General features: G+C 67.1%; 51 protein-coding genes, 1 other RNA gene and 1 riboswitch (3 of these 53 running past the window's edge). Of the genes, 16 read left to right on the top strand and 36 right to left on the bottom strand.

The window, feature by feature from the left end:
* Positions 1-33 carry the final stretch of a response regulator gene (locus tag BMX43_RS07190; RefSeq protein ID WP_245749406.1) on the top strand. The gene continues 792 nt to the left of window position 1, outside the view, so 33 of the gene's 825 nt are visible here — the last part of the coding sequence; the start codon falls outside the window, past its left edge; its stop codon occupies positions 31-33.
* Here BMX43_RS07190 and BMX43_RS07195 read toward each other — a convergent pair.
* The 7 genes from BMX43_RS07195 to BMX43_RS07225 form a co-directional block, all read right to left on the bottom strand.
* A protein-coding gene (locus BMX43_RS07195; RefSeq protein WP_091299359.1) for a GNAT family N-acetyltransferase crosses the window boundary here: on the bottom strand, positions 1-664 show its 5' portion. It extends 47 nt beyond the left edge of the window; the window shows 664 of its 711 coding nt (coding positions 1-664); its start codon is at positions 662-664; its stop codon lies off the left edge, out of view. The two genes, BMX43_RS07190 and BMX43_RS07195, sit on opposite strands and share 80 nt — an antisense overlap.
* Positions 665-724: 60 nt before the next feature.
* Positions 725-1,930 carry a DUF1501 domain-containing protein gene (locus BMX43_RS07200; RefSeq protein WP_091299363.1) on the bottom strand — a complete coding sequence of 402 codons (1,206 nt, stop codon included), beginning with the start codon at positions 1,928-1,930 and terminating at the stop codon, positions 725-727.
* A 10-nt stretch (positions 1,931-1,940) separates the two neighbouring features.
* On the bottom strand, positions 1,941-3,317 hold the full coding sequence (locus BMX43_RS07205; RefSeq protein ID WP_175482048.1) for a DUF1800 domain-containing protein: 1,377 nt from the start codon (positions 3,315-3,317) through the stop codon (positions 1,941-1,943).
* Between the two features lie 106 nt (positions 3,318-3,423).
* The gene (locus tag BMX43_RS07210) at positions 3,424-3,930 is read right to left on the bottom strand and encodes a DUF1993 family protein (RefSeq protein ID WP_091299369.1); all 507 of its coding nucleotides are present in this window, start codon (positions 3,928-3,930) and stop codon (positions 3,424-3,426) included.
* Positions 3,927-5,702: an aspartate--tRNA ligase gene (aspS, locus tag BMX43_RS07215; protein ID WP_091299373.1), complete on the bottom strand. Its 1,776-nt coding sequence runs from the start codon at positions 5,700-5,702 to the stop codon at positions 3,927-3,929. The genes BMX43_RS07210 and aspS overlap by 4 nt, the downstream gene beginning before the upstream one ends.
* Positions 5,703-5,905: 203 nt before the next feature.
* Complete coding sequence (locus BMX43_RS07220; protein ID WP_425431786.1) at positions 5,906-6,526, bottom strand: aminotransferase class IV family protein; 621 nt, start codon at positions 6,524-6,526, stop codon at positions 5,906-5,908.
* Complete coding sequence (locus BMX43_RS07225; RefSeq protein WP_091299380.1) at positions 6,484-7,620, bottom strand: aminodeoxychorismate synthase component I; 1,137 nt, start codon at positions 7,618-7,620, stop codon at positions 6,484-6,486. Before BMX43_RS07225 ends, BMX43_RS07220 begins: the two co-directional genes overlap by 43 nt.
* 242 nt (positions 7,621-7,862) lie before the next feature.
* Between BMX43_RS07225 and carB the strand changes: the two genes are divergently transcribed.
* Positions 7,863-11,207 carry a carbamoyl-phosphate synthase large subunit gene (carB, locus tag BMX43_RS07230; protein WP_091299384.1) on the top strand — a complete coding sequence of 1,115 codons (3,345 nt, stop codon included), beginning with the start codon at positions 7,863-7,865 and terminating at the stop codon, positions 11,205-11,207.
* Between the two features lie 31 nt (positions 11,208-11,238).
* Here carB and BMX43_RS07235 read toward each other — a convergent pair whose 3' ends face one another.
* Positions 11,239-12,090: a LysR family transcriptional regulator gene (locus BMX43_RS07235; RefSeq protein ID WP_091299388.1), complete on the bottom strand. Its 852-nt coding sequence runs from the start codon at positions 12,088-12,090 to the stop codon at positions 11,239-11,241.
* Between the two features lie 119 nt (positions 12,091-12,209).
* Between BMX43_RS07235 and BMX43_RS07240 the strand changes: the two genes are divergently transcribed.
* Positions 12,210-12,422 carry a DUF1127 domain-containing protein gene (locus BMX43_RS07240; RefSeq protein ID WP_091299391.1) on the top strand — a complete coding sequence of 71 codons (213 nt, stop codon included), beginning with the start codon at positions 12,210-12,212 and terminating at the stop codon, positions 12,420-12,422.
* 133 nt (positions 12,423-12,555) lie between these two features.
* Complete coding sequence (locus BMX43_RS07245; RefSeq protein WP_091299395.1) at positions 12,556-13,278, top strand: Bax inhibitor-1/YccA family protein; 723 nt, start codon at positions 12,556-12,558, stop codon at positions 13,276-13,278.
* Positions 13,279-13,422: 144 nt separating this feature from the next.
* On the opposite strand, the gene BMX43_RS07250 is transcribed toward BMX43_RS07245, so the two are convergent.
* From BMX43_RS07250 to gatC, 8 genes are all read right to left on the bottom strand, one after another.
* Positions 13,423-14,115, bottom strand: coding sequence for a VIT1/CCC1 transporter family protein (locus BMX43_RS07250; RefSeq protein ID WP_091299399.1), 693 nt, complete (start codon positions 14,113-14,115; stop codon positions 13,423-13,425).
* Positions 14,116-14,181: 66 nt separating this feature from the next.
* Positions 14,182-14,349, bottom strand: a complete 168-nt coding sequence (gene rpmG / locus BMX43_RS07255; protein WP_008027883.1) for a 50S ribosomal protein L33 — start codon at positions 14,347-14,349, stop codon at positions 14,182-14,184.
* Positions 14,350-14,506: 157 nt separating this feature from the next.
* Positions 14,507-15,217, bottom strand: a complete 711-nt coding sequence (locus BMX43_RS07260) for a DUF533 domain-containing protein (protein WP_091299402.1) — start codon at positions 15,215-15,217, stop codon at positions 14,507-14,509.
* An 85-nt stretch (positions 15,218-15,302) separates the two neighbouring features.
* An RNA gene (rnpB, locus tag BMX43_RS07265) (RNase P RNA component class A) lies at positions 15,303-15,715 on the bottom strand.
* Positions 15,716-15,727: 12 nt separating this feature from the next.
* A complete protein-coding gene (locus BMX43_RS07270) occupies positions 15,728-16,402 on the bottom strand; it encodes an N-acetylmuramoyl-L-alanine amidase (RefSeq protein WP_245749407.1) in 675 nt (224 codons plus the stop codon).
* Positions 16,403-16,412: 10 nt separating this feature from the next.
* A complete protein-coding gene (locus tag BMX43_RS07275) occupies positions 16,413-17,153 on the bottom strand; it encodes a hypothetical protein (protein WP_139201544.1) in 741 nt (246 codons plus the stop codon).
* A 61-nt stretch (positions 17,154-17,214) separates the two neighbouring features.
* A complete protein-coding gene (gene gatA / locus BMX43_RS07280) occupies positions 17,215-18,696 on the bottom strand; it encodes an Asp-tRNA(Asn)/Glu-tRNA(Gln) amidotransferase subunit GatA (RefSeq protein ID WP_091299408.1) in 1,482 nt (493 codons plus the stop codon).
* Complete coding sequence (gatC, locus tag BMX43_RS07285) at positions 18,693-18,980, bottom strand: Asp-tRNA(Asn)/Glu-tRNA(Gln) amidotransferase subunit GatC (RefSeq protein WP_091299412.1); 288 nt, start codon at positions 18,978-18,980, stop codon at positions 18,693-18,695. Before gatC ends, gatA begins: the two co-directional genes overlap by 4 nt.
* Before the next feature lie 177 nt (positions 18,981-19,157).
* A riboswitch (cobalamin riboswitch) is annotated at positions 19,158-19,356 on the top strand.
* Between the two features lie 131 nt (positions 19,357-19,487).
* Between gatC and BMX43_RS07290 the strand changes: the two genes are divergently transcribed.
* The 6 genes from BMX43_RS07290 to BMX43_RS20370 are packed head-to-tail and all read left to right on the top strand — an operon-like array spanning position 19,488 to position 25,730.
* Positions 19,488-21,371 carry a TonB-dependent receptor plug domain-containing protein gene (locus BMX43_RS07290; protein WP_091299416.1) on the top strand — a complete coding sequence of 628 codons (1,884 nt, stop codon included), beginning with the start codon at positions 19,488-19,490 and terminating at the stop codon, positions 21,369-21,371.
* Positions 21,365-22,183: an ABC transporter substrate-binding protein gene (locus BMX43_RS07295; protein ID WP_091299420.1), complete on the top strand. Its 819-nt coding sequence runs from the start codon at positions 21,365-21,367 to the stop codon at positions 22,181-22,183. Before BMX43_RS07290 ends, BMX43_RS07295 begins: the two co-directional genes overlap by 7 nt.
* Positions 22,180-23,166, top strand: coding sequence for a FecCD family ABC transporter permease (locus BMX43_RS07300; RefSeq protein ID WP_091299424.1), 987 nt, complete (start codon positions 22,180-22,182; stop codon positions 23,164-23,166). Before BMX43_RS07295 ends, BMX43_RS07300 begins: the two co-directional genes overlap by 4 nt.
* The gene (locus tag BMX43_RS07305; RefSeq protein ID WP_091299427.1) at positions 23,163-23,921 is read left to right on the top strand and encodes an ABC transporter ATP-binding protein; all 759 of its coding nucleotides are present in this window, start codon (positions 23,163-23,165) and stop codon (positions 23,919-23,921) included. The genes BMX43_RS07300 and BMX43_RS07305 overlap by 4 nt, the downstream gene beginning before the upstream one ends.
* Positions 23,918-24,598: an adenosylcobinamide amidohydrolase gene (locus BMX43_RS07310; protein WP_091299431.1), complete on the top strand. Its 681-nt coding sequence runs from the start codon at positions 23,918-23,920 to the stop codon at positions 24,596-24,598. Before BMX43_RS07305 ends, BMX43_RS07310 begins: the two co-directional genes overlap by 4 nt.
* Complete coding sequence (locus tag BMX43_RS20370) at positions 24,588-25,730, top strand: TonB family protein (RefSeq protein WP_091299434.1); 1,143 nt, start codon at positions 24,588-24,590, stop codon at positions 25,728-25,730. The genes BMX43_RS07310 and BMX43_RS20370 overlap by 11 nt, the downstream gene beginning before the upstream one ends.
* A 50-nt stretch (positions 25,731-25,780) precedes the next feature.
* Here the strand turns inward: BMX43_RS20370 and BMX43_RS07320 are convergent, their stop codons facing one another.
* Both BMX43_RS07320 and BMX43_RS07325 read right to left on the bottom strand, forming a co-directional pair.
* A complete protein-coding gene (locus tag BMX43_RS07320) occupies positions 25,781-26,260 on the bottom strand; it encodes a copper chaperone PCu(A)C (protein WP_091299437.1) in 480 nt (159 codons plus the stop codon).
* A gap of 367 nt (positions 26,261-26,627) precedes the next feature.
* Entirely contained in the window at positions 26,628-27,068 is a 441-nt protein-coding gene (locus tag BMX43_RS07325) for a hypothetical protein (protein WP_139201545.1), read from the bottom strand.
* A gap of 71 nt (positions 27,069-27,139) precedes the next feature.
* Between BMX43_RS07325 and BMX43_RS07330 the strand changes: the two genes are divergently transcribed.
* The gene (locus BMX43_RS07330; RefSeq protein ID WP_091299443.1) at positions 27,140-27,835 is read left to right on the top strand and encodes a metal-dependent hydrolase; all 696 of its coding nucleotides are present in this window, start codon (positions 27,140-27,142) and stop codon (positions 27,833-27,835) included.
* A 12-nt stretch (positions 27,836-27,847) separates the two neighbouring features.
* On the opposite strand, the gene BMX43_RS07335 is transcribed toward BMX43_RS07330, so the two are convergent.
* A complete protein-coding gene (locus BMX43_RS07335; RefSeq protein ID WP_091300150.1) occupies positions 27,848-28,813 on the bottom strand; it encodes an aldose epimerase family protein in 966 nt (321 codons plus the stop codon).
* 57 nt (positions 28,814-28,870) lie between these two features.
* A complete protein-coding gene (locus BMX43_RS07340) occupies positions 28,871-29,830 on the bottom strand; it encodes a zinc ABC transporter substrate-binding protein (protein WP_091299446.1) in 960 nt (319 codons plus the stop codon).
* 69 nt (positions 29,831-29,899) lie between these two features.
* On the opposite strand from BMX43_RS07340, the gene BMX43_RS07345 reads away from it, so the two are divergent.
* Genes BMX43_RS07345 through BMX43_RS07355 form a run of 3 tightly spaced genes read left to right on the top strand, consistent with a single transcriptional unit; the run spans position 29,900 to position 31,939 of the window.
* A complete protein-coding gene (locus BMX43_RS07345; protein ID WP_091299448.1) occupies positions 29,900-30,376 on the top strand; it encodes a Fur family transcriptional regulator in 477 nt (158 codons plus the stop codon).
* On the top strand, positions 30,373-31,158 hold the full coding sequence (locus BMX43_RS07350) for a metal ABC transporter ATP-binding protein (protein WP_091299450.1): 786 nt from the start codon (positions 30,373-30,375) through the stop codon (positions 31,156-31,158). Before BMX43_RS07345 ends, BMX43_RS07350 begins: the two co-directional genes overlap by 4 nt.
* The gene (locus tag BMX43_RS07355; RefSeq protein ID WP_091300153.1) at positions 31,151-31,939 is read left to right on the top strand and encodes a metal ABC transporter permease; all 789 of its coding nucleotides are present in this window, start codon (positions 31,151-31,153) and stop codon (positions 31,937-31,939) included. The genes BMX43_RS07350 and BMX43_RS07355 overlap by 8 nt, the downstream gene beginning before the upstream one ends.
* Here the strand turns inward: BMX43_RS07355 and BMX43_RS07360 are convergent.
* From BMX43_RS07360 to BMX43_RS07370, 3 genes are all read right to left on the bottom strand, one after another.
* The gene (locus tag BMX43_RS07360) at positions 31,936-32,703 is read right to left on the bottom strand and encodes a hypothetical protein (RefSeq protein WP_091299453.1); all 768 of its coding nucleotides are present in this window, start codon (positions 32,701-32,703) and stop codon (positions 31,936-31,938) included. The two genes, BMX43_RS07355 and BMX43_RS07360, sit on opposite strands and share 4 nt — an antisense overlap.
* Positions 32,704-32,780: 77 nt before the next feature.
* Positions 32,781-34,199 (bottom strand): PepSY-associated TM helix domain-containing protein, encoded by a 1,419-nt coding sequence (locus BMX43_RS07365; RefSeq protein WP_091299456.1) that lies wholly within the window; start codon positions 34,197-34,199, stop codon positions 32,781-32,783.
* A 35-nt stretch (positions 34,200-34,234) separates the two neighbouring features.
* On the bottom strand, positions 34,235-34,627 hold the full coding sequence (locus BMX43_RS07370; protein ID WP_091299459.1) for a hypothetical protein: 393 nt from the start codon (positions 34,625-34,627) through the stop codon (positions 34,235-34,237).
* A 160-nt stretch (positions 34,628-34,787) separates the two neighbouring features.
* Here BMX43_RS07370 and BMX43_RS07375 point away from each other — a divergent pair, with 160 nt between their 5' ends.
* Positions 34,788-37,286: a GcvT family protein gene (locus BMX43_RS07375; protein WP_091299462.1), complete on the top strand. Its 2,499-nt coding sequence runs from the start codon at positions 34,788-34,790 to the stop codon at positions 37,284-37,286.
* A 53-nt stretch (positions 37,287-37,339) separates the two neighbouring features.
* Here BMX43_RS07375 and BMX43_RS07380 read toward each other — a convergent pair whose 3' ends face one another.
* The 12 genes from BMX43_RS07380 to xdhA all read right to left on the bottom strand — a co-directional run bounded on the left by BMX43_RS07380 (position 37,340) and on the right by xdhA (position 51,696).
* Positions 37,340-38,080 carry an HNH endonuclease gene (locus BMX43_RS07380; RefSeq protein WP_091299465.1) on the bottom strand — a complete coding sequence of 247 codons (741 nt, stop codon included), beginning with the start codon at positions 38,078-38,080 and terminating at the stop codon, positions 37,340-37,342.
* A gap of 131 nt (positions 38,081-38,211) precedes the next feature.
* Complete coding sequence (locus tag BMX43_RS07385) at positions 38,212-39,021, bottom strand: GH25 family lysozyme (RefSeq protein WP_091299469.1); 810 nt, start codon at positions 39,019-39,021, stop codon at positions 38,212-38,214.
* 99 nt (positions 39,022-39,120) lie between these two features.
* Positions 39,121-39,462: a carboxymuconolactone decarboxylase family protein gene (locus tag BMX43_RS07390; RefSeq protein WP_091299472.1), complete on the bottom strand. Its 342-nt coding sequence runs from the start codon at positions 39,460-39,462 to the stop codon at positions 39,121-39,123.
* Between the two features lie 83 nt (positions 39,463-39,545).
* Positions 39,546-40,622: an NAD(P)/FAD-dependent oxidoreductase gene (locus tag BMX43_RS07395; protein ID WP_091299475.1), complete on the bottom strand. Its 1,077-nt coding sequence runs from the start codon at positions 40,620-40,622 to the stop codon at positions 39,546-39,548.
* An 85-nt stretch (positions 40,623-40,707) separates the two neighbouring features.
* Positions 40,708-41,991, bottom strand: a complete 1,284-nt coding sequence (locus BMX43_RS07400) for an NAD(P)/FAD-dependent oxidoreductase (RefSeq protein WP_091299479.1) — start codon at positions 41,989-41,991, stop codon at positions 40,708-40,710.
* A 147-nt stretch (positions 41,992-42,138) separates the two neighbouring features.
* Positions 42,139-43,221, bottom strand: coding sequence for a BMP family ABC transporter substrate-binding protein (locus BMX43_RS07405; protein WP_091299482.1), 1,083 nt, complete (start codon positions 43,219-43,221; stop codon positions 42,139-42,141).
* A 57-nt stretch (positions 43,222-43,278) separates the two neighbouring features.
* Positions 43,279-44,208: an ABC transporter permease gene (locus tag BMX43_RS07410; protein WP_091299485.1), complete on the bottom strand. Its 930-nt coding sequence runs from the start codon at positions 44,206-44,208 to the stop codon at positions 43,279-43,281.
* Positions 44,208-45,290: an ABC transporter permease gene (locus BMX43_RS07415; RefSeq protein WP_091299489.1), complete on the bottom strand. Its 1,083-nt coding sequence runs from the start codon at positions 45,288-45,290 to the stop codon at positions 44,208-44,210. Before BMX43_RS07415 ends, BMX43_RS07410 begins: the two co-directional genes overlap by 1 nt.
* Before the next feature lie 98 nt (positions 45,291-45,388).
* A complete protein-coding gene (locus BMX43_RS07420) occupies positions 45,389-46,930 on the bottom strand; it encodes an ABC transporter ATP-binding protein (protein ID WP_091299492.1) in 1,542 nt (513 codons plus the stop codon).
* A complete protein-coding gene (gene xdhC, locus BMX43_RS07425; RefSeq protein WP_091299496.1) occupies positions 46,927-47,877 on the bottom strand; it encodes a xanthine dehydrogenase accessory protein XdhC in 951 nt (316 codons plus the stop codon). Before xdhC ends, BMX43_RS07420 begins: the two co-directional genes overlap by 4 nt.
* Positions 47,870-50,296 carry a xanthine dehydrogenase molybdopterin binding subunit gene (gene xdhB / locus BMX43_RS07430; RefSeq protein WP_091299500.1) on the bottom strand — a complete coding sequence of 809 codons (2,427 nt, stop codon included), beginning with the start codon at positions 50,294-50,296 and terminating at the stop codon, positions 47,870-47,872. Before xdhB ends, xdhC begins: the two co-directional genes overlap by 8 nt.
* Positions 50,293-51,696 (bottom strand): xanthine dehydrogenase small subunit, encoded by a 1,404-nt coding sequence (gene xdhA / locus BMX43_RS07435; RefSeq protein ID WP_091299504.1) that lies wholly within the window; start codon positions 51,694-51,696, stop codon positions 50,293-50,295. Before xdhA ends, xdhB begins: the two co-directional genes overlap by 4 nt.
* A 217-nt stretch (positions 51,697-51,913) precedes the next feature.
* Between xdhA and dnaE the strand changes: the two genes are divergently transcribed.
* On the top strand, positions 51,914-55,363 hold the full coding sequence (gene dnaE / locus BMX43_RS07440) for a DNA polymerase III subunit alpha (RefSeq protein ID WP_091299508.1): 3,450 nt from the start codon (positions 51,914-51,916) through the stop codon (positions 55,361-55,363).
* Positions 55,364-55,434: 71 nt separating this feature from the next.
* On the opposite strand, the gene BMX43_RS07445 is transcribed toward dnaE, so the two are convergent.
* Positions 55,435-57,313, bottom strand: partial view of a calcium-binding protein gene (locus BMX43_RS07445; RefSeq protein ID WP_175482049.1) — the 3' portion only. The gene runs 1,208 nt beyond the window's last position; only the last 1,879 of its 3,087 coding nucleotides appear in the window; the start codon falls outside the window, past its right edge; the stop codon is at positions 55,435-55,437.

Consider the following 57,313-nt stretch of genomic DNA (forward strand, 5'->3'; position numbering starts at 1 on the left):
CCAGCCGTTCCCGCTGTTGCCCCGCGTCGCTGAAATTCTCCGGTGCCAGCCAGGCGCGGAACGCCTCGCGCAGGCCGGGCCATTCGCTGTCGATGATCGCAAACCACGCGGTGTCGCGGTTGCGGCCCTTCTGGATCATGTGCTGGCGGAACACGCCCTCATAGCTGAAGCCCAGCCGCTGCGCCGCCCGCCGCGACGGCAGGTTCAACGCGTTGCACTTCCATTCAAAGCGGCGATAGCCCGCCTCGAACACCCATTGCATCATCAGAAACAACGCCTCGGTCGCCGCCCGGGTCTTCTGCAGTTCCGGCCCCAGACAGATATGCCCGACCTCGATCACCCCGTTACCCTGGTCGATCCGCAGGAACGAGGTGACACCGCAGAAATGCCCGCTGTGCAGATCGCGCAGCGCGAAGAACACCGGGTCGCGGCTGGTCTCATGGTCCTTGACCCAGCGGTGATAGGCCGCGGCACCGCCGAACGGGCCGTAGGGCAAGTAATCCCACAGCGCGTCATCCCCGGCAAAGGCGCGGTGCAGATCGGCGGCATGGGCATCGGCGTTCAGTGGCTCCAGCCGCACATGCTGCCCCTCCAGCACCACCTCTGCCGGATGCGGCGGCGGGGCAAAGCCTGCGACCACCGACCCGATTTCACGCTGCATCATCCCTGCCTCCGCTGCTTTTGCGGCAGGTTAGGCGGGCCGCCCGGCGCCCGCAATGGCCGTTCAGCGCAACAGCCGCGGATCGTCGCCCATCTCCAGCCCCGGGAATACCGCGCCTTCCAGCACGCCCCGCTCCAGCCCATACAGCCCGCGCATCGCCCAGGCCGCCCAGCCCCGCACGTCCGAGGTGGGCATCAGATCGCGCCGGTCATACAGCGCCGCCTCCTCCAGCCCCGGCCAGCGCCCCAGCACCCGCCCGCCCTTCAGCGCGCCGCCCGCCATCACCATGGCGCCGCCCGTGCCGTGATCGGTGCCGCGCGTGCCATTCTCGGCCACGGTGCGGCCAAACTCGGTCATCGCCAACACCGTGGTCTGCCCCCAGACATCACCCAGACCGGCGCGCAATTGCAGGATCAGCCGCTCCAACTGCGCCAGATTGGGCGCCAGCGCCCCGGCCTGCTGGCGATGCGTATCCCACCCCGCCAGCGAGAAGGCGGCGATCCGTGTCTCGCCCAGCAGCCGGTCGGTGGCAAAGCCCGCCAGCCGGTCGATCTCGGCCTGCTTGCCCTTGCCGGGGGCGACGGGCGCCATCTTGCCGGGCACGAACTCGGCAGAAAGCTCCAGCGCGGCCATGCCCGCCTCATGAAACAGCGGGTCGTCGTGATAGACCGCCTCCAGCAAGCGGCGGCTTTGCGGCGACAGGGTCAGCCGCAACTCGGGCGTCCAGCTGCGCGCCCGTGCCGCCCCCGCCAGCAGCGGCAGCGCCTCGCGCCCGATGGCATAGGCGGTTTCCGCCTCGATCCCCGGCACCGCCTGCAACAGGCGGTTCAACCAGCCGTCGCGCACCTCGGGTTCGGGCACGTCGCGCCCGGTGCCTGCCTCCAGAATGTCCTGCCCGTCGAAATGGCTGCGTTTGTCGCGGTAAGGCGTTGATGTCGCATGAACAAAGCCCACCTCGCCCGCCTGCCACAGCGGCAGCAGCCCGGCCAGCGCCGGATGCAGCCCGAAATAGCCGGTCAGCGTCTGCGCCCCGGTTTCCACCCCCAGCGTCGGGCGATAGCGCGCCAGCAGCGGATCGCCCAGCGGCTGCACCACATCCAGCCCGTCCATCGCGCCGCGCAGGATCACCACCACCAGCCGGTTGTCGCCCAGCGCCGCCCGCCCCGAGGCCAGCGTCACCGTGGTCAGCCACGGATGCGCCGCCGCCGAACAGCCGAGCAGCGTTGCCGCCCCGCCGCGCAGAAAAAGCCTCCGGTTCAGGTCTGCCATCTCCGCCTCCTCAGCGCCGGTTGAATTCGGGCGCGGCCAGCACCAGCGCCACCCCGTCCCGCCGCGTCTCTGCCCGCGAGACCGCCAACCGCAGCGTCTCGCCGGCCAGCGACCCCAGCGCGGTGTCGGCAAAGGCGCGCGGATCGGGCAGCCCGCCCGGCAGCAGCCGCGACGGCGCCGCCATCGCCCAGCCGATCCGCGCCGCCAAGCCCTGCGGCGTGATCCAGTCCTCTGCCGCCTCGGGCCAGCCATCCGGGCCGCGCGGCGTCTGCCAAGGTTGCGCCATCGCCACCAGCGGCAGGCGGATCCCCCGCTGCACCTCTTTCGCGGGCAGCGCCAGCAGTGCCGCCCCATCAATGCCCAGCGCGCGCAGCGCCGCCACCAGAAATTCCTGCGGCCGCCGCGCCTTGCGCATCGGTGCCGCCAGCGCCGCCGGATCGGCCAGCAGCACCTCATACATCGGCAAAAGTTCTGTCTCCTGCGCCAGATAGGCCGCCGCCATCCGGTCGATCAGCGCCGCATCCGGCGTATCGGCAAGGAAATGCACCGCCAGCTTGCGCGCCAGATGCCGCGCGGTTTCGGGCCGCCGCGCCAGATCGTCCAGCGCCGCCAGAATCGGCGCCATGCCTTCGCCGCCATAGTCCCGGCCCAGCACATGTTCGGCCCCCGGCTCGGCCCTTCCCGGCAGAAACACCTGCCCGCCCGCCTTGTCCACCGACAGCCCGGTCAGCAACTCGGCCATCTGGCGCACATCCGCCTGCCCATAGCCCGCCCCGACGCCCAGCGTATGCAGTTCCACCAATTCACGCGCGAGGTTCTCGTTCAGCCCCGGCCGCCGCCCCTTGGCGCCTTTGGCCGCCTGCGAATTCGGCCCGACCGAGGCGCTTTGGTCCAGATAGACCAGCATCGCCGGATGCAGCACCGCCGCCCGCAACATCGCATCGAACCGCCCCGCCACCTGCGGGCGCAGCGCATGGTCCACCAGCGCGCCGGGCAAGGCCGCCTGCGTGCGCTGCCGCGCCACGGTGGTGAAGTGATCGGCCCAGAACCAGACCAGCCGTTCGCGCAGACTGTCAGGGGCATCCAGCGCGCGGGCCAGCGTCAGCAGCATCTGCTGTTCCGCCAGTGCGGCCACCGCCGCCAGTGCCTGCCGATAGCTCTGCCGCCGGGCTTCGTCCCCCGGGTTTTTGCGCATCTCGCGCTGCAGCCTGTCCGCCGCACGCGCCAGCGCCTGCACCCTGTCCTGCCCCGGCGCGGGCCAAAGCCGCAGCCCCGCATCCGGCCCGGCCAGCGCCGCCAGCAGTGCCGCAGGCGTTTCCCCCTGTCCCGCGCGGCGCGGCAGGCCAAAGCCGAAGCGGAAGGCGGCAATATCGGCAGGATCGGGCATCGGCATCTCCGGCAGCGGCACCCCCGGAAGATAGGCCCGCCGCCGCAGGATAACAGACCCCGGCCCCGGCACGGGCAGAAAGCCGCCGGGCCGTGGGATTCAGCGATCAGAAGCGAAAGCCGTGCGGATAATCATGCAAGCCGTCAAAATCGGCCTTGCCGATCTCGATGCCCTGCGCCCGCAGCACGGCAAAGGCCATCGTCGTGTGAAAGATGAAGTTCGGCATCCCGAACAGATGCAGATACTCGACGCCGCTCTGGTCCAGTTCGGCGAATCCCGCCCGATGCCGGATGCGCCGCCCGTCTGCCCCCGCGAAGGCCTCGGGCGGCAAGGCATCCAGCGCCAGCTTCGCCGCCACGATCCGCCGCCCCAGCCCGATCCGGTCCAGCCCGTGATCCGCATCGCCCGGCACATCGCGCCCGGCCAGCGGATAGGCCGCTCGCAGCGCGAACCCCGCCGCTGTCGCCACCTGTTGCGCCGCGCTGAACATGTCGGGCGCCAGACGGGCCGCCAGCACCTGCTCGCGCCCCGCCGCCCGCTCCACCAGCGCGCCGAGCCGGTCCAGGTAATGCCCGAACACCGGAACCGACGCGCTGTAAAGCGGTGGGGTCATTCCTTCGGCACCACCCGCAGCCGCAGCTCGCGCAGCTGTTCGTTCATCGGCTCCGACGGCGCACCCATCAGCAGATCTTCGGCACGCTGGTTCATCGGGAACATGATGACCTCGCGGATATTCGCCTCATCCGCCAGCAGCATCACCGCCCGGTCGATCCCCATGGCGCAACCACCGTGGGGCGGCGCGCCATATTTGAACGCCTTGACCATGCCGCCAAACCGCTTGTCCACTTCGCTGTTCGGATAGCCGGCCAGTTCAAAGGCGCGATACATGATTTCCGGCTTGTGGTTGCGGATACCGCCCGAGATCAGCTCATAGCCGTTGCAGGCCAGATCATACTGATAGGCATAAACCTCCAGCGGATCGCCCATCAGCGCCTCCATCCCGCCCTGCGGCATCGAGAACGGGTTGTGGCTGAAGTCGATCTTGCCCTCGTCGGTCTTCTCATACATCGGGAAATCGACGATCCAGGCAAAGCGGAAGCAATCCTGTTCCGTCAGCCCCAGCTCGCGCCCGATCTCGTTGCGCGCCCGGCCCGCGAAGGATTCAAACGCCTCCGGCTTGCCGCCGAGGAAGAAGGCCGCGTCGCCCTCGCCCAGCCCCAGTTGCAGGCGGATCGCCTCGGTCCGCTCCGGCCCGATGTTCTTGGCCAGCGGACCGGCGGCTTCCATCGCGCCATCCTCGCCCTTGCGCCAGAAGATATACCCCATCCCCGGCAGGCCCTCTTTCTGGGCAAAGGCATTCATCCGGTCACAGAACTTGCGGCTGCCGCCCGTCGGCGCCGGAATGGCGCGGATCTGCGTGCCCTCGTTCTCCAAGAGCTTCGCAAACACTGCAAAGCCCGAACCCCGGAAATGCTCGCTCACGATCTGCATCTTGATCGGGTTGCGCAGGTCCGGCTTGTCCGACCCATACCACAGCAGGCTGTCCCGATAGGCGATGCGCGGCCAGTCGGCGTAAACCGTCTTGCCCTTGCCGAACTCCTCGAACATCCCCTGAATCACCGGCTGCACCGCAGCGAACACGTCCTCCTGCTCGACGAAGCTCATCTCCACGTCCAGCTGATAGAAATCGGTCGGCGAACGGTCGGCGCGCGGGTCTTCATCGCGGAAGCAGGGCGCGATCTGGAAATAGCGGTCGAACCCCGCCACCATGATCAACTGCTTGAACTGCTGCGGCGCCTGCGGCAGCGCATAGAACTTGCCGGGATGCAGACGCGACGGCACCAGAAAGTCGCGCGCGCCTTCGGGCGACGAGGCGGTGATGATCGGCGTCTGGAATTCGTTGAACCCCTGATCCCACATCCGGTTGCGCAAGCTGCGCACCACATTCGAACGCAGCATCATGTTGTTGTGCAGCTTCTCGCGCCGCAGGTCGAGGAAGCGATAGGTCAGCCGGGTTTCCTCGGGGTAGTCCACCTCGCCGAACACCGGCATCGGCAGCTCTTCCGAGGCCCCCAGCACGGTCAGCCCCTTGGCATAGACCTCGATCTCGCCGGTGGCGAGCTTCGGGTTCACCAGCGACGCGTCGCGCCCCTTCACCACCCCGTCGATGCACACCACCCATTCGGCGCGCACCTTTTCGATCTCGGCAAAGGCCGGGCTGTCACTGTCGGCCAGCACCTGCGTGATGCCGTAATGATCGCGCAGGTCGATGAACAGCACCCCGCCATGATCGCGCACGCGATGGACCCAGCCCGACAGACGCACCGCCTGCCCGACATGATCCTTGTTGAGTTGCGCACAAGTATGGCTGCGATAGGCGTGCATCACGCTCCCCTTCCCGAGGCTCCGAATTCCGATGCGCCGATACACACCGCGCCCGCATCCAAGTCAACCCCGGACCCGGTCCCTCATTTTCTGTTCAGAAATATCCTCGGGGGGAAGGGGCCGCAGGCCCCTCGGGGGGCAGACAGCCCCCCGCGCCTCGGCGCGCAGGCGCCGAGAGCCGAAAGGCCTGCGCCGCAGGCGCGCTATGTGATCACCGCCGCCATCCGCCCGCGCAGCGCATTGCCGACCCACAGCCGCACCCGGCCCAGATCTTCGCCGCGCAACACCGCTTCCCGGCAGCCCTGCGCGATCAGCTCGGCCCGCAACACCCCCGGCAGCAACCCGCAGGAAAGCGGCGGGGTGCACAGCCCCTGCCCGGCATCAAAGAACAGATTGGTGATCGTCCCCTCGCACACCTCGCCGCGCTCGTTCAGGAACAGCCATTCCTCCACGCCGTCAGGCAAAGCCGCCCGCGCCGCATCATAACTGGCGCGCCGCGTGCTTTTCACCCGCAACCACGGATCGGCCGAATCCAACCGCGCCTCGGCCAGCCGCAGCCGCCAGACCGCCCGCGCCGCAGGCAGCGCCGCCACGGTCACCGCCACATCGCCTGCCTCGCCCAGCGTCAGCCGCACCCGCGCAGCGCCCTGCGGCACCGGCAAGGCCGCCCGCACCACGCACGGATCGCACCCAAACCCCAGCAGCGCGGCTGATCGCCCCAGCCGCTCCAGATGCCCCGCCAAGCGCGGATAGCCCGCGCCATCCCACAGCAGCGTCTCGATCAGCCGGACCGGCTCAGCCCCGCCGCATAGCGCGCTTTCCAATGCGCTTCCTCCCATTCGCCCGCGGCGGTGGAATCGTAAACCACCCCGCCGCCTACATTCAGCACCGCCCGCGCGCCCCAAACCGAAACCGTGCGGATCGCCACATTGAACGCCGCCGCCCCGTCCGGCGCCATCCAGCCGATCGCACCGCAATAGGCACCGCGCGGCAGCGGCTCCACCTCGCGGATGATCTGCATCGCCCGGATCTTCGGCGCCCCGGTGATGGATCCGCAGGGGAACAGCGCCCCCATCAGCCGCGCCAGCGCCGGCGGCTCCACCAACTGCCCCACCACGCGGCTGCTCATCTGATGCAGCGTCGCAAAGGCCTCCACCGCGAACAGTTCCGGCACGCGCACCGATCCCACCTCGGAAATCCGCGAGATGTCGTTGCGCAACAGATCGACGATCATCAGGTTCTCGGCCCGCCCCTTTTCCGACCGATACAGCTCTTCCGCCAGCGCCGCGTCCTCCTCGGGGTCGGCGCCGCGCGGGGCGGTGCCCTTCATCGGCCGCGCCTCGATCCGCCCGCCCGCCGTGCAGCGGAAGAACAACTCGGGCGAGCGCGACACCAGCACCGGCCCCACCCCAAGGTCAAGACAGGCCCCGAACCCCACCGCCTGCCGCGCCCGCAGCGCGCCATACAGGCCCAGCGCCGATCCGCTCAGCGCCGTTTCCATCGGAAAGGTCAGGTTGATCTGATAGCAATCGCCCGCCGCGATATACTCGGCCACCCGCGCAAAAGCCGCGTCATATTCCGCGCGCGACACCATGGGCCGCAGCGGCGCAAGGCTCACCCCCGCCGCTTCTGCCCGCGCCTGCGCCAGCACGGCGTCTGCCGCCTGCGGCGCGTCATAGACGCCAAAGGCCAGCAACGGATGCGCCCGCCCTTCCGGCATCAGCGCCGCCAGCTTCGGCTCCAGCGCATAGCCCGCCTCATAGCTCAGATAGCCCGCAACCCAAGCCCCCGCCGCCCGCGCCGCATCCAGCCGGGCCAGCGCGGGCGCAACATCCGCCGCAGCCTCCGCCACGATCACCTCGCGCGGGGCGGCAAACAGCACGGGGCGCCCCTCGGGGCCATGTTCAAGCAGGATCACGCCAGCCTCCCGGTCTTCCTGCCCTGCGATCTAGCACCCGCCCCCGCCCCCGGCCAGTCCGCAACCGACGCCATGCCCCGCTTCCCCGCCGATCCCGGCCCGGCGCGCCTGCCCCCCCACGCATTCGCGCTTGCACCCCGGCCCGCGCTGACTATAACCCCCGTCAATTTGCGCTTCACCAGAGAATCCAGATTACCGCGCGCCACACGGATCGCGGTCTGAACGCACACACGGGGTCCGTCATGCCGAAAAGAACCGATATCTCCTCCATCATGATCATCGGCGCGGGCCCCATCGTTATCGGTCAGGCCTGCGAGTTCGATTATTCCGGCGCACAGGCCTGCAAGGCGCTGCGCGAAGAGGGCTACCGGGTCATCCTCGTGAACTCCAACCCCGCGACGATCATGACCGATCCGGGTCTGGCCGATGCCACCTATATCGAGCCGATCACCCCCGAAGTCGTCGCCAAGATCATCGAGAAGGAACGCCCCGACGCGATCCTGCCCACCATGGGCGGCCAGACCGGGCTGAACACCACGCTGGCGCTGGATGACATGGGCATCCTCGAGAAGTTCAACGTCAAGCTGATCGGCGCCAACCGCCACGCCATCGAAATGGCCGAAGACCGCAAACTGTTCCGCGAAGCGATGGACCGTCTGGGGCTGGAAAACCCCAAGGCCACCATCATTGCCGCGCCGAAACTCGCCTCGGGCAAGTTCGACATCGCCTCGGGTGTGGCCGAAGCGGTGCGCGCGCTGGAATATGTCGGCCTGCCGGCCATCATCCGACCCGCCTTCACGCTGGGCGGCACCGGCGGCGGCGTGGCCTATAACCGCGACGATTACGAGGCCATCGTGAAATCGGGTCTGGAAGCCAGCCCCGTGGCGCAGGTTCTGGTCGATGAATCGCTGCTCGGCTGGAAGGAATACGAGATGGAGGTGGTCCGCGACAAAGCGGATAACGCCATCATCGTCTGCGCCATCGAGAATATCGACCCGATGGGCGTGCATACCGGCGACTCCATCACCGTGGCCCCGGCCCTGACGCTGACCGACAAGGAATACCAGATCATGCGCAACGGCTCCATCGCCGTGCTGCGCGAGATCGGGGTCGAAACCGGCGGCTCCAACGTGCAATGGGCGATCAACCCGAAAGACGGTCGCATGGTCGTGATCGAGATGAACCCCCGCGTGTCACGCTCCTCGGCGCTGGCCTCCAAGGCCACCGGCTTCCCCATCGCCAAGATCGCCGCGAAACTCGCCGTCGGCTACACGCTGGACGAGCTGGACAATGACATCACCAAAGTCACCCCCGCGTCCTTCGAGCCTTCGATCGACTATGTGGTCACCAAGATCCCGCGCTTCGCCTTTGAAAAATTCCCCGGGTCGGAACCCTACCTGACCACCGCGATGAAATCGGTGGGCGAGGTCATGGCGATTGGCCGCACCATCCACGAATCGCTGCAAAAGGCGCTGGCCAGCCTTGAAACCGGCCTGACCGGCTTTGACGAAATCGCCATCCCCGGCGTGTCCGAAACCGGCACCCCCGACAAGGCCGCGATCTTCAAGGCGCTCAGCATGACCACGCCCGACCGCATCCGCGTGATCGCGCAGGCGATGCGCCACGGGCTGACCAATGATGAAATCCAGCAGGTCACCGCCTTTGACCCGTGGTTCCTCGCCCGCATCCGCGAAATCATCGACGCCGAGGCGCAGATCCGCAAATCCGGCCTGCCGACCAACGCCGATGACCTGCGCGCGCTGAAGATGATGGGCTTCACCGATGCCCGTCTGGCCAAGCTGACGGGCCGCGACGAAGGCCAGGTCCGCCGCGCCCGCCGCAATCTGGGTGTCACCGCCGTCTTCAAGCGGATCGACACCTGCGCCGCCGAATTTGAAGCGCAGACCCCCTACATGTATTCCACCTACGAATCCCCCGCGATGGGCGATGTGGAGTGCGAATCCCGCCCCTCCGCGGCCAAGAAGGTCGTCATCCTCGGCGGCGGCCCGAACCGGATCGGCCAGGGGATCGAGTTCGATTACTGCTGCTGCCACGCCTGCTATGCGCTGACGGCGGCGGGCTATGAAACCATCATGGTCAACTGCAACCCCGAAACCGTGTCCACCGATTATGACACCTCGGACCGGCTGTATTTCGAACCGCTCACCCTTGAACACGTCCTCGAAATCCTGCGCGTCGAACAGGAAAACGGCACGCTGCATGGCGTGATCGTGCAATTCGGCGGCCAGACCCCGCTGAAACTGGCACAGGCGCTGGCCAATGAGGGCATCCCGATCCTCGGCACCACGCCCGACGCCATTGATCTGGCCGAAGACCGCGAGCGCTTCCAGAAGCTGCTCAACGATCTCGGCCTGAAGCAGCCGGTCAACGGCACCGCGCGGAGCCGCGACGAGGCCTTCGCCGTGGCGGCGCAGGTCGGCTATCCGCTGGTCATCCGCCCTTCTTTCGTGCTGGGCGGGCGCGCGATGGAAATCATCCGCGACGATGCGCAGCTGGAACGCTATATCCGCACCGCCGTGCAGGTCTCGGGCGACAGCCCGGTGCTGCTCGACAGCTATCTGTCCGGCGCGATCGAGGTGGATGTCGATGCGCTGTGCGATGGTGAAGCCGTCCATGTCGCGGGCATCATGGAACATATCGAAGAGGCCGGCGTCCATTCCGGCGACTCGGCCTGCTGCCTGCCGCCCCATTCGCTGTCCGCCGAAATCGTCGAGGAGTTGAAGCGCCAGACCGTGCTGATGGCCCGCGCGCTGCATGTGGTCGGGTTGATGAACGTGCAATTCGCCATCAAGGACGGCGTGATCTATGTGCTGGAGGTGAACCCGCGCGCCTCCCGCACCGTGCCCTTCGTCGCCAAGGCCACCGACAGCGCCATCGCCTCCATCGCCGCGCGCCTGATGGCGGGCGAACCGCTGTCGAACTTCGCCGACCGCGCACCCTATGACGCGGGCGTCGGCCCCGATTCGGTGCTGCCGCTGGCCGATCCGAACACGCTGGCCAACCCGATCACCCCGTGGTTCAGCGTGAAAGAGGCGGTGCTGCCCTTCGCCCGCTTCCCCGGCGTCGATCCGCTGCTCGGGCCGGAAATGCGCTCCACCGGCGAGGTGATGGGCTGGGATCGCACCTTCGCCCTGGCCTTCCTCAAGGCGCAGATGGGCGCGGGCACGCTGCTGCCCGAATCCGGCCGCGTCTTCGTGTCGATCAAGGATGCCGACAAATCCGAAGCCCTGGCTCAGGCCGCCCGCGATCTGATCGCCATGGGGTTCGAGATCGTCGCCACCCGCGGCACCGCCGCCTGGCTGGCCGCGCAGGGCGTGAAAACCACCGCCGTGAACAAGGTGTATGAAGGCCGCCCGAACATCGTGGACAGCCTGAAAAACAACGAAATCGCGCTGGTGATGAACACGACCGAGGGCACGCAGGCCATCAACGACAGCCGCGACATCCGCCGCGTCGCGCTGATGGACAAGATCCCCTACTTCACCACCGCAGCCGCCTCCATCGCCGCCGTCGCCGCCATGAAGGCCCGCGGTGAAGGCTACGGCGTGCGGACGCTGCAGGGCTAAGCCTCAAAGGGCGGGGGTCACCCCCGCCCCCTCACCCCCCATAAGCCAGCCGCAGCTCTGACAGCAGCGCTTCGGCCACCTCGCCCTTCACCGTCGGCGCCTGATACAGGCAGACCGACAACCCGCCCAGATCGGGCAGCGCGTCCGGCTCGGCAATCTCCACCGTCCCCGCCGGAAAGGCGCCGCGCAGCCGGGCCGAGATCGCCAGATCGGCGGCCACCACCGCCTCCACCGCCTGCTCGCTTTCGCCGTCAATCGCCATTTCCCACGGGATGCCCGCCGCATCCAGCGCCGCCTGCGCCGTGGGGCGGAAGATGCAGGTGTCCTTGAAGCCCAGCCGCAACGGCGGGCGCGTCCAGGCGCTGCCCTCTGCCGCACCGATCCACACCAGATCATGCCGCGCCAGTTCCTCGCCCCCCGGCCCCGGCCGGTCCTCGGTGGTCAGGATCACATCCAGCTCGCCGCGCGCAAACTGCTCTTTCAGCAGGATGGTGAAAGACGACGCCAGATTGACCCGCAAGCGCGGATATTGCGCCGCCAGTCGCTTCAGAATGCCGGGAATCGCCGGATAAACGATGTCATGCGGCACGCCCAGCCGGATTTCGCCCTCATAGGCCGCCCCGCCCAGCCGGGTCAGCGCCTCGTCATTCAACACCAGCATCTTGCGCGCAAACCCCATCAACTGCTCGCCCTCCGGCGTCAGGCTCAGCTTGCGCGCCGCGCGCAGAAACAGCCCGGTGCCCAGACTGTCCTCCAGCCGCTTCAGCTGCATCGACACGGCGCTTTGTGTCAGGTTCAGCAGGCCCGCCGCCCGCGTCACCCCGCCCGCATCGGCCACCGCCACGAAAGCCCGCAGGGCCGTCAGATCCAGATTGCGCGGCATATCACCCTCCGTGATGGAACATCTCACATTCATTCATTTCCCTAATCATGCCCAATCCGGCATGTTGGATCAAGAGATGAAATGCAAACACCCCAACCCATCACGAACAGGAGCCTCCGATGTCCCTCTCCCTCGCCCGCCGCCGCGCCGCTGCCGCTGCCCGCCGCCCCCTGCTGTCCCGCCTGTGGCACATGCTGTCGGTCGCCCGCCAGCGTCAGGATCTGCGCGCGCTGGATGCCCATCTGCTCGCCGATATCGGCGTCGACCGTGAACAGGCCGAAGCCGAGGCCGACCGCCCGCTGTGGGACGTGCCCGCCCATTGGCGCCGCTGATCCAAACACGCCTGCCAGAGTCAGGATTTGCGCGACAACCGTCTTGAAATGCAGGCAAAGCCTCCCGATATTGACGGCATAAGGTGGGGCCGGACGGCAAGGCCCCGCCACGGACCATTCTCGGAGGCACCACATGGCTGACTATCAAACGATCCGCACCGCAGGCGTCGGCGCCCGCACGGCGCAGATCGACGCGGGCCTTCGCGCCCATATGAACAAGGTCTACGGGCTGATGTCCGTGGCGATGCTGATCACCGCCGCCGTCGCCTGGGCCGTCGGCACCAACGAGGCGATGCTGACCGCGATCTACACCACGCCGCTGAAATGGCTGGTGATGTTCGCGCCGCTGATCATGGTCTTCGCCTTCGGCGCGCTGATCAACCGCCTGTCGGCCCCCGCCGCGCAGTTGTTCTTCTACGTCTATGCCGCCGCGATGGGCCTGTCGCTGGCCTATATCTTCGCCATCTTCACCGGCGCCTCGATCGCCACCACCTTCCTGACCACCGCCATCGCCTTCGCCGGTCTCAGCCTCTATGGCTACACCACGAAGAAGGATCTCAGCGGCATGGGCACCTTCCTGATCATGGGCCTGATCGGCCTCGTGGTCGCCTCGGTGGTGAACATCTTCGTCGGCTCCGACGCGCTGCAATTCGCCATCTCGGTGATCGGTGTGCTGATCTTCGCGGGCCTCACCGCCTTCGACACGCAGAACATCAAGAACACCTATATCCAGCACGCCGCGGGTGGCGATCAGGAGTGGTTGGCGAAATCGGCGATCATGGGCGCGCTCAGCCTCTATCTCGACTTCATCAACATGTTCATGTTCCTGCTGCAGTTCCTCGGCAACCGCGAGTAACCTTGCCGCAGGTCGAAACCGAAAGGCCGGGGGAAACCCCGGCCTTTTTTCATTCCCCCCGTTCCGCTTCATCCTGGCAAAAATACTCCGGGGGAGGCGCCGCAGGCGCCGGGGGCAGCGCCCCCCTGCCCACTGCCCCCTGCCCTAGATCACCGCGCCGAACACCTGCCCCACCAGCGCCGTGACCGCCATCGCCACCGCGCCCCAGAACGTCACCCGCGCCACGCCGCGCCCGACCGGCGCACCGCCCGCCTGCGCGCCCACCGCCCCCAGCACCGCCAGAAACACCAGCGACAGCCCTGCCACCCAGACCGAAAGCTGCGCCTCGGGCGCCAGCGCCCCGGCGGCCAGCGGCAGCGCCGCCCCCACCGCGAAGGTCAGCGCCGAGGCGCCTGCCGCCACCAGCGGCTTGGCCTCGCTGTGCTCCGAAATCCCAAGCTCGTCACGCACATGGGCCGCCAGCGCGTCCTTGGCGTGCAGCGCCTCTGCCACCTGCCGCGCCAGCGCCGCCGGTACGCCGCGCTCCTCATAGATCCCGGCCAGCGCCCGCACCTCTTCTGCCGGGTCTGCCGCGATCTCGGCCTTCTCGCGCGTGATATCCGCCCGCTCGGTATCCGCCTGCGACGAGACGGAAACATATTCCCCCGCCGCCATCGACAGCGCCCCGGCCGCCAGACCCGCCGCCCCGGCCAGCAGCACCTCGGCCCGCCCCGAGGCCGCCGCCATCCCCACCATCAACGACGCGGTCGAGACGATGCCGTCATTCGCCCCCAGAACCGCCGCGCGCAGCCAGCCCACGCGGGCCACATAATGCTCTTCCCGATGCTGCCGTTCCATGACCTGCTCCAAACGCAAAAACCGCGCCCAAAGGGCGCGGCTTTATCGCTCAGGTCAAGGCAGATCTTACTTGATCTTGCCTTCCTTGTATTCCACATGCTCCCGCTTGACGGGGTCATATTTCTTCACAACCATCTTTTCGGTCATCGTGCGGGCATTCTTCTTGGTCACATAGAAGTGCCCGGTGCCCGCCGTCGAGTTCAGACGGATCTTGATCGTCGCCGGCTTCGCCATAGTCGTCTCTCCTACAACCGGGAAAGAAGACCTTCCCGTGAAATCCTTGAAGCCAGCCTTTTACGGATGACACGGGCAGAGTCAACACCAGAAACGTGCCGGGGGGCCAAGAAATGTTGGCCCCGCCGCGCGCCGTGCCCGCTGCTGCCGTCGCCTGTCAGACCAGCGGCTTGCCCATCGTCACATGGATCTGCGCCACGCTGGCCGCATCAAGTTGCAACGCCTGCGCCAGCCCTTTCAGATAGGTCCGCTCCGCCTCGGTATCGACCGAAATCGCCATCAGCGCCGCCGAATAGACCTGCGACTTCGCCGTTTCCCCGACCGAGGACGCCAGCCCCATGATGTCCAGCGGCGCGTCGATCTCGGCGGCGACAAAGGCTTTCTCCTCGTCCGTCGCCTCGCCCAGTTGCGCCATGATCGCGGCCCGCTCGTCGGCGTCGATGCCGCCATCGGCCTTGGCCGCCTGAATCATCGCACGGATCATCAGCCGCGCGTTTTCCTCGGCCAGCGGCCCCGCCGGCGTCGCCCCGGTGATCGAGGCCACCATCTCGCCCATCGACTTTGCCCCGGTCGAGGCCGCGCCGGTCACCGCCGCCATCAGGCTGCTGAACCCGGCCTCGGCCTGTTCGGTGGCCTGCGCTGCCGTGGTGCCGAAGGTGCCCATCATGCCGCGCAGCGCCGTGGTGCCGCCCGGGATGCCCATCTTCTCGGCCATGGCGCCCATCTGGTCAGCCATGCCACCCGGCTGGCCCGCCCCGCGCAGCGCATCCTTCACGCCGTCAAGGCCGCCCATCTTGCGAACCTTGTCCACACCGCGCGCGGCTGCAAACCCAACCGCCAGCGTGGCGAGTGCCTTGATGAAACTCATGTCCCGACTCCCTTGTTGCCGCACCAGCATAGCGCGAAACCGCGCCCAGCAAGCAAGCCCTTCACAGCGGGCGGATCAAAGGAATTTGCGCGGACGGCCTGTAAGCCGGATTTTGTCCAAGGAGTTGCCCCCTCTGGATGACCATTCCTCTGCCCCTGCCGTTACCGACAGGATCTAGCTGCCAACCCGGGCACTCTTGGGCTGAAGTGTCCCATGTGGAGGTCTCCGACAGCCTCACGGCTGAACGTCGGACCTTTCCACGCGAGGCCCCTATTCGGCATTGCTCCGGGTGGGGCTTGCCGTGCCGTCCCTGTTACCAGGTCCGCGGTGGGCTCTTACTCCACCGTTTCACCCTTACCATGGCTTGCGCCATGGCGGTCTCTTCTCTGTGGCGCTTTCCCTGGGGTTACCCCCGCCGGGCGTTACCCGGCACCCTTACTTCATGGAGTCCGGACTTTCCTCGCAGGGTTGCCCCCACGCGGTCATCCAGCCATCCGCGCAAGCGGCGGCTTACGCCGCGTCCCTGCGCGCGTCAACCGGAAAGCGCGCCGCCAGATCGGCAGCCAGCGCCGCATCTGCCGCAGACAACGGCCCCCGCGCCCAGGGGCGAAAGCGCAGCCGGAACGCCGCCAGCAGATCCGCCGCCGCCGCATCGGGATAGCCGAAGGCGCGCAGGTCGGCGGCAAAATCGCCCGGCTCTGCCGCATCGGGCCAGACCGCCAGCCCCGCCTGCGCCAGCCTGCGCCAGTCAAAGCGCGGCCCGGGGTCGCCCTTGCGCGCCGGTGCCATGTCGGAATGGGCGATCACCCGTTCGGGCGGGATGCCCCAGCGGTGCATCACATCGGCCAGCAGCCCCTCCAGCGCCGCCATCTGCGGTTCGGGAAAGGGTTGTGCCCCGGGATTGGCCAGTTCGATCCCGATGGAGCGGGAATTGACATCCGCCACCTGCCCCCAGGCCCCCGCGCCCGCATGCCAGGCGCGCAGCTCTTCCGGCACCAGCGGCTCCACCGCGCCCGTCTCGGAAATCAGGTAATGCGCCGAAACCTCGGCCTGCGCGTCGCACAGCCGCGCCCGCGCCTCGGCGCAGGTGGGCATGGCGGTGTAATGCAGCACGATCAGATCGGGCAATTGCCCATGACGGCGCGGCCCGAAATTCGGCGACGGATGCGCGGCAAACGGCAGCACCGCCCGGCCCTCATTTCACCGCGTTGCGGAACGGCGTCGGATCCCAGGTGCAGGCAAAGCCGTCGCCATCCGGGTCCAGCCCCTTGCGGTCCTTGTCCGGCCCCCCCGCCTCAAGAAACGCCGTCTGTGCCTGATCCGGCGAGCCATACCCGGCGCAGACCTTCTGCGGGTCGCGCAGACCCAGCGAAGACCGCTGATAGACCGGCGCCCCCACCGCATTGGTGGTGGTCAACGCATATTGCACCAGATTCGGCCCCGAGGCATTGCGCTGCGGCGGCACCACAGGCGCCGCAGGGGCCACCGGCGCGGCAGGCGCCACAGCCGGGGCCACAGTCGCCGCCGCCGTCGCATTGGCGCCCAGCGGGCTCAGCGGCAGCGGCGCATAGCTGTTCGCCCCAGAATTCACCGCCGTCTCTGTCGGCGCACCGATCACCGCCCCCGTCGCGCCCGCCGCCGGGGCCACGCCGCTCGCCCGGTCAATCGCGGCGCCCAGCCGGTCGGTCGAAAAGCCCGTGCTGCCCTGCGCGGGCGTCGGCACCGGATAGGCGCCCCCCCCGATCGGCTGCGCCGTCACCGTGCCGCCCACGATGGGCTGCGCGCCCGGTGCCACCACCGGCGCCCCGCCATTCAGCGCGCTTTCGCGCTGCGCGTCATAGCTGCCGAACCCCACGCCGGAATCGGGCACCGAAGGGGCACAGGCGGCAAGGGCCAGCGGCGAAACCAGCATCATCGGCAAAAGGAAGCGGCGCATCTCGGTCATCCCAAAGCAGAACCGGCCCCAAAGGGCCGGCAATTTCAGTTCGGCGGCGGTTTTACCACCATTTTTGCGGCTTGGCCACAAAGCCCGCCGCCCGTTCAAGAACATAAGCGTGATTGAGCAATTCGCCCTCTTCCCAGGGCCGCCCGATCAGTTGCAGCCCCAGCGGCAGCCCGTCGGCATCCAGCCCCACCGGCACCGAAACCCCCGGCAACCCGGCAAGGTTCAGCGTCACGGTGAACACGTCGTTCAGATACATCTCCACCGGATCGGCGCTGCTCATCTCGCCCAGACCGAAGGCCGGGGTCGGCGTCGCGGGCGTCAGGATCGCATCGACCCCTGCCGCAAAGGCCTGCTCGAAGTCACGCTTGATCAGCGCCCGCACCTTGCGCGCGCGGTTGTAATAGGCGTCATAGAACCCCGCCGACAGCACATAGGTGCCGATCATCACCCGGCGCTGCACTTCGGCGCCAAAGCCTTCGGCGCGGGTCTTTTCATACATCTCGGTGATGCCATCGCCCGCCGCCAGCTTGGCGCGGTGGCCATAGCGCACCCCGTCATACCGCGCGAGGTTGCTCGACGCCTCGGCGGGCGCGATCACATAATAGGCGGGCAGCGCATATTTCGTATGCGGCAGCGAAACCTCGACGATCTCGGCCCCGGCGTCGCGCAGCATCTCGGCGCCCTTGTCCCAGATCTTCTGGATCTCCGGCCGCATCCCCGCCACGCGATATTCGCGCGGAATACCGATCTTCTTGCCCCGAATATCGCCGGTCAGCGCCGCTTCGAAATCCGGCACCGGCAGATCGGCGCTGGTCGAATCCTTCGGGTCATGCCCGGCCATCGCGCCCAGCAGGATCGCCGCATCGCGCACCGATTTGGTCATCGGCCCGGCCTGATCCAGCGACGAGGCATAAGCAATGATGCCCCAGCGGCTGACCCGGCCATAGGTCGGCTTGATGCCGACGATGCCGCAGAACGCCGCCGGCTGGCGGATCGAGCCGCCGGTATCGGTGCCCGTCGCCGCCAGACACAGATCGCCCGCCACCGCCGCCGCCGATCCGCCCGACGATCCACCCGGCGAAAGCTCGCGGTCATCGCTGCGCCACGGGTTCACCACCGGGCCATAGCACGAGGATTCGTTGGACGAACCCATGGCGAATTCGTCCATGTTCAGCTTGCCCAGCATCACCGCGCCCGCATCGAACAGCTTGGCCGTGACTGTGGATTCGTATTCCGGCTTGAACCCGGCCAGGATGTTCGAGGCGGCCTGCGACGGCACGCCCTTGGTGCAGAACAGATCCTTGATCCCCAGCGGGATGCCGCACAGATCGGGCGCCCCGCCCGCCTGCAACCGCGCATCCGCCGCCCGCGCCTGTTCCAGCGCGATCTCCGGCGTCTTGTGGACAAAGGCGCCCAGCGTGTCGCCCGCATCCATCGCGGTCAGGCAGGCCATGGTCAGATCGACCGCGCTCAGATCGCCCGCGCGCAGCTTGTCGCGTGCCGCGGCAATGGTCAGTTCGTTCGCGTTGCTCATTCCACCACCTTCGGCACGGCAAAGAACCCCTCGCGGGCATCGGGGGCGTTCTTCAGCACCAGTTCCTGAATATTGCCATCCGTCACCACATCCGCCCGCCGCTTCAGCCGCATCGGCGTGACCGAGGTCATCGGCTCGACGCCCGTCACATCGACCTCGTTCAACTGTTCCATGAAGCCAAGGATGTTCGAAAGCTCCCCGGCCAGCGCGGGCAGATCATGTTCATCCACCTGAATACGGGCGAGCTTCGCCACCCGGCGTGCGGTCTCAACGTCGATCGACATGGGACGGACCCCCTTGCAAGATTTGCCCCCCGTTTAACGGGGCCGCGCCTTGCGTGCAAGGCAGAGGGGGCAGTTTGCGCCACCCGCCGCCCCACCCCGCCGCCCCCGGCTGTGGCCCCGCCGCCCGCCGCCCCGCCAAGCCGCAAAGTCGCGCTTGACTCCAAGGGCTCCCTTTCCCTAACTGCCCGAATTCCAAGTTCCGGCTCACGGGCCGGATTGAAAGGGAACACGGAACGGCGCAAGCCCAATCCGTGGCTGCCCCCGCAACTGTAAGCGGTGAGCGACGTCGATCATGCCACTAGGGCCGAAAACCCCGGGAAGGCCGACGAAGCCACGACCCGCGAGCCAGGAGACCTGCTTGGAGGATCACCCTTTCCGGGCGCGGGGCGCGTCATGGAAGCGGCACAACCGCAGCGGTGACGACCCTCACTGTCTGCGGAGGTTTCCTCCCGGACCAACACGGATATCGCGGGCCGGATGCCCGCAACAAGGGATGGGAAACCAACCATGCGCTTCAACCGCTCCTTGCGCGCAAGCCTGCTCTGCGCAGCCTGCTTCGCCCTCCCGGTCGCGGCCGGTGCCGAGGTGATCACACTGGACGAAATCATCGTCTCGGGCGGGCTGACCGGCATCGCCGCCGAGGCCTATGGCCGCGCCGTCACCGTGCTGGACGCGGCAGAGATCGAAGAGCGCGGCATCGTCACCGTGCAGGACGCGCTGCGCATCATTCCCGGCGTGTCGGTCAGCAGCGCCGGCGCCAGCATGACCCAGATCCGCATCCGGGGCGGCGAGGCCAACCATACCCTGATCCTGATCGACGGGGTGGAGGCCACGGGCGGTTCCGATGAATATATCCTCACCGGGCTGGAAACCGCCAATATCGAGCGGATCGAGGTGCTGCGCGGCCCGCAATCGGCCTTCTACGGCTCCAACGCCTCGGCCGGGGTGATCAACATCATCACGAAAAAGGGTGAAGAAGGGGTGCAGTCCGGCGGCAGCGTCGAACTGGGCAATGGCAGCGCCGCCTCGGCCTTCATCAGCCAGCGCACGCAACGCGGCGGGCTGGCCTTCAGCCTGTCGGCGCGCGACGACAACGGCTTCGACCAGTCCGGCGACGGCGGCGAAAAGGATGGCATCACCCGCAAGACCGCCAACCTCTCGGGCGACTGGCAGGCCACCGATGACCTCACGCTGGGCTTCACCCTGCGCCGCGCCACCGAAGATTACGACTCCGACAGCGCGTCGTGGACCGCAACCGATGCCGACAGCTATGTGGTGGACGATCCGACCCAGACCAGCACCCGCGACGAAACCTCGGGCGCCGTCTGGGGCGAATATTCCCTGATGGACGGGCGGCTGGTGCAGCGGCTGGAATGGCAGGACACCATCTTCAAGCAGAACTACAACGGCGGCCCGGTCACGCGCGGCGAAACCGAAAAGCTGAAATACCGGCTCAGCTACGGCCTCGATGGCCGCCCCGTGGCCGAAGCCGCGCATATCCTCAACCTTCTGGCCGAACGCCAGAAAGACCATTCTTCCGAAGCCCCCGCCTATGCCCGCGACATGACCTCGGTCGCGCTGGAATATCGCGGCTTTCTGGAAAACGGGCTGGACATTCAGGCCGGCGTCCGGCGCGACGACAACAAGGTGTTCGACGATTTCACAAGCTGGAACATCGGCCTGTCCTGGCGCATCCCCGACACCGTGCTGCGCCTGCACGGCTCTGCCGGACGCGCCTCGGTCAACCCGGCCTATTACGAACTTTACGCCGACGACGCCTATACCCAGGGCAATCCCGGCCTTGCGCCGGAAACCAGCCGCGGCTTCGATCTGGGGATCGAGGCCGAACTGCTCGACGGGCGCGGCGTGATCGACGCGACCTATTTCAACGAAAAGCTGACCGACGAGATCACCTATGTCTACGGCGCCGCCCCCGATGGCAGCGGCCGTGCAACCTATGAAAACCAGCCCGGCACCAGCCCGCGTCAGGGCCTCGAACTCGCCGGGCGCCTGCAGGCCACCGACGCCTTGTCGCTGGCGCTGAACTACACCTGGCTCGACGCCGAAAACCCCGACGGCTCGGTGGAAATCCGTCGCCCGGAACATGAAATCGGCCTCTCCGCCACGCTGCAGACCTTTGGCGGGCGCGGCTCGGTCACCGGCGACATCCGCCATGTGATGGGCAACTGGGATACCCAGTATTGGGGCAGCTATCCCACGGTCGAACTGCCCGATGCCACCACCGTCAACCTCTCGGCCAGCTATGACCTCACCGAATCGGTGCAACTGACCGGACGGGTCACCAACCTGTTCGACGCCGAAAATACCGAAGTCTGGGGCTATGCTACGCAAGGCCGCACCCTCTATGCCGGGCTTCAGGCGACATGGTGATCGCCCGGGTCCTCGCGCTCTGCCTGCTCTGTGCCCCGGCCTTTGCCGGGCCGGACAGGCCGCAGCGCGTGGTCTCGATCAACCTGTGCACCGATCAGCTGGCCATGCTGCTGGCCGCCCCCGGCCAACTGGTCGCCGTCTCGCCCCTCGCGCAAGACCCCGCGTCTTCCGTGATGGCCGATGCCGCCCGGGCCTATCCCACCACCACCGGGCTGGCCGAAGACGTGTATCTGCTGCAACCCGATCTGGTGCTGGCGGGCAGTTTCAGCGCCCAGACCACCGTCTCGATGCTGCAACGCCTTGGCATCCCGGTCGCGGTGTTCCCGCCCGCCTATGGGCTGGCCGATGTGCGGCAGGGGATGCTGGACATGGGCCGCGCCCTTGGCCGCGATGAGGCCGCCGCCGAACTGGTCGCCGCCTATGATGCCGGTCTGGCCCAGCTCCCCGCCGCCCCCGAGCCCCGCCCCACCGCCGCCACCTATGCCGCCAATGGCTACAGCGCGGGCGCGGGCAGCCTGTCGGGCGAGATCATCGAGGCGGCGGGCCTGCACCACCTTGCCGCCGACCTTGGCCTGCCGCATGGCGGCTCCCTGCCACTGGAGGCGCTGGTGCTGGCCGATCCCGACCTGCTGGTGATGGAACCCACCCATCCCGGCCATGCCCGCGCCGAAGAGGTGCTGACCCACCCCGCCCTGCGCGCGCTCGGCGGCGGGCAGGCCGCGATGCAGGACCGCGATTGGGTCTGCGGCCTGCCCTCGGTGCTGGACGCCATAGACCGGCTTGCCGCCGCACGGCAGGCGGTGTCGCCATGAAATTCCCGCTGCTCCTTGCCGCATTGGCCGGGCTGGTGCTGGCGCTGTTCCTGCTGTCCCTGCTGACCGGCGTGGCGCAGGTCGCCCCCGGCGAAAGCCTGCGCGCGCTGCTGTTCGGCGATGGCGGGCCGCTGACGCTGGTGATGCGCGAAATCCGCCTGCCGCGCGCCCTGCTGGCGGTAATGGTCGGCGCCAGCCTCGGCCTGTCGGGCGCGGCGATGCAGGGCTTTCTGCGCAACCCGCTGGCCGAACCCGGGGTGATCGGCATTTCCGCCGCCGCTGCCCTCGGCGCGGTGCTGGCGCTGCAAACCGGGCTGGCCGCCGCCTTCACCCTCGCCTTGCCCGGCGCGGCGCTGGCAGGCGCAGTGCTGGGCGTGTCGCTGATCCTGCTGCTGGCCGGGCGCGGCGGCGGGGCGCTGCCGCTGATCCTCGCCGGGGTGGCGCTGTCGGCCCTGGCCAGCGCGCTCACCTCGCTGGTGCTGAACCTGTCGCCCAACCCGTTCGCCGCCAATGAAATCGTGTTCTGGATGATGGGCTCGCTGGCGGATCGGTCGTTCGAGCATGTCTGGATGGCGCTGCCAGTCATGGCCCTGGGCTGGCTGGCCCTGTCGCGCTGCGGCCCCGGGCTGGAGGCGCTGACACTGGGCGAGGATGCGGCAGCCAGCATGGGCACCAATCTGCGCCGCCTGCGCCTGCTGCTGGTCGGTGGCGTTGCCGCTGCGGTCGGCGCCTCGACCGCCGTGGCCGGATCGGTCGGCTTTGTCGGGCTGGTGGTGCCGCATGTGCTGCGCCCGCTGGTCGGTGGGCGCCCGGCGCGGCTGCTGCCTGCCGCAGCTCTGGGCGGCGCGGCGCTGGTGCTGGCCGCCGACATCGCAGTGCGGCTCGTGCTGCCGGGGCGCGACCTGAAACTCGGGGTGCTGATGGCGCTGGTCGGCGCGCCGGTCTTTTTGCACCTGATCTGGCGGATGCGGGGGCAGCCATGAGCCTGTTGACACTGGACCATCTGACCGTCCGCCGGGACAATACGATCCCGGTCAACGATGTGTCGCTGACCGTCGCCCCCGGCGAATGTATCGGCCTGATCGGCCCGAACGGTGCGGGCAAGACCACGCTTCTGCGCGCCGCCCTTGGCCTGATCGCCGCCGAAGGGCACAGCTCGCTCGCCCCGCTGTCGCCCCGCGCCCGCGCCGCCCGGGTCGCCTGGCTGCCGCAACAGCGCGACATCGCGTGGGCGGTCAGCGTCGGCCACCTTGTCAGCCTCGGCGCCACCGCCCGTGGCCGCCGCCCCGATCACCCCAGCGTCGCCCAGGCGCTGGCGCGCATGGGCCTTGCCGCCTTCCGCGACCGGCCCGCCACCGCGCTGTCGGGCGGCGAACAGGCCCGGGTGCTGATCGCCCGCGCGCTGGCGCAGGATACGCCGCTCTTGCTGGTCGATGAACCCATCGCCGGGCTGGACCCCGCGCAGCAGATCCGCACCATGCGCAGCCTGCGCGCGCTGGCCGATGACACCCAGACCGAAGGCGGGCGCGCGGTCGTCGTCTCTCTGCATGACCTCGGCCTCGCCGCGCGCCATTGCACCCGGCTGATCGTGTTGCAACAGGGCCGTCTGGTGGCCGATGGCCCGCCCGCCGCCGTGCTGACCGAGGCGCGCATGGCCTCGGTCTTCGGCATCGCCTGCCACCATGTCGATACGCCCGACGGCCCGGTGTTCCAACCCATGGCCACGGTAGAGCCATGATCGAAACGCGCCTCGTCCGCCCCTGGCTGATCGCCGATCTGGGTGCGCCGCGCCGCGTGCTCAGCTTTGCGCCCTATCGCCCCGGCTTTGCCATGGCCCGCCACATCGTCTGGCGCGAGGTGCGCAATGCCGATCTGACCCCCGATTTCGATGCCGAGGCGTGGTTCGCCGCGCAAATGGCGCAACAGGGCTGGGCTAATGCCGTGGGGATGCTGACCTCACGCGACATCGGGCTTTACAAACAGGCGCAGGCGCAGGCCGAAGACATCACCGTCGCCTGCCTCGCCACCGTCGGCCTTGGCAATGCCGAGGCGGTGGGCGCGCGCCGCGCCACGCCGCCGCCGACCGGCGCCGGCACCATCAATATCGCCGTCCTGACCGATGCCGCCCTGACCGAAACCGCCCAGATCGAGGCGCTGACCATTGCCGCCGAGGCGCGCACCGCCGCCGTGCTGGACAGCGGGCTGACCCTGCCAGATGGCAGCCGCGCCACCGGCACCGGCACCGATTGCATCGCGCTCGCCGCCCCGCCCGGCGCGGGCCGCTTCGCCGGGCTGCACACCGCCTTGGGCGAGGCGCTGGGTCGCGCCGTCCGTCAGGCCGTGCTGGCCGGGGCACGCGAATGGGTGCAGGAAAACGGGTCCATTGCAAAGGGGTATCCGCAAGATGCCCGCTGAGGCGCGCGCCCTTGTTGCCACACGCGCCACCCCCGGCCCAGCCGCCGCGCGGATGTGCCGCCCGCATCTTGGGCCCACCAGCACCGCCGCCCGCCCCGTCCCTGCGGCAGAGCGCCGCCTGACCACGGCAGGCACCGCCGCGCCCACGCTGATCTCTGCCGCATGGCTCACCTCCGCCGCGCTGCACGCAGCGGCGCTGTGCCTTGGCCTCTGGGCCGCACAGCCGAACCTGCCCGCCCCGCCTGCCCCCGAAACGCTGGAAGTCTCGCTCCTCTCCGCTGCCGAGTTCGAGGCCCTGCGCCCCCATCCTCCGGCGCCCGCCCCGGTGGTCGATTCCGCCGCCCCCGCCGCCGCCGAGGCACCGCCGCCCGCAGACACCCCGCCAGAACCACCCCGGCCCGAGTCGCTCCCGCCCGAGTCGCTCCCGCCCGGGTCGCTCCCGCCCCACCCCGAACCGCCCGCCCTGCAGCCCCCGCTGCCCGAACCGCCTGCCCCGGTCGCACCGCCTCCGCCCGTCGAACCGCCCGCCGAGCCTGCCATCGTGGCGCCCACCGCCACACAGCCCGCCCTCGCGCCACCCCCCAAAGCCGCCGAGGCCAAAGCCGACCCCAGCCCCAGGCCGCCTGCGAAGCCCAAGCCAAAGGTCAAACCCGCCCCCAAAGCGCCAGCCGAACCCGAACCCAAACCCGAACCCGGCCCCAAGCCTGCCGCAAAATCCAAACCTGCCGCCGAGGCGGAGGCCAAACCGGCCCCCAAGCCCACCGCCAAGACCAAAGCAAAACCCGCCGCCAAATCGAAACCCGCCGCCGCGGGCGCCGCTGCCCCGTCGGCACAGACCAAAGGCCCATCCGCCGCCGACTGGGCCACTGCCGCGCGCCGCGCCGTCACCCGCGCCAAGCGCTATCCGCCTGCGGCCCGGCAACAGCGCCTGATCGGCAAAACCACGCTGGAGCTCGTGGTGGCCAGCGACGGTCGCATTGTTTCTGCCCGTGTCTCCGGGTCTTCCGGCCATGCCCTGCTGGACGAGGCCGCCCTCGCCGCCGCCCGCAGGGTCCGCGCTCTTCCGCCGCCCCCGCCCGGATTGGACAAGGGCGGCCTGATCCTGATCGTCCCGATGAAATTCACCCCCTGAACGCCTGTTCAAGGGGTGACGTTCAGGGAAAACAGGCCCTTCGGCCCGGATCAGGGCTTCGTGCCGTGATCCATATGCGCATGATCCATCCCCCCGGGCGGATCGACCATGAAGGTGATCTCCACCCGCCCGGCCTGTTCAAAGATCAGCGTGGCGGGCAGCATGTCTCCCTCCTGCACCGGCCCGCTCAACCCCATCAGCATCACATGCATCCCGTCGGGTTCCAGCACCACCGTATCGCCTGCCGGAATCTCGATCCCCTCCAGATGCATCATCCGCGCGACGCCATCGGCGCCATGTTCGGTGGTGTGCAGCATGGCGCTTTTGGCAAACGGCGTCTCGACCCCGATCAGCCGATCCGCCTGCGCGCCCTCATTCGTGATGCCCATATACCCCGCCGCCGACTTTGCGCGGGCAGGCGGTTGCGGGATGTTGGGGTGGATGATCTCGATGTCGCCCATCTTGATACTGTGGGCTTGGGCCACCGTGCCCAGCATCAGCGCGGCCATCAGGCCAAGAACCAGTTTCATGTCGCGTCTCCTTGGTAAATGCGAGGGCAAATGCGGTGGCTGGCCTGTCAGGCTGCCACGCCCGGCCCGCCCAAGGCCCGGCAGCGATCCTGAAAAAACCCCCGCCGGGCTGAAGGCCCGGACGGGGGCAGTATGCCCCGCCCCACGGGATGAAGGGCAAGGCACGGCCTGCGGGGATCACGGGACGCCTCCCCCCCGCCAAAGCCGCAAAACAGATCCCGCCCTGCCCCAGCAGGCCCGCCAGCCCGCAGCGACGACGCGCCAGACACGGCCAAAGCCGCAATCTCAGACTGATACATGAGGAAAGCCTCGGGTTCGGGCCGCAGCGCTGCAGGCCCTGATACGGGATCGGGAAACGGAACCGCGATCAGACCAGAGGGGGAGCCCGCAGCGCGCGGGCCGGGTCCAGCACCGCCCGCACCACCCGGCTTTCGCGCGGCGCGGCCCTCACAGTCCCGCGCGGCAATTCGGCAGCGCGCAAGACAGCCAGCGTCCCGGGCAGCACAAGCCCGCCCACGATCTGGCAAGCCGGGCAATCCGGGTGATCCAGCCGCCCGTCGCCATCCACATCCCCGCACAGATCGCCCAGATCCCCCACCAGCGCCACATAGGCCTGACGGTCCAGATCATCGGCAGAGGGGATGCGATGGGCAAACCCCGTCGCAACCAGTGCGACGGCGACAATGGCCAGAATGGCCAGCCCTTTCAGGCGCAGGAGGAAACCCGGTGTCATAGCCGAAGTCATGCCGCAGAAGCCGACCCGGTTCAACCGCCATTTCGGCATGTGGCAAAGGGCCGCCGGGCGCATCGCACACGCCCTTCCCTTCTGCGACCCCGGCCCTACACTTGGCCCAGACGCAACGGACGAAAGGGCGCCCCATGAAGATCATCTGGCTTGGCCATTCCGGCTTCCGTATCGAAATCGAACAGGCCGTGCTGCTGGTGGACCCGTGGTTGACCGGCAACCCGATGTTCCCCGACTCCCGCCGGGCCGAGGCGCTGACCGGCGCCACCCATGTGCTGCTGACCCATGGGCACGGCGATCATGCCGGCGATGCGCTGGCGATTTCCAAGCAACTCGACGTGCCGCTGGTCGGCAGTTTCGACATGATCTCGTTCTGGGAAGGCGACGCGGGCATCAAGGGCCTCGGCTTCAACAAGGGCGGCACCGTCGATCTGGGCGGCGCGCAGGTGACCATGGTGAATGCCAGCCATTCCTCCTCGATTCAGGGCGCGCAGGGGCCGATCTATGCCGGGGGCGAGGCGGGCTACATGATCGCGGGCGAAGGCCATGTGATCTATCTGTCCGGCGATACCGACATCATGGCCGACATGGGCTGGATGGCCGAATATCACCAGCCCGACATCGGCATCCTGTCCGCAGGCGGCCATTTCACCATGGACATGGCCCGCGCCGCCTATGCCGCGCGCAAGTATTTCGCCTTCCGCACGGTGATCCCCTGCCATTACCGCACCTTCCCGATTCTGGCACAGGATGCCAGCGTGCTGAAAGCGGGCCTGCCCCCGAATGTGGAGCTGATCGAACCCGAGGTGCTGGTGCCGATCATGCTGTAAACCGCCCCGGCCTCAGCGGCGAAACCGCCACTGCATCTGCTGCACCCGCCGCCCGCCCGCCGCCAAGGCCACCGAAGGGAACCCCGCCCGGTTCGGCGCATCCGGCCAGCCCTGCGGCTCGAAGGCCAGCCCCTCATAGGGCGCATGGCCCGGGCGGCTGGTGCGGGCGCTGTCATAGATCTGCACCCCCGGTTCGGTGGTGGCCAGCACCATCGACACGCCGCTTTGCCCGGTCAGCCACAGCACATCGCGCAGCGCCACCGCCCCCGATGACAGGCAGAAATTGGTGTCCATCGCCGGATCGCCCGGCGCGATCACCCGCCCGGCCCGCAGGTCCAGCGCTGTGCCCGCCACCGGCGCAATTTCGCCCGTCGGGATCAGGCCCGCATCCACCGGCAGATACCGCTCTGCCGCCACGCGCAGCCGATGCCCGGCCCAGGTCGGCCCGCCATCCAGCGTCCAGTAACTGTGGTTGGTAAAGTTCACCAGCGTCTCGGCATCGCTGTCTACCTCGATGCTCAGCGTCAGAGTCGCCGGTGCCGCCACCTGCCAGACCGCCCGCACCCGCCGGTTGCCCGGAAAGCCGCCATCGCCATCGGCCAGATCCAGCGCCAGCACCAGCCGATCCTCGGCCTGTTCCGCGATCCGCCAGATCTGCGCATGGCAACCCGCGCGACCGGAATGCAGCGTATTGCCCGCCTCGTTCGCCTCAAACTGACACTCGTGCCCGCCGACCACCGCCCGCGCCCCCGCGATCCGGTTCGCCACCGGCCCGATCAGCGCCCCGTGATAGCGCATGACCCCTTCATAATCGCCCAGCCAGTCAGAGCCGAGCGTCAGCCCATGCCCCACGCCCTCCAGCCGCACATCCTGCAGAATGGCACCATAGGTCAGCACCGTGGCGCGCAGATCCCCCGCTGCCAGTGTCACCGCCTGCACCGGCGCCCCTGCCGCCGTCCTGCCAAACTCCCGGATCATCGCCGCCCCCTTCGATGTTTGCGCCAACATGGCGCGCATCGGCGGGGGCGGCAAGCCTCACTCTGCCGTCAGACAGCCGGTCAGCGCCTGCGCCAGCCCGTCCAGCACCGCGACATAGGCGCCCGGCCCCGGCGCAACATGCGTCCCTTCCGGGTCCAGCGCATCGCCCAGCCGCACGCCGGTCGCCTCGGCCAGTTGCGCCGCGCGCTTGGCGTCATGGCCGATCTCGGGGAACAGGCAGACCACGCCCCCCGCCGCCATCTCGTCGCGCAGTTCCGCCAGATGCGCCGCCCCCGGCGCCACCGCATCGCCCGCCGAAATCGTGCCCGCCACGCTCAGCCCGAAATGCCCGGAAAAATAGCCATAGGCATCATGGAACACCACGAAAGGCCGCCCCTTCACCGGCGCCAGCTGCGCCGCCAGCCGCGCCTCGGCATCCTTCAGCGCAGCCTTGCCAGCCTCGGCATTGGCCGCATAGTCCGCCGCGTGCTCCGGGTCGCGCCGGCCCAGTTCGGCAGCAATCGCCTCCAGCCACAGCGCCCCGTTCCCTGGGTCCAGCCAGGCATGGGGATCAGTGCCACCATGGGCATGATCCTCCTCCGCATGTCCCTCTTCCGCTTCGGCCCCATGGTCTTCGGCCCCATGCTCTTCTGCATGATCATGCGCCCCAGCCCCCGCCCCAAACGCCTGCAAATATGTGCCCGGCACCGCCAGCAACGACAGCTGCGGCACGTCCGGCCCCACCCCCGCCAGCGTCCGCTCCAGCCAGGGCGTCATCTGCGGCCCGACCCACACCACCAGATCGGCCTCGGCCAGCGCCGCCGCCTGACTGGGCCGCAACTGGAACGAATGGGCATTGGCGCCCCGGTCCAGCAGCACCTCCGGCTGCCCCAGATCCCCCATCACCGTCGCCACCAATCCCTGCACCGGCGCAAGGTCGGTCACCACGCGCGGCACCTCGGCCAAAGCCGGCCCAGCGACAAGACTCGCCACGGCAAAAGATATGATATAACGCATCAGACACCCCTTCGCATTTCCGGTGGCAGGGGTTATGTATGTAATATCATAACACGTCAAGAGGTCACCATGACGGCCCCCGCCTTCCAGTTGCACGATCACGCCCATTGCAGCGGCGATGTTCTGGCCCGCGCCGAGGCGCTGACCACCGCCAGCGGCGCCCGCCTGACCCCCGTCCGCCGCCGCGCGCTGGAGATCTTGCTGGAGGCGCATCGCGCCATGGGCGCCTATGAAGTGCTGCAACGCCTCGCCGCCGAAGGCTATGGCAACCAGCCGCCCGTCGCCTATCGCGCGCTGGAGTTCCTTGTGGAACAAGGGCTTGCCCATCGCATCCGTCGCCTCAACGCCTTCACCGCCTGCATGCACCCCGGCGAGGCGCACGCCCCCGCCTTCCTGATCTGCCGCGCCTGCGATACCGTGGCCGAAGCCGCCGCCGCCCCGGTGCGCGCCGCGCTGGATGCCGCCGCCGCCGATCTGGGCTTCGTCGTCGAACGCGCGAATATCGAAGCTTTGGGCCTCTGCCCCGCCTGTCAGGCCCAGGCATGACCGCGCTTCTGTCCTCCGATCGGCTCTGCGTCCACCTCGGCGGGCAAGAGGTGCTGCATGACATCACGCTTCAGGTGCAGCCCGGCGAGATCGTCACCATCCTCGGCCCCAACGGCTCGGGCAAATCCACGCTGCTGCGCGCCCTTCTGGGCATCGTGCCCGCCTGGCGCGGCCAGATCCGCCGCGCGCCGGGGCTGAAGATCGGCTATGTGCCGCAAAAGCTGCATATCGACCGTACGATGCCGATGACCGCACGCCGCTTCCTGTCGCTGCCCACCCGCCAAAGCCGCGCCGCCACCGACGCCATGCTGGCCCGCGTCGGCGTGCCAGAGGTGGCCGAACGCCCGATGACCGGCCTGTCCGGCGGCCAGTTCCAGCGCGTGCTGCTGGCCCGCGCCCTGCTGACCGAACCCGAGCTTCTGGTGCTGGACGAACCGACCCAGGGCCTCGATCAACCCGGCGAGGCCGCCTTCTACCGCCTGATCGAAGAGGTCCGCCGCGACACCGGCGCCGCCATCCTGATGGTCAGCCATGACCTGCATGTGGTGATGAGCGCGTCGGATCGCGTGATCTGCCTCAACGGCCATATCTGCTGCGAAGGCACGCCGCGCGTGGTGTCCAACGCGCCGGAATACCGCGCGCTGTTCGGGCTGGGCACGCAGGGCGCGCTGGCGCTCTATCAGCACAGCCACGACCACGATCACACCCATGATCACGGCCACGACCACAGCCACGACCACAGCCACGACCCCGAACACAACCATGAGCATGACCATGCTTGACGATTTCCTGACCCGCGCCGCCTTGGCCGGCATCGGCACCGCCTTGGCCGCCGGGCCGCTCGGCTCTTTCGTGGTCTGGCGCCGCATGGCCTATTTCGGCGATGCCACCTCGCATGCCGCCATCCTTGGCGTGGCGCTGGCGCTGGCCACCGATCTGCCCATCGGGCTGGGCACGCTGGCCGTGGCACTGGGCATGGCGGTCACCGTCGCCACCCTCGCCGCGCGCGGCTGGGCGATGGATACCACGCTGGGCGTGCTGGCCCATTCGGCGCTGGCCTTCGGCCTTGTCGCCGTCAGCTTCGTGCCCGATGCAAGGGTGGATCTGGAGGCCTATCTGTTCGGCGACATCCTCGCCGTGTCGCGCGCCGATCTGGCCTTCATCTGGGGCGGCGCGGTGCTGGTCTGCGGGTTGCTGGTCTGGCGCTGGTCCGCCCTGCTGACCGCCACCCTGAACGAAGACCTCGCCGCCGCCTCGGGCCTCAACCCGGATCGCGAGCGGCTGGTGCTGACCATCGCGCTGGCGCTCACCGTCGCCGTGGCGCTGAAAGTGGTGGGGGCGCTGCTGATCGCCGCCATGCTGATCATCCCCGCCGCCACCGCCCGCGGCCTGTCACGCTCGCCCGAATCCATGGCGGCGCTGGCCGCCCTGATCGGCTGCGCCGCCGTGCTGGGCGGGCTGCAACTGTCGCTCAGCTACGATACGCCCGCAGGCCCCTCGATCGTCGCCATCGCCGCCGTCGGCTTCACCCTTGTCGCCAGCTTCGGGCGGATGCGGCGCTAATCGCGCGGCGGGATGAACCACGCGAAATCATGGCCCTCCCCCACCGGCTTGCCCTGCCAGCGGATCGCCTCTTCGCCCCACAGCACCCGGCCCGTGCCGCCCTCGGGCAGCACCAGAACCGAGGCGCCGCCCTCCATCACCACCGCGCTGCCGTCCGGCGTGTGCGCCAGCCGGTCGCGGTTGGGCCGAACCATCACCAGCCCGCCCTTGCGCACCGGCTCTGCCGCCAGCAGCGCCCCGCTGGCCCCGTCCAGATGCAGCCGGATGCGCCAAGTCTTGTAATCGCTGACAAACCCGTCCGCCCCGCGCGGCCCGGCGCTGACCCCCACATCAAAGGCCAGCCCGCCCGGCGCCCCGCTGGCCCCGCCATCCTCGCAACTGAAGGTCAGCCGGTCAGAGGACGAGGCCAGCACCACCCCGTCAGGCAGCCCCGCCTCGATCTGCGCATGGATCTCTGACGGAAAACGCTTCCAGATCTCGCGCCCTTGCAGATCATAGCCGCGCAGGCTGGCGGGTGATTCATTGTCGTCCTGCACCTGATGACACAGACCCACCGCCTGCCCATCGGCAGACACCGCCGTCATCGTCGCCGAAATCACCTTGGTCTCGGCCAGCACATGCAGCGCGGTCACATGGCGCGGGTCATCGCCCTGCAAGACCGCCAGCTTCACCGCCATATCCGCATCGTCATGCCAGACCAACACCCCCTCCGCCGCCGCAACCGGGGCGGCGGCAAGGGCAAACAACACAGTCAAGATACGCATCAAAAATCTCCGGGCTCAATTCGCCGCAGAGTGGCCAAAGGCGCGGCGGCAGGCAAGCCCCCGCCGCGCCCAAAGCATCACGACAGCGCGCGTTTCAGCGGCGGCACCGCCCCCAGCACAACCAGATCGAACAGCAGCACCGCCAGCAGCGACAGACCCAGCACCGGAAAGGCCATGCCCAGCCCCAGCCCGATCAGCGCTACCCCCTTGGTCAGCGGCACCAGTTCCGGGCGCGGCGGCGCGGCCAGACGGCCAGCCCCCGCCGGGCGGCGCATCCACCACATCACCACGCCCGCAACCGCGATCAGCAGCAGCAGCACGCACAGCCCGATGTTCAGCACCACATTCCACAGCCCCATCAGGCCCATATGCAGCGGAATCCCCACCGCCATCGCCTTGCCCGCCGGGCTGTAATCGGCAAAACCGACATCCGCCAGAATCCGCCCGCTATACTGGTCCACATGCAGCGTGCGGTCGCTGGTCGGGTCGGTGCTGTCATTCGACATGCTGTCGCGGCTGATCGTCCAGACCCCGCTTTCCCCTTGGGGGAAATTCACCTGAAACCGCGCGTCAAAGCCCAGCTCCCGCGCCAGCGCCACCACGGCGGACAGATCGACCGCCGCCCCCGGTGCCGTGCCGGCACTCCCGGCGCCCGAGCCCGATTCCGGCATCGGCGTCTGTTCCAGCGCCCATGGCACGGTGGCGATGGCCGTGTGGTTCATGCTGGCATGGGTCGCATCCGACAGCGGTACCGCATCCCATTTCTCGGCCGGAAAGGTGCTCCAGGCCTGCACGAAGGTGCCGCCCCAAACCCCGGCCCAGCTCAGCCCCGACAGCAGAAAGAACACCAGAATCACGCTCAGCCATGTGCCCAGCACCAGATGCAGCGATTTCCAGAAGGCCCGCCCGCGCGCTGCCAGATCCGGCACCAGCATGTCGCGCAGCGTCCGCCCGTTGCGCGGCCAGGACAGATACAGCCCCGTCGCCACCAGCAGCAACGCCAGCGAGGCCGCGATCTCCACCGCCAGATCGCCCCAGACCTTGGCCGCGCCGGTCTGCATCAGCTCGCCATGCAAATGGTCGGCCAGTTCCTCCCAGGTATCGCCCTCTGCCGTGTCGCGCAGCACCGCGCCGTCATAGGGGTTCACCGCCACGATCCGCGCCGCATCACCGACCGCCACCCGGAACAGCGCCGGGTTCTCCGCCCCGTAAGGCGCAATATATTGCGTGACCGTGCCCCCCGCATGGGCCGCCGCCGCATCCGCCTGCGCCTGCACCGCCAGCGCCGCGCCCTGCGGCATCACCGGCAGGCGCTCGCCATATTCCGGCGCAATGGCGCTGAACCACACCATCACGATGCCGGTGATCGACAGCAGCAGGACAAAGGGGATGACATACAGACCGGCATAGAAATGCCAGCGCCATACGGCAAAATAAAGTGTGTTGATGCGGCCTTGGCCGCCTGCGGGCGCAAGCCCGGGCGATTGAATCGACATGATGTCTCCGTCTGAAGGATTGAAAAGGGATCAGATCAGACGGTTTCGGGCGGCCCCCGTGCCCAGATCCCGCGCGGATCATGGGCCGGGCGCCACAGATCATGCGGCGCAACCGGATGAAACCCCAGCGGCAGCGCGACAGGCGGCACCAGGGTTGGCTGCGCCAGTTCCGCTACCACAACAGCCGCCTGCGCCCAGGCGCAGCGCTCATCCTGCGGCGCGGCGTCGGGCACGGGCTGCCCGGTAACGGCATCGACGATGATTTCCGCCATCGCCCCATCGGCACAGATCACGATGGCCACCCCGCCATCCGCCCCCCGCACCGGCATGAAGCCCGGCGCGATCAGCGACAACAGCAGGAAGGGCAGCACCAGCAACAGGCCGGTGACGCGCAGGCAGGGGTTCTGACGGATCGACGCGGCCCTCATTGCTCTCTCCTGCCCGCCGCCCACGATTCCGTCAAGCCGCGCAAACTGCCGCAGATGTGCGATCCATGTCGTTTTCTGCCATTTTAGGTCGGACCATCGTGTCTGTTTCGCGCGACCTCTGGCATCTATGGAAAAAATTCCAGCGCCACGGAGACGCCCGATGAAAACCCATGTCAAAGCCCTCGTTGTCGGTGGCGGTGCCGTCGGCAACGGCATTGCCTACCACCTTGCCAAAGCCGGCTGGGACACCATGCTCGTCGAACGCGACGAGCTGACCTCCGGCTCCACCTGGCACGCCGCAGGCCTGCTGCCGCTGTTCAACATGAGCTACGCCACCACCCATATCCACAAATACTCGGTGGATTTCTACAAGGGGCTGGAGGCCGAAACCGGCCTGAACGCGGGCTTCTCGATCTGCGGCAACCTGCGCATGGCGCAGCGCCAGGAACGCATGGATGAATACATGCTCTATTCCTCGGTCGCCGAAACCGCCGGGGTCTACCATGAATTCCTCACCCCCGCGCAGATGAAAGAGCGTTGGCCGCTCTTGAACACCAGCGATCTGGTCGGCGCGCTCTATCACCCGCAGGATGGCTACATCAACCCGGCCGACGTGACGCAGGCGATGGCCAAGGGCGCCCGCCAGCTTGGCGCCACGATCGAGCGCAAGGTGCAGGTCGATGGCTACCGCTGGACCGGCAGCGAATGGATCGTGTCCTGCACCCGCATGGTCGAAAAAGGCGGGATGCTGGTCGCCGGTGAAGAAAAGTTCGAGATCGTGGCCGAACATGTGGTCACCGCCACCGGCAACCACGCCCAACGCACCGCCCGCCTGCTGGGCGTGAAGATCCCGGCCATTCCGGTGGAACACCAGTTCATCGTGACCGAACCCGATCCGATGCTGCAGGAATTCCGCAAGAACAACCCCGAACACCCGGTGCTGCGCGACGCCGATGCCAAATGGTATGTGCGCGAAGAACGCGGCGGCTGGATTCTGGGGCCGTATGAGGCAGGCGCCCCCGCCCGCTTCCTCTATGACGTGCCGGAGAGCTTCCGCGCCGACCTGTTCCCGCTGGATCTGGAACGGATCGAGACGGAATACATGTCGATGATCCACCGCCTGCCCTCGTCGGAAACCGTCGGCCTGAAAGACGATTTCAACGGCCCGATCTGCTACACCCCCGACGGCAACCCGCTGGTCGGCCCGGTCCCCGGCCTGCGCAACATGTGGATCGCCGAGGGCTTCAGCTTCGGCATCACCGCCGCAGGCGGCACCGGCTATTACCTCGCCCAGATGATGACCGCAGGCGAAGCCGAAATCGACATGGCCAGCCTTGATCCGCGCCGCTACGGCCAGTGGATGACCACCGAATACGCTGCCCGCAAGAACGAGGAATGCTATGAGCACGTCTTCATCCTGCACCACCCGGATGAAGAGCGCGAAGCCTGCCGCCCGCTGCGCACCGCCCCCGCCTATGACCGCCAGAAGGACATGGGCGCGCAATTCGGTCAGGTGAACGGCTGGGATCGCCCGAACTACTATGGCCCGAAAGATGCGCCCGCCTCCTTCGACCATGACAGCCGCAGCTTCCGTCGCGGCGCCTGGTGGCCCTATGCCAAGGCCGAAGCCGAGGCCGTGCGCAACACGGTCGGCATCATCGACGCCACCGCCTTCACCAAGCACCTCGTGCGCGGCCCCGGTGCCACCGCCTTCCTCGACCATTTCACCTGCAACACCCTGCCCAAGGTCGGCCGCATCAACCTGACCTATGCGTTGACCGAGGCGGGCACCACCCGCACCGAATACACCATCGTCCGGCTGAAAGAGAATGAATACTACCTCATCTCTGCCGGGGCATGGACCTCTTACGACTCGGACTTCCTGCTGAAATCGGCCGAAGATTTCATGGGCAACGGCGGCGGCTATATCGACATCCACGATGTCACCACCCAATGGGGCGTCTATGCGCTGGCAGGCCCGAACGCCCGCGCCCTGCTCAAAGACCTCGTCAAGGATGCCAACCCCGACACCGTGCTGTCGAACAAGCGCTTCCCCTGGCTCAGCTACCGCGACATCGAACTGGGCATGTGCCCGGTCCGCGCGATCCGCGTGGCCTATACCGGCGAACTCGGTTGGGAACTGCACTACCCGATCGAATTTGGCCGCTACCTGTGGGATCTGCTCTGGTCGGTCGGTGAAAAGCACGGGCTGAAAGGCGTCGGCGCCCGCGCGCAGAACTGGCTGCGTCAGGAAAAATCCTACCGCGCCTTCGGCAACGAACTGGGCCGCGACGCAACCCCGCTGGAAGCCGCGCTCGACCGCTTCGTCGATCTGAAGAAAGACTTCAAAGGCAAGCAGGCGATGCTGGATACCGGGATCCGGTCGAAATGCGTCACCCTGCTGATCGACGGCCCGTCCGATACCGATCCCTGGGGCAAAGAGGCGATCCTGAATGACGGCATCAAGGTTGGCCGCCTCACCTCTGGCGGATACTCGGTGGCCTTCGGCAAGCAGATCGGCATGGGCTATGTGCCGGTCGAACTGTCCGAGGTCGGCACGAAACTGAAAGTGAAGATGCTGCTGCAGGAATGGGACGCCGTGGTTGTCGAAGACAGCCCGTTCGACCCGTCCAACGCCCGCATCCGCATCGACGGCTGACCTCCTCCAGCCGCGCGATGGCCAAAGCCGCCCCTCGGGGCGGCTTTGTGCTGTCAGGCGCTGGCGAAACGCTGGCGATGCGCCTGCATGAACCCGGCATCGGGGGCAAAACGGGCGGGCATTTCCAGCGGCTGATCGACCCCGCGCACCAATTGCGCCCGGCTGTCGGCAGACAGATGCGGCGAAACGATCATCCGCCAATCCTCGCCAAAGGTGATGAGATGCCGGTCAAAGGCGCGGTCATGCAGGGCGTTCAGACAGATGCCATTGGTGGGCCGCATCCGCATCTCCGGTGCCTCGGCCCAGGGCAGGATATGGCTCGCCGTCAACAGGCGCGGATCGTCGATTCCGGTCAACGCACAGCGGTTGCGATAGCTGGTCAGGATGGTGCGGCGGAACAGATCCTGCCCCACCCGCGTCTGCACCACGCTGTCCCGCACCCCGCCGCCCCGGTGATCGAACGCCGCGGCCGCCTCGGCCAGCCCCGGCCCCGGCATGGGCGCCGCAGATTGCTGCGCATAGGCCGCGATCACCGCTTCGGGCGCACGCAGATACTCCGCCCAGACCCGCCGGTCGGTGGCCGAGGCATTGGCCATGCCCTTCTGCGGCAAACTGTCATCCAGCGCGGCAAGGTTGGTCAGCTTCAGCGCCACCGCTGCGGCCGTCCGCCCCAGCCGGGCCGCCAGACGGATGATGTCAGGGTTGCGGCTGTGAAAGCGCCCGAACTCGGTGACAAGATACAACGCCAAAGCGGCGCGCACCTCTGCCTCCGTCCAGTTCCGCCGCTCGGCCATTCTGCCCCCGTTTGGCGGTCAACCTGCCAGGGAAGCGCGCCACGGGCAAGCCTGACGGCCCCGCCAAGCTGGCACGACAGGGGGTGTACGGGGGGTGTACGCAAAGCCGCCGCCTGTCACCCCCCGCTTTTCTAGGGTTGCGCCCGCCGCGCCAGCCAGTCGGCCCATTGCGCTGGCGTGCCGTCGAACACGTTCAGATCGGTCTCCTCGGCGATCCCCGGCACCCGCCCGGTGGAGCTGTATTGCCAGAATTTCCAATGTTGTCCGACATATATGTCCGACGGATGCGCCGCGACGGACCGCAGCCAGAAATCCACCCCGTCCAGATGCCACAGGTGATTTTCCTGATAGAAATCCACCGTTGTGTACAGAATCGGCGCCGTGCCGTAATGCTCTGTAAACAAACGGATAAGCACCCGCGCGTCGGCGCGGATCTCCTCTGCCGGGCGGCGGATGGTGCAGGTGGGGCTGGTCGGCGTCCACTCCATGTCGATCACCGGGGGCAGATCGCCCGACTGGCGCGGCACGTTCCTGAAGAACCAGGCCGCCTGCTCTTCCGGCGCGCGGCAATGGTAGAAGAAGTGATAGGCCCCCCGCCGCACCCCCGCCCGCGCCGCCCCGCGCCAATGGCTGGCGAACATCTCGTCCACCCGGTCACCGCCCTCGGTCGCCTTGATGAAGGCGAAATTCACCCCATTGGCCCGGGCCGTCGGCCAATCGACAGCCGTCTGAAAGCGTGCCAGATCAATGCCATGCACCTTATGGCTGCGCAGCGGCCCGGCAATCGCCGGGTGCGGATCGGCATCGCCGAAGCGCGCCTCGGTCACCTGCGCGGCGGGTACGGCGGCAGGCGCCTGCCCCCCGGTATCGCGCCCGCCTCCCCCGCCACAGGCGGCCAGCAGGCAGATCAGGGCAGTCAGCGCAAAGGGCTTCGGAGTCATCGCAACCTCAGAAAGTACATTGCCCGCATCGTTGCCGATGCGGGCAGGCTTGTCACGGCGGAAATGCCCCGCCCGGTAAACGCCTTGTTACCCTGCCGCTCAGCCCAGCGCGGCAAGCTCGTCCCAGGCGGCCAGCGCATGGCCCGCATACATCACCGCCGGCCCGCCGCCCATCTGCACCGCCATCGCCAGCACATCGCCCAACTCCTCACGCGTGCCGCCCGCTTTCATCAGCGCCTCGACATGGAAGTTGATGCAAGGCTCGCACCGCTGCGAAATGGCAATCCCCAGCGCCACGAACTCCTTTTCCTTCACCCCCAGCGGCCCATTGTCCTTGGCCGCCTTGGACAGCGCGTTAAACCCTTGCATCGCCTCGGGAATCAGCTTGTTCATCACCCGAAGCTCGGCGCGCATCTCGTCGATCTTGGCTTTGTAACCCATTGGAAACTCCTGTCATTCTGCGGGCAGAATGACAGGGAAATACCGGCCCGACCTTGACATATATCAGTTGGTGAATGTGAAAATCAGCCAAACCGCGCCGGAGACAGGCTGGCAATCAACCCCGCCGAAAGCCCGCTCGGCCGCTCGCCCAGCAGATCGGCCACCAGCGCCGCAGCGGCCGGCGAGGTCTGGAACCCATAGCCGCCCTGCCCCGCCAGCCAGAAGAAATTCGGCACTGCTGGGTCGCGCCCGATCACCAGCACCCGGTCCGGCGCAAAGGTGCGCAAGCCCGCCCAATTGGCCAGCAGCCGCGTCACCGGCTCCGTCACCATCTCCTCATAGCGCGCCAGCCCTTCGGCCAGCACCATGTCATCGGCCCAGGCATCCTGCGGCCCCATCGGGTGTTCCTCGGCGGGCGAGACGATCAGCGCCCCGGCATCCGGCTTGGCATACCAGCTTTCCCCGGCGCCAAAGATCATCGGCCAGCGGCTGACATCCTGCCCGCCCGGCGCCGGAATCCGCGCCATCGAACGGCGGTTGGGCGTGAAGCCCAGCGGGCGCACCTTGGCCATGCGCGCCACGTCATCGACCCAAGCCCCCGCCGCGTTGATCAGCACCCGCCCGACATGGGCGCCCGCGCCGCTTTCCACATGCCAGCCCGCGCCATTGCGCATGATCCCCGTCACCCGCGCGTTGGTTTCCACCTCGCCCCCCGCCGCGCGCAGCCGTTTCACATGGCTCTGGATCAGCCGGTCCGTGTCGATGTCCCAGGCGTGATCGGCCATCGCCGCCAGGGCAACCGTATCCGGGTTGATCACCGGCACCCGCGCCCGCGCCTCGGCCACCGAAACCTGCTCCAACCCGAAACCCTTGAGATCGCGCGCAAATTCGGCCTGTTGATCGGCCTTCGCCACAATCATCAACCCGCGATCCGACAGCATCCCCGGCATCGCCCGAAACGCCGCCTCCGAGGCAAGCGACAGTTCCACCACCGGGGCCAGCCCATAGCGCGGCTCATACAGCGCCGCTGATCGGCCCGAGGCATGGTGGGCCAGATGCTCTTCCGCCTCCAGCACCAGAACGCTGCCCAAGGGGGCCAGTTCAGCCGCCGCGGAAAGACCCGCAATGCCGCCACCGATGATGAGAAAATCATATGTCATGCGGCGCAGATTACTTGATCAAACGATAAAGAAAAGGGGGCCAGATCGCTCTGGCCCCCCGGGGACACTCGCACAGAAACCCGGTTCAGCCCTTTTGCGTCGCCTTCAGCTTGTCGATGCCCAGCATCTTCAGCGCGGCCTTTTCGTAATAGGGCTCCGACGTGCCCTTGCGGACCTTGTGAATGAAGTATTTTTCGAAGCCGATCTTGGCCAGATGCACCCATTTGCCGCTGGATGACCAGTTGACGTTGCGCGGCGGGATCTGCGGCTGGGCCACGAAGGCGATGCCGCTATCGCCGAAATCGGCCAAACAGACGGCGTTCCAGGTGCCCACGCGATCCGGCTCTTTCCCGCGCACCAGATTACCGATGTTATGCGCCGTGGCGGTGACCATGCTTTCGATCATGAAGCCGGTTTTCGGCACACCGCAAGGCACCGGAGTCGGCCCCATCGGCGGGATCGCCACGCACACGCCCACGGCAAAGACGTTCTGGAACTTGGGGTTGCGCTGATACTTGTCCACGATGGTAAACCCACGCGGATTGCTCAGCCCGTCGATCCCCGACACCGCCTTGATCCCCCGGAAGGCGGGCAGCATCATGGCAAAGCCAAAGGGCATTTCCTTCTCGGCCTTCACGGATCCATCATCGTTGATTTCTTCAACGGTCATCTTGCCGTCTTCGACCTTCTTCACCCGCGAAGATGTCATCCATTTGATATGCTTGGCCCGCATTTCGGATTCCAGCAGGCCCTTGGTGTCGCCCACCCCATCCAGCCCCAGATGCCCAACATAGGGTTCCGAGGTGATGAAGGTCATCGGCACCTGATCGCGGATCTTGCGGCGGCGCAGTTCGGTTTCCAGAATGAAGGTGAATTCATAGGCCGGGCCATAGCAGCTTGCGCCCTGCACCGCGCCGATGATGATCGGCTTGGGGTTCTTGCAGAATTCCTCGAACGCCTCGCGCGCCTTCAGCGCATGGTCCACATGACACACCGATTGGGTATGCCCCTCCGGCCCGAAGCCCTCGATCTCGTCAAAGGCCAGTTCCGGGCCGGTGGCGATCACGATGTAATCATAGGAAACCGAACTGCCATCGGCCAGCTCCACCCGGTTTTCCTCGGGGTGCAGCTTTGCGGCGGGCACGGTTTTGAAGGCGATGCCCTTCTTCGCCATGGTCGGCGCCAGATCGACGGTGATGTCTTCCCGCTCGCGCCAGCCGACGGCAATCCACGGGTTGGAGGGCACGAAATGGTATTTCGGGTCTTTGGTGATCACCGTTACCGTATCTTCCGGTCGCAGTTGATCTTTCAGCTCATAGGCCATGATCGACCCGCCAAGCCCCGCCCCCAGCACCACAATATGCGCCATGTTCCGCCCTCCCAAGCAATCTCTTGTCCGATATATATATTCAAATATGAATATATCAAAGCAAAATTGCAGGATTGCGCAAAGCCCTGACCCGGAACCGAAAAAGGCCCGCCGAAGCGGGCCTTCCCATGTCGAATCAGTGGGCGATCACTTCGGAATGTCGCCGGTGATGCCTTCAACATAGAAGTTCAGGCCGGCCAGTTCGCCATCGTTGGCCACCACGCCATCCGCCAGCCAGACAGAGCCATCCTGTTTGTTCAGCGGGCCGGTGAAGGGGTGATATTCGCCCGAGGCGATCTTGGCGGCCAGCGCCTCGGCCTCGGCCTTCACTTCGGCGGGCACCGCCTCGGTGATCGCGCCGATCTGCACTTCGCCATCGCCGATCCCGGCCCAGGTGTCGGTCTGTGCCCAGGTGCCATCCAGCACGGCGCCGACCTGTTTCACATAATAGGGCGCCCAGTTGTCCACGATCGACGACACGCGCGGCGAGGGCGCATAATCCAGCATGTCAGAGGCCTGACCAAAGCCGATCACACCCGGCGTCTTGGCCGCTTCGGCCAGCGGCGCGGTGGAGTCGGTATGAGCCAGAATCACGTCCACGCCCTGTTCGATCAGCGCCTTGGCGGCATCGGCCTCTTTCGCCGGGTCGAACCAGGTATAGGCCCAGACCACCGACATGGTGACATCCGGGTTCACCTTCTTGGCGTGGATATAGCTGGAGTTGATGCCCTGAATCACCTCGGGGATCGGGAAAGACCCGATATAGCCGATCTTGTTCGATTTGGTCATCCGGCCCGCAATCGTGCCCATCACGGCGCGACCCTCATAGAAGCGCGCGTTATAGGTGGAGACGTTGGGATGCTCGCGCTTGAAGCCGGTCGCGTGTTCGAACTTCACGTTCGGGAACTTGGCGGCGACGGCATTGGTCGCATCCATATAGCCGAAAGAGGTGGTGAAGATGATGTCGCAGCCCGACAGCGCCATCTGCGTCAGCACGCGTTCAGCATCGGCGCCTTCCGGCACGTTTTCCTGATAGGCGGTTTCCACCTTGTCGCCGTAAGCGACCTGCACGGCCAGAAGCCCCTGATGGTGCTGATACGACCAGCCAAGATCCCCGATCGGGCCGACATAGACCCAGCAGGCCTTCGTCTTGTCCTGCGCCATCGCGGCACCACCGAACGCCAGCCCGAGGCCGAGCGCGGCGGTGGCAAGAAGGGTTCTTCTGAGCATTTTCTTCTCCCTCTGGACGGGCTTTGCGTGCCCGGTTTTGGCTTGGCCCGGCGCAGTTTAGCGCGAGGCGTGAAAGTTCTGGCCAAGGGCGGCAGGCGCGTTCAGCGCCGCCCGGCCCCGGCCCGATGACATGATCACCAGCACGAGGATGGTTATCACATAGGGGGACATCGACAAGTATTCGACCGGAATCCGCGATCCTGCCGCTTGCAGATTAAGCTGCAGCACGGTGATTCCGCCAAAAAGATAGGCACCCATCAACACGCGCCAGGGTTTCCAACTGGCAAAGACCACAATCGCCAGCGCGATCCAGCCCGCGCCTGCGGTGATCCCGTCCACCCATTGCGGCACGCGCACCAGGCTCAGATAGGCGCCGCCCATCCCCGCCATTGCCCCGCCGAACAGGATCGCCAGCACCCGGATGCGCCGGACTTTGTAACCCAGCGCATGGGCGGCATCGTGACTTTCGCCCACCGCCCGCAGGATCAGCCCGGCCCGGCTGTATTTCAGCACCGCCCAGACCAGCGCCACCACCCCGATGGACACATAGACCAGCGGGTCATGCTGGAACAGGATGCGCCCCACCCATGGCAGATCGGCCAGCGGCCCGAAGGGCACATCACCCATCAGCGGCGGCCGCACGCCCACATAGCTCTGCCCGATCAACGACGACAGGCCCAGCCCGAACAGCGTCAGCGCCAGCCCTGTCGCCACCTGATTGGCCAGCAAGACCTGTGTCAGCGCCGCGAACATCAGGCTCAGACAGGCGCCCCCCAAGGCGCCGCCCAGAAAGCCTAGCGTGGGGCTGCCGGTCTGCACCGCCGTCACGAAGCCCACCACCGCACCGATGATCATCATCCCCTCGACCCCGAGGTTCAGCACACCGGCCTTTTCAACCACCAGTTCGCCAATCGCCGCCAGCATGATCGGCACCGCCGCCACCATCAGCGAGGCGATCAGAAAGGTTGGATCAATGGAACCGAACATCACACGGCCTCCCGTTTTGCCAGTCGGATGCGGAAGTTGGTCAGCACGTCACAGGCCAGCAGGAAGAACAGCAACATCCCCTGAAACGCCTGAATCGCCGCCGAGGGCAGGCCCAGATTGGTCGAAGCCATCTCGCCCCCGATATAGGTCAGCGCCATCAACAGCCCCGCCAGCAAGATCCCCACCGGGTTCAACCGGCCCAGAAACGCCACGATGATCGCGGTGAAGCCATAGCCCACGTTGAAGTCGATGCTGATCTGCCCGGCCGGCCCCGTCACCTCGAACAGCCCGGCCATACCCGCCAGCGCGCCCGCGATCCCCATGCACAGCACCGTCAGCTTCGGCGGGCTGACCCCGGCAAAGCGCGCGGCGCGCGGCGCCTGCCCCGACAGCTTGATGTGAAAGCCCAGAATATGGCGCTGCAACAGCACATAGCCCGCCACCACAACCCCCAGCGCCGCCACGCCCCCCCAATGCAGCCCACTGCCCGCGATCAGTTCAGGGTTCGCTGCAGCTGGATAGCTGGAGAAATTGCGGCTGCCCGGAAAGCCCGCCCCTTCGGGGTTGCGCAGAAACCCGGTAGAGGCCATGGCCAGCACCGTCTGCGCCACATAGACCAGCATCAGCGACACGAGGATCTCGTTGGTGTTGAACTTGGTCTTCAAAATCGCCGGGATCATCGCCCAGGCCCAGCCGCCAAAGGCCCCGGCCACCACCATCAACGGAAAGATCAGCCGGTTGTCGGTGGGATAGACCGCCAGCCCCACCGCCGCGCCGCAGATGGCGCCCATGATATACTGCCCCTCGGCGCCGATGTTCCAGATGCCCGCGCGGAACCCAAGGCTCAGCCCCACCGCGATCAGGATCAGCGGCCCGGCCTTCACCAGCAACTGCCCGCGCAGATACCAGGCAAATTCGCCGAACAGCGGGTCCCAGAAAATCGTGCGGATCGCCACCAGCGGGTCCTTGCCCAGCACGGCAAACATCACGCCGCCCGCGATCATCGTCAGCACCACCGCCAGAACCGGGGTGGCCCGGCTCCAGAACTGCGAAGGCGAGGGCCGTTTCTCAAGCTTCAGCACGGATCACCTGCCCATTTTCTGTTTGAAAATATCCTCGGGGGGAGTCGCCGAAGGCGACGGGGGGCAGACAGCCCCCCTTCCCGGCGGCCACAGGCACCTCAGCCCGCATGATGCGCCACCTCCATGCCATGCACGCCGCCCATCATCAGGCCGATCTCGTCGATGGTCAGCCCTTCCACCGGGCGCGGCTTCGACAGGTTGCCCGCATTCAGCGCGGCAAAACTGTCGGCAATCTCCAGCAGTTCATCCAGATCCTGGCTGATCACCACCACAGCCGCCCCCGCCGCCGCCCGATCCAGAATCGCCTGCCGGATCGCCGCCGCCGCCGCCGCATCCACGCCCCAGGTGGGCTGGTTGATCACGATCACCTCGGGCTCTTGCAACAACTCGCGCCCCACCACGAATTTTTGCAGATTGCCGCCCGAAAGCGCCCGCGCCGCAACATGGATGCCCGGCGTGCGCACATCGAACGCCTGCACGATCTGTTCGGCAAAACGCGCGGTCTTCGCCCAGTCGATGAAGCCGCGCTGCACCAGCCCCTGCCGCACCGCGCCCGACAGCAGCGCATTTTCCATCAGGCTCATGTCCGGCGCCGCCGCATGGCCCAGCCGTTCTTCCGGCGCGGCCACCAGCCCGGCGCGCCGCCGCTCGGTCGGGCCCAGATCGCCCACCGGCTGGCTGTTGATGCGCACCTTGTCTGCCGGGGCCTTCAACTCGCCCGACAGCGCCAGCAGCAATTCGTCCTGCCCGTTGCCCGCCACGCCCGCAATGCCCAGCACCTCGCCCTTCGCCACGGTAAAGCTGACGCCCTTCAGGCTGGTGCCGAACGGGATGGGCGAGGCGACCGACAGGTCCGAAACCCCCAGCGCCACAGGCCCCTTTTCTCCGCGCCGCCGCTCTGGCGGGGTCAGCGTGGCGCCGACCATCAGTTCCGCCATCTCGCGCGCCGTGCGCTCGCGCGGGGTGCAGGTCGCCACCATCTTGCCGCGCCGCAGGATCGTCGCCTCGTCGCACAGCGCCCGGATTTCTTCCAGCTTGTGCGAGATATACAGGATGGATGTCCCCTCGGCCTTCAACTGCCGCAGCGTGCGGAACAGGATGTCCACCTCTTGCGGCGTCAGCACCGAGGTCGGCTCGTCCATGATCAGCAGTTTCGGCGATTGCAGCAGGCAGCGGATGATCTCCACCCGCTGGCGTTCGCCCGCCGACAGATCGCCCACCATGCGCGACGGGTCCAGCGGCAGGCCGTATTCCTCGCTCACCGCGCGGATACGCGCCGACAATTCGCGCAGCTTCGGCGGGTTTTCCATGCCCAGCGTCACGTTTTCCGCCACGGTCAGCGCCTCGAACAGGCTGAAATGCTGGAACACCATCCCCACGCCCGAGGCGCGCGCCACGCTGGGCTGGCTGGGCGCATAATCGGCGCCGCGCAGCCGCATCCGCCCGCTGTCAGGCTTCACCAGCCCGTAGATCATCTTCACCAGCGTCGATTTGCCCGCGCCATTCTCGCCTAGCAGGGCATGAACCTCGCCCTGCTGGATGGTGAAAGAGACATCGCTGTTGGCCACCACGCCCGGATAGGCCTTGGTGACCCCCTCGATGCGCAGAAGTTCGCCCCCGCCTGTCGTCGCGTCGCTCATCCCGCCCTCTCTTCGTGGTTTGCCGTCTGTGTCAGGCCCTGCCGCAAAAAGGCCACCCCAACCCCAAGTGCAATCTCCTGCGGATGTTTGCCAAGGCTCTTGTCGCCCATCGGGCAGGCAATCCGTGCAATTTCCGCAGGCAAATGCCCCAGATCGCGCAGCCTTGCCCGAAACCGCGCCGCTTTGGTGGCCGACCCGATCAGCCCCAGATGCCGGAACCCATGGGTCAGCAGCCGGTGACACAGCTCCAGATCCAGCGCATGGGAATAGGTCAGCACCAGATGCTCCGCCGCCAGTGGCGCAAAGGCCACCAGTGCTGCAGGATCGGCGGCGGGCAGCACCGTCACGCCATCCGGCACCTCTGCCGGAAACCGCTCTGCCCCGGTATCAACCCAAGTGATCGCCACCCCCGGCAAGGGGGCCAGCACCTGCACCAGCGCGCGGCCCACATGGCCCGCGCCCCAGATCCACACCTGCCGCTCCACCCGCGCCACCGGCTCCACCAGCCAGCCTTGCAGCAGCGTTATCGGCGGGGCGACACCCTGCCCGCGTGCCGACGCCAGCAGCCGCTTCACCGCCAGCGGCATCGCGCCGCCACCCAACAGCCCAGCCACTGGCCGCACCACCACATCCTCGGGCAGCACGTCGCCCGCCGCGTAAACCTCGCTCACCAGCGTCACCGCACCGCCACAGCATTGCCCCAGCGCCGGCCCCAGCGCCACGCGGTCCAGCCGCAGCGCCACCCCGCCCGCCAGCATCGCCTGCGCCCGCGCCACGGCCTGAAACTCCAGCGCGCCGCCGCCGATCGTGCCGCTTTGCCCGCCCTGCCAGACCAGCATCGCCGCCCCCGCCTCGCGCGGGGACGAGCCTTCAAACGCCGCGATCACCACGCGCACCACACGGCCATGTTGTGCCAAAGCCGCCAGCAGCCCCGCCCGGTCAAACATGGCCCTGCTGCCGCTGCACCGCCCACAACACCCGCTCTGCCGTGGCGGGCGCATTCAGGCCCGGATAGATCGACCCATCGCCACAGGCCGCCACCGCATCCGACAGCGCCATCAGCGCCGAAATCCCCAGCATGAAGGGCGGCTCACCCACCGCTTTCGATTTGCCCACGGTATCCTCGCGGTTGGGTTGGCCCCACAGCGCCACGTTGAACACCGGCGGGCGATCCGAACAGGCCGGGATCTTGTAGGTGCTGGGCGCATGGGTGCGCAGCCGCCCCTTGTCATCCCAGACCAGCTCTTCCGTGGTCAGCCAGCCCACGCCCTGCACATAGGCGCCCTCCACCTGCCCGATATCAATCGCCGGGTTCAGACTGGCGCCGGTGTCATGCAGGATATCCGCCTGCAGAATACGGTTCTCGCCGGTCAGCGTGTCGATCACCACCTCGGTCACCGCCGCGCCATAGGCGAAATACAGGAACGGCCGCCCCTGCCCGCGCACCCGGTCCCATTGCAGCTTCGGCGTGGCATAGAACCCGGTCGAAGACAGCGACACCCGTGCCTGATAGGCCCAGGCCACCACGCGGGCAAAGTCGAAACTCTCGCCCGCCACCTTCACCTGCCCGCCTTCAAAGCGCACCGTTTCCGCCGCCACCTGATGCTTTTCGGCGATGAAATCCGCCAGCCGCGCCCGGATCGTCTCGCAGGCCGCCCGCGCCGCCATGCCGTTCATGTCCGAGCCAGACGAGGCTGCGGTGGCCGAGGTATTGGGCACCTTGCCGGTATCGGTGGCGGTGATCTTCACCGCCGCCACATCCACGCCAAAGACCGAGGCGGCGACCTGCGCCACTTTCAGAAACAGCCCCTGCCCCATCTCGGTGCCGCCATGGTTCAGATGGATTGATCCATCCTGATACACATGCACCAAAGCCCCCGCCTGATTGAGCCAGGTCAGCGTGAAGGAAATCCCGAACTTCACCGGCGTCAGCGCGATGCCGCGCTTCAACACCGGGTTCGCCGCATTCCACGCCGCGATCTCGGCCCGCCGCGCCTGATAGTCCGCGCTTTCCTCCAACTGCGCCACCAGCGCCCGCCCGACGAAATCCTCGACCGGCATCCCGTAATGCGTGGTCTGCGGCCCCGGCCCTTTCGGAGAATGCGCCCCGCCGATGCGATGCCCGCTGCCCGGGGCGGCAGCCTTCGCCGCAAACCCTTCTGCCTTCATCTTGGCAAAAATATCCTCGGGGGGGGCCGGGGGGGCAGACAGCCCCCCCTCCACGCTCTCCGCATAGAAATTCCGCCGCCGCACCTCCAGCGGGTCCAGCTTCAGGGCAAAGGCGATGTGATCCATCACCCGCTCGATCCCCACCACGCCCTGCGGCCCGCCAAAGCCGCGATAGGCCGTGTTGCTTTGGGTGTTGGTGCGCAGCCGGTGGCTTTCAATCCGCACATGCGCCAGATGATAGGCGTTGTCGGCATGCAGCATCGCCCGATCGGCCACCGGCAACGACAGGTCCATCGACCAGCCGCAGCGGATCAGGTGCTGGAACTCGATCCCCAGCAGCTTGCCCTGACCATCGAACCCCGCCCGGTAGCGGATCTTCAGGTCATGGCGCTTGCCGGTGATCACCATGTCATCGTCGCGGTCATAGCGCATCTTGACCGGCCTGCCGGTCAGCCGCGCCACCCAGGCGCAGGCGATGGCCAGCGCATTGCCCTGGCTTTCCTTGCCACCAAAGCCGCCGCCCATCCGCCGCACCTCGACCCGCACCGCGTTCATCGGCAGATGCAGGGCATGGGCGACCTTGTGCTGGATCTCGCTCGGGTGCTGGGTCGAGGACAACACCACCATATCCCCGCCCTCTTGCGGCAAGGCGGCGGCGATCTGGCCTTCCAGATAGAAATGCTCCTGCCCGCCGACCTCGAACAGATCTTCGACCACATGGGGCGCCGTGGCAATCGCCGCCGCCGCATCGCCGCGCGACCAGATCACCGGCCCGCCCTCGAAATGCGCCTTGGCCGCCAAGGCCGCCTCCACCGTCAGCAGCGCGGGCTTTTCGGCATAGCTCAGCTTTCCCAGCCGCGCCGCCTTGCGGGCCGCCAGATGGCTGTCGGCCACCACCAGAAACACCGGTTGGCCGACATACTGCACCTCGCCCAGCGCCAGCAGAGGCTCGTCCCCCAGCGAGGGCGAACAATCCGGCATCTCGGGGAAATCGGCCGGGGTCAGCACCGCCACCACACCGGGGGCAGCGCGCACGGCGTCCAGATCCATCGCGGTGATCGTGCCATGCGCGCAGGTGGACAGGCCGAAGGCCAGATGCAGCGCCCCGGCGGGCAGCGGAATATCGTCGGTATAGCGGGCCTGCCCGGTGACATGCAGCGGGGCCGCATCATGGGGCAGCGGTTTGCCGATGCTCATGCCCGCACCTCCAGCACATTGACGGCGGTGCCGCTCAGATCATGGAAATAGCGGATCGCCATGTTTCCCGCCGCCTCCAACCGATAGGCGGCCGAGGCGCGCATGTCGGAGAGCGGGGTGAAATCCTGCGCGCAGGCGGCTTTGGCGGCGGCAAAGCTGGCCAGCGTGAAGGGCTGGCCGATCAGCGCGGCCTCCATCGCCACGGCGCGTTTCGGGATACCCGCCATGCCGCCAAAGGCGATGCGCGCGGCGGTGATCGTGCCGCTTTCCACCGTCAGGTTGAAGGCGCCCAGCACCGCCGAAATATCCTGATCGAAGCGTTTGGACAGTTTGTAGCAGCGCAGCCCCGGAGCGCGTGCCGGGATCGTCACCGCCGCCACGAATTCGCCCGGCTGACGGTCCTGCTTGCGGTAATCAAGGAAGAATTCCTCCAGCGGCATCTCGCGCTCCACGTCGCCCTTGCGCAACTGCAGCGTGGCGCCCAGGGCGATCAGCGCGGGCGGCCCGTCGCCGATGGGCGAGCCATTGGCGATATTGCCGCCGATCGTCGCGGCATTGCGCACCTGTTCGCTGGCATAGCGCGCCAGCATCGCGGCGACATGCGGATGCGGCCCGGCCAGTGCCGCGCGCAGATCGGTCAACGTGACACCCGCGCCGATGCGGAGGCTGTCGCCCACCGTCTCGATGCGTTGCAACGCGGCAATGCCGTTCAGGAAGGCGAGTTTCGGCAAGGCGCGCAGCTCTTTGGTGACCCAGAGCCCGACATCGGTGGCCCCGGCCACCAGCGTGGCATCGGGGTTGGCGGCGAACCAGTCTGCCAACTCATCGGTGGTTTCCGGGCGGAACGCGCCGGGGAGGCTGCCTGCCTCCCCGGACCCCTCCGGGGATATTTGGGCCAAGATGAAGGCAGCGTCGGCCTGCATCCAATCGGGCACGGGCTGGGCGGCGGCGGCCTCGGCGGCGCGGATGATCGGGGCATAGCCGGTGCAGCGGCACAGGTTGCCCGCCAACACCACATCATGGTCGCTGCGGCCCTGTGTATGCGCCACCGCCATCGAGGCGATGAAGCCCGGCGTGCAAAAGCCGCACTGGCTGCCATGATGGTCGATCATCGCCTGTTGCACCGGGTGAAGCTGCCCCTCCGGCCCGGCGATGCCTTCGACCGTGCGCACCGCTTTGCCGTGCAGTTGCGGCAGGAACAGGATGCAGGCGTTCAGCGCGCGCGGCCCGGCCTCATCCGTCACCATCACGGTGCAGGCGCCGCAATCGCCTTCATTGCAGCCCTCTTTCGTGCCGCACAACCCCTTGGTTTCCCGCAGAAAATCCAGAAGCGTCCGCGTCGGGGATTCTGCCCCCACGCGGATCGGCGTCCCGTTCAGGAGAAACGCGATCTCTGCCATGTCACAACCCGCCGCCTTCTCCCCGTGTGGCTTCTTGTCCCCCTGCCCGATGCGGCGTAAAGCCGGGAGACGCCCTGTTCTTGTATGACTATAGAGAACAGCCGCCCCGGCGCCATGGCAAGACATACCTTTCCGGTTTTCGCACATGCAGTTTCAATCAACGCCGAAAAATCGCCCGCCCTTTCGCCGGGCATGACGCTCGGATAGGCTGCGGCGCATGTCAGAACCTGTCCGATTCATCCATCTGCGCGTGCATACCGAATATTCGCTGCTTGAAGGCGCCGTGCCGGTCAAGAAGCTGGTGGGGCTGTGCGCCGCGCAATCCATGCCTGCGGTGGCGATGACCGACACCAATGCCATGTTCGGCGCGCTGGAATTTTCCACCATCGCCAGCGGCGCCGGGGTGCAGCCGATCATCGGCTGTCAGGTGTCGCTGTGCTATGAACAGGCCGCGCCCGGCGAAAAGCCCAAACCCCCGGCCCCGGTCGTGCTGCTGGCGCAGACCGAAGCGGGTTACATGAACCTGATGAAACTGTCCTCGTGCCTTTATGTGGACAAGGGCGGGCAGTTGCCGCAGGTCACGATGGCCGATCTGGAGGCCCATGCCGAGGGGCTGATCTGCCTGACCGGCGGGCCGGAGGGGCCGGTGGGCAAGATCCTGCAATCAGGCAACCGCGCCAAGGCCGAGGCGCTGGTAGAGCGGCTGGCCGGGTTCTATCCGGGGCGGCTGTATGTCGAATTGCAGCGCCATCCCGGCGAGGGCGGTCGGCTGATGGAGGCCGAGGCGGCAACCGAGCGCGGCTTTGTCGAGATCGCCTATGACAAGGGCCTGCCGCTGGTCGCCACCAATGACGTGTATTTCCCCAAAACCGAGATGTACGAGGCGCATGACGCGCTGATCTGCATCGCGGAGGGCGCCTATGTCGATCAGCAGACTCCGCGCCGCCGGTTGACACCGCAGCATTATTTCAAATCCGAAGCGGAGATGTGCGCGCTGTTCGCCGATCTGCCCGAGGCGCTGGAGAATACGGTGGAAATCGCGCGGCGCTGTGCCTTCAAGGCCGCCAAGCGCAACCCGATCCTGCCGAAATTCGCCGATGACGAGGTGCAGGAACTGCGCCGTCAGGCCAACGAGGGGTTGCAGCGCCGCCTTGCCATCATCCCCCATGCCGTCCCCCCCGCAGAGTATCAGGCGCGGCTGGATTTCGAGCTGGGCATTATCGAGAAGATGGGGTTTCCCGGCTATTTCCTGATCGTGGCCGATTTCATCAAATGGGCCAAGGATCACGACATTCCGGTCGGGCCGGGCCGGGGCTCAGGTGCCGGCTCGTTGGTGGCCTATGCGCTGACCATCACCGACCTTGATCCCCTGCGCTATGCGCTGCTGTTCGAACGCTTCCTGAACCCCGAACGCGTGTCGATGCCCGACTTCGACATCGACTTCTGCATGGATCGCCGGGAAGAGGTGATCCGCTACGTTCAGGAAAAATACGGGCGCGACAAGGTGGGGCAGATCATCACCTTCGGCGCGCTGCTGTCCAAAGCCGCCGTGCGCGACGTGGGCCGGGTGTTGCAGATGTCTTACGGGCAGGTGGACCGCCTGTCGAAAATGATCCCGATGGACGGGGTGAAGCCGGTTTCCATCCAGAAGGCGCTGGCCGACGAGCCGCGCCTGCGCGAGGCCGCCAAGGCCGAAGAGGTGGTGGACCGGCTGCTGAATTACGGGATGCAGATCGAGGGGCTGCTGCGCAACGCCTCGACCCACGCCGCCGGGGTGGTGATCGGCGACCGGCCGCTGGATGCGCTGGTGCCGCTGTATCAAGACCCGCGCTCCGACATGCCCGCCACCCAGTTCAACATGAAATGGGTCGAGGCGGCGGGGTTGGTGAAGTTCGACTTTCTGGGCCTGAAAACCCTGACGGTGATCCAGAACGCCATCGACCTGCTGAAGCTGCGCGGGATCAGCGTCGATATCAGCCTGATCCCGCTGGACGACAAACCGACCTACGAGCTTTACGCGGCAGCCAAGACGGTGGCGGTGTTCCAGGTGGAATCCACCGGCATGATGGACGCGCTGCGCCGCATGAAGCCCACCTGCATCGAAGACATCGTGGCGCTGGTGGCCCTGTATCGCCCCGGCCCGATGGAGAACATTCCGGTCTATTGCGAGGTGAAGAACGGGCTGCGCGATCTGGAAAGCCTGCATCCGACCATCGACCCGATCCTGAAGGAAACGCAGGGCATCATCGTCTATCAGGAACAGGTGATGCAGATCGCGCAGGTCATGGCGGGCTACAGCCTTGGCGGCGCAGACCTGTTGCGCCGCGCCATGGGCAAGAAGATCGCCGAGGAAATGGCGAAGGAACGCCCGAAATTCATCGAAGGTGCCAAGGCCACCCACAATATCGACGCGAAGAAGGCGGGCGAAGTCTTTGACCTTCTGGAGAAATTTGCCAATTACGGCTTCAACAAATCCCACGCTGCCGCCTATGCCGTGGTCAGCTATCAAACCGCCTGGCTGAAAGCCAATTACCCGGTCGAATTCATGGCCGCGGTGATGAACTGCGACATGCATCTGACCGACAAGCTGGCCGTCTACAAGCGCGAGGTGGACAAGCTGGGCATCAAGACGGTGGCGCCCTGCGTCAATGCCAGCCTTGCCACCTTTACCGTGGTGAATGGTCAGGTCGTCTATGCGCTTGGTGCGTTGAAGAATGTCGGCGTCGAGGCGATGAAGATGATCGTCGAGGCGCGCAAGACCGATGCAGGCGAGAAACCTTTTGCCACGCTGTTCGATTTTGCCCGCCGGGTGGATCTGAAACGCGTGGGCAAGCGCCCGCTGGAAATGCTGGCCCGCGCCGGCGCCTTTGACCGGATCGACCCCAACCGCGCCCGCGTGTTCGAGGCGCTGGATGCGCTGGTCGCCTATTCCGCCGCGATCCACGAGGCGAAATCCTCCAGTCAGGTCAGCCTGTTCGGCGAGGCCGGATCGGATATTCCCGAACCCCGCCTTGGCAGCCGCAACGACTGGCTGCCGGTGGAACGGCTGGCGCAGGAACATCAGGCGATCGGCTTCTATCTGTCGGGCCACCCGCTGGACGATTACATGGGGCCGCTGAAACGCAAGAAGGTGATGACGCTGACCGAACTGACCGCCGCCTGCGAACGCGGGCCGGTGGTGGGCAAGCTGGCCGGATCGGTCAGCAGTCGGCAGGAACGCAAATCCGCCAAGGGCAACCGCTTTGCCTTCGTGCAACTGTCTGACCCGACAGGGCTTTACGAGGTCACCGTGTTTTCCGACACGCTGGAACAATGCCGCGATTTTCTGGAACCCGGCCAGAATGTCGTGCTGACGGTCGAGGCCAATCTGGAAGGCGAAACGCTGAAACTGCTGGCGCGCGGGGCCCAGCCCATCGACAGCGTGGCGGCCGAGGCCGGGGGGGCCAACCTGCGCATCCACATCACCCATGCCGAAGCTGCGCAGTCTATCGCCACGCTGCTGGGCACCATCGCGCCCGCGCGGACCAAGGGGCAGATCACGTTATGCGTGCCCGATGCGCAGGGCCGCGAGATCGACCTGGCCCTGCCCGACCTTTACCCCGTCACGCCGCAGGTGAAGGGCGCAATCAAGGCGATGAACGGCGTGTTGATGGTCGAGGAAGCCTGAAACGAAATAGGCGCGGAGAGGGGACTCCGCGCCGACCGTCATGAAATGGCTTTGCCTTGCGGCGGCCCGCGTCAGAGCAGCAGGAAGTCGCTGCGCGTCAGTTGCGTCACGTCCTGCAGGATGGCGATGAACTCGGCCTCTGCATAGTCGCCCGACCCGTCCGCATCGAACCAGAGCCGCCCGGTATCGGTTTCGAACAGGAAGGTGGCAGCCAGTTCCGTGGCCAGCGGATCAGCGCCGGTCACAAGGCGGAACGTATCGTCGGTCATGCTGAAACTGTAGCCGATGAAGGCCAGCTTGTCCTCGCCACGGGTGAAATCGGTCACCACGTCGCCGGTATTGCCGCGCGCCGAGTAATCGAACAGGAACTGGTCATTGCCCGCGCCGCCGGTCAGCCAGTCATCCCCCGACCCGCCATTCAGCGTGTCGTTGCCATTGCGGCCCATCAGAACGTCATCGCCGAAGGCACCGTCGAAAACATCGGCAGCATTGCTGCCCAGCAATTCGTCATCGGCCGAGCTGCCCACGATCTTCTCGAACCCGGTCAGCGTCAGCCCTTCTGCCTGCCCGGCATTGTTGCCCTGCGCCAGCAGATCCAGCCGGGCCGACAGCACATACATGTTGAAGGTGAAGGTATCGGTGCCCGCCCCGCCATCGAAGATATCGGTGCCCGTGGCATCGGTGCGCGCCATGGTATCGTCGCCCGCCTCGCCATACAGCTTGTCGTCGCCCGCACCGTCATACAGGATGTCATTGCCCGCGCCACCGCGCAGAAGGTCGTTGCCCGCCTGCCCGTTCAGCACATCGGCCAGCGCACCGCCGGTCACCCGGTCATTGCCCTGACTGCCCTGATAGCTCAGTTGCTCGAAGCCCGAAACCTTGGTCGTGGCATCCAGCTTGCTTTGCGCGGCGTTGATGTCGAGCGTGAAGTTCCCCGTCTGGTCCGACAGGATGATCGACAGATAGTCGGTGCCCACGCCACCCGAGGCCGTGCCGCCATGCGTCATGTTCACGGTATCGTCGCCCGCGCCGCCATCCAGCACATCGCCCACTTCCGAGGCATAATAGGCGCCGCTCGACAGATAGTCGTTGCCATCGCCCCCATACAGCGAATCCGCCCCGGCGGCGCCGTTCATGCTGTCATTCCCGGCCTTGCCATCCAGCCGGTCATTGCCCGCGCCGCCATCGAACACATCGTTCAGCGCGCCGCCGGTCAGCTTGTCATTGCCGGACCCGGAATAGACATTGGCCACTTCGAACGCGGTGGCCTTGATCAACCCGCCCAGCAGATTGACATTCGCGCTCAGGGTAAAGATCACCGGATCGACCTGCGATCCCAGCGACAGCGCAAGGGTGTCGATCCCCGCGCCGCCCTGTGCCACAACACTGCCCGTCGCCCGCCCCCCGCGCGAAAAGAAGTCGTCGCCCGCGCCAAGGTTGACGCGATAGTTGCCCACCTCGCCGCCATAGCCGTTATCGACGCTCACCCGGTCATTGTCGTCGCCCGCGTCGATCACGTTCATGTCGCCGCCTGCATCGTCGATGGTATCGGCGCCGACGCCACCGATCATCGTATCGCTGCCGGTCCCGCCATACAGCCCGTCACCCCCGGCGCCGCCATTGATGCTGTCGTCCCCGGCATCGCCGGTCAGAAAGTCATAGTCATGGCTGGTGCCCAGAAGCGTGTCATTGCCCGCGCCGCCATTGGCGGTGATCTGCAGGGCCGCACCGACCGAGGCGATGCGGTCATTGCCATTGCCGAACTGGATGTAGAACCGCTCGATCCCCTTGGCCACCGTGCCGCCAGTCAGCAGCGCATTGGTGCCGGTGATCTTCAGCACCATGTTCGTGGTCTCGCCCCAATAGGACATGCTCAGATGATCGGTGCCGGTGCCACCCTCGACATGATCGGCCCCGCCACCGCCGATCGACAGGAAATCGTCACCCACC

Source organism: Gemmobacter aquatilis (assembly GCF_900110025.1).
Taxonomy (GTDB): domain Bacteria; phylum Pseudomonadota; class Alphaproteobacteria; order Rhodobacterales; family Rhodobacteraceae; genus Gemmobacter; species Gemmobacter aquatilis.

Coding starts and splice junctions, on each gene's coding strand:
- BMX43_RS07200 (WP_091299363.1), bottom strand. CDS start 1,930: ATGGCAGACCTGAACCGGAGGCTTTTTCTGCGCGGCGGGGCGGCAACG.
- BMX43_RS07205 (WP_175482048.1), bottom strand. CDS start 3,317: ATGCCCGATCCTGCCGATATTGCCGCCTTCCGCTTCGGCTTTGGCCTG.
- BMX43_RS07210 (WP_091299369.1), bottom strand. CDS start 3,930: ATGACCCCACCGCTTTACAGCGCGTCGGTTCCGGTGTTCGGGCATTAC.
- aspS (WP_091299373.1), bottom strand. CDS start 5,702: ATGCACGCCTATCGCAGCCATACTTGTGCGCAACTCAACAAGGATCAT.
- carB (WP_091299384.1), top strand. CDS start 7,863: ATGCCGAAAAGAACCGATATCTCCTCCATCATGATCATCGGCGCGGGC.
- BMX43_RS07235 (WP_091299388.1), bottom strand. CDS start 12,090: ATGCCGCGCAATCTGGATCTGACGGCCCTGCGGGCTTTCGTGGCGGTG.
- BMX43_RS07240 (WP_091299391.1), top strand. CDS start 12,210: ATGTCCCTCTCCCTCGCCCGCCGCCGCGCCGCTGCCGCTGCCCGCCGC.
- BMX43_RS07245 (WP_091299395.1), top strand. CDS start 12,556: ATGGCTGACTATCAAACGATCCGCACCGCAGGCGTCGGCGCCCGCACG.
- BMX43_RS07250 (WP_091299399.1), bottom strand. CDS start 14,115: ATGGAACGGCAGCATCGGGAAGAGCATTATGTGGCCCGCGTGGGCTGG.
- rpmG (WP_008027883.1), bottom strand. CDS start 14,349: ATGGCGAAGCCGGCGACGATCAAGATCCGTCTGAACTCGACGGCGGGC.
- BMX43_RS07260 (WP_091299402.1), bottom strand. CDS start 15,217: ATGAGTTTCATCAAGGCACTCGCCACGCTGGCGGTTGGGTTTGCAGCC.
- BMX43_RS07275 (WP_139201544.1), bottom strand. CDS start 17,153: ATGCGCCGCTTCCTTTTGCCGATGATGCTGGTTTCGCCGCTGGCCCTT.
- gatA (WP_091299408.1), bottom strand. CDS start 18,696: ATGAGCAACGCGAACGAACTGACCATTGCCGCGGCACGCGACAAGCTG.
- gatC (WP_091299412.1), bottom strand. CDS start 18,980: ATGTCGATCGACGTTGAGACCGCACGCCGGGTGGCGAAGCTCGCCCGT.
- BMX43_RS07290 (WP_091299416.1), top strand. CDS start 19,488: ATGCGCTTCAACCGCTCCTTGCGCGCAAGCCTGCTCTGCGCAGCCTGC.
- BMX43_RS07295 (WP_091299420.1), top strand. CDS start 21,365: ATGGTGATCGCCCGGGTCCTCGCGCTCTGCCTGCTCTGTGCCCCGGCC.
- BMX43_RS07300 (WP_091299424.1), top strand. CDS start 22,180: ATGAAATTCCCGCTGCTCCTTGCCGCATTGGCCGGGCTGGTGCTGGCG.
- BMX43_RS07305 (WP_091299427.1), top strand. CDS start 23,163: ATGAGCCTGTTGACACTGGACCATCTGACCGTCCGCCGGGACAATACG.
- BMX43_RS07310 (WP_091299431.1), top strand. CDS start 23,918: ATGATCGAAACGCGCCTCGTCCGCCCCTGGCTGATCGCCGATCTGGGT.
- BMX43_RS20370 (WP_091299434.1), top strand. CDS start 24,588: ATGCCCGCTGAGGCGCGCGCCCTTGTTGCCACACGCGCCACCCCCGGC.
- BMX43_RS07320 (WP_091299437.1), bottom strand. CDS start 26,260: ATGAAACTGGTTCTTGGCCTGATGGCCGCGCTGATGCTGGGCACGGTG.
- BMX43_RS07325 (WP_139201545.1), bottom strand. CDS start 27,068: ATGCGCCCGGCGGCCCTTTGCCACATGCCGAAATGGCGGTTGAACCGG.
- BMX43_RS07330 (WP_091299443.1), top strand. CDS start 27,140: ATGAAGATCATCTGGCTTGGCCATTCCGGCTTCCGTATCGAAATCGAA.
- BMX43_RS07335 (WP_091300150.1), bottom strand. CDS start 28,813: ATGATCCGGGAGTTTGGCAGGACGGCGGCAGGGGCGCCGGTGCAGGCG.
- BMX43_RS07340 (WP_091299446.1), bottom strand. CDS start 29,830: ATGCGTTATATCATATCTTTTGCCGTGGCGAGTCTTGTCGCTGGGCCG.
- BMX43_RS07345 (WP_091299448.1), top strand. CDS start 29,900: ATGACGGCCCCCGCCTTCCAGTTGCACGATCACGCCCATTGCAGCGGC.
- BMX43_RS07350 (WP_091299450.1), top strand. CDS start 30,373: ATGACCGCGCTTCTGTCCTCCGATCGGCTCTGCGTCCACCTCGGCGGG.
- BMX43_RS07355 (WP_091300153.1), top strand. CDS start 31,151: ATGCTTGACGATTTCCTGACCCGCGCCGCCTTGGCCGGCATCGGCACC.
- BMX43_RS07360 (WP_091299453.1), bottom strand. CDS start 32,703: ATGCGTATCTTGACTGTGTTGTTTGCCCTTGCCGCCGCCCCGGTTGCG.
- BMX43_RS07365 (WP_091299456.1), bottom strand. CDS start 34,199: ATGTCGATTCAATCGCCCGGGCTTGCGCCCGCAGGCGGCCAAGGCCGC.
- BMX43_RS07370 (WP_091299459.1), bottom strand. CDS start 34,627: ATGAGGGCCGCGTCGATCCGTCAGAACCCCTGCCTGCGCGTCACCGGC.
- BMX43_RS07375 (WP_091299462.1), top strand. CDS start 34,788: ATGAAAACCCATGTCAAAGCCCTCGTTGTCGGTGGCGGTGCCGTCGGC.
- BMX43_RS07380 (WP_091299465.1), bottom strand. CDS start 38,080: ATGGCCGAGCGGCGGAACTGGACGGAGGCAGAGGTGCGCGCCGCTTTG.
- BMX43_RS07385 (WP_091299469.1), bottom strand. CDS start 39,021: ATGACTCCGAAGCCCTTTGCGCTGACTGCCCTGATCTGCCTGCTGGCC.
- BMX43_RS07390 (WP_091299472.1), bottom strand. CDS start 39,462: ATGGGTTACAAAGCCAAGATCGACGAGATGCGCGCCGAGCTTCGGGTG.
- BMX43_RS07395 (WP_091299475.1), bottom strand. CDS start 40,622: ATGACATATGATTTTCTCATCATCGGTGGCGGCATTGCGGGTCTTTCC.
- BMX43_RS07400 (WP_091299479.1), bottom strand. CDS start 41,991: ATGGCGCATATTGTGGTGCTGGGGGCGGGGCTTGGCGGGTCGATCATG.
- BMX43_RS07405 (WP_091299482.1), bottom strand. CDS start 43,221: ATGCTCAGAAGAACCCTTCTTGCCACCGCCGCGCTCGGCCTCGGGCTG.
- BMX43_RS07410 (WP_091299485.1), bottom strand. CDS start 44,208: ATGTTCGGTTCCATTGATCCAACCTTTCTGATCGCCTCGCTGATGGTG.
- BMX43_RS07420 (WP_091299492.1), bottom strand. CDS start 46,930: ATGAGCGACGCGACGACAGGCGGGGGCGAACTTCTGCGCATCGAGGGG.
- xdhC (WP_091299496.1), bottom strand. CDS start 47,877: ATGTTTGACCGGGCGGGGCTGCTGGCGGCTTTGGCACAACATGGCCGT.
- xdhB (WP_091299500.1), bottom strand. CDS start 50,296: ATGAGCATCGGCAAACCGCTGCCCCATGATGCGGCCCCGCTGCATGTC.
- xdhA (WP_091299504.1), bottom strand. CDS start 51,696: ATGGCAGAGATCGCGTTTCTCCTGAACGGGACGCCGATCCGCGTGGGG.
- dnaE (WP_091299508.1), top strand. CDS start 51,914: ATGTCAGAACCTGTCCGATTCATCCATCTGCGCGTGCATACCGAATAT.